At 63.2% G+C, this 56,386-nt stretch carries 54 protein-coding genes and 3 tRNA genes (2 of these 57 cut by a window edge); 23 read left to right on the top strand and 34 right to left on the bottom strand.

Annotated elements, in window-relative coordinates; translation table 11 throughout:
- Together IQ24_RS07000 and IQ24_RS06995 are read right to left on the bottom strand one after the other, a co-directional pair.
- Positions 1-1,129 carry the 5' portion of an HlyD family secretion protein gene (locus IQ24_RS07000; RefSeq protein ID WP_199756505.1) on the bottom strand. 149 nt of this gene lie to the left of the window's left edge, so only the first 1,129 of its 1,278 coding nucleotides appear in the window; it begins with the start codon at positions 1,127-1,129; the stop codon falls past the left edge of the window.
- A 127-nt stretch (positions 1,130-1,256) separates the two neighbouring features.
- Positions 1,257-1,460 carry a hypothetical protein gene (locus tag IQ24_RS06995; RefSeq protein WP_145397079.1) on the bottom strand — a complete coding sequence of 68 codons (204 nt, stop codon included), beginning with the start codon at positions 1,458-1,460 and terminating at the stop codon, positions 1,257-1,259.
- Between the two features lie 741 nt (positions 1,461-2,201).
- On the opposite strand from IQ24_RS06995, the gene IQ24_RS06990 reads away from it, so the two are divergent.
- The 4 genes from IQ24_RS06990 (at position 2,202) to IQ24_RS06975 (ending at position 5,643) form a co-directional block, all read left to right on the top strand.
- Positions 2,202-2,720, top strand: coding sequence for a helix-turn-helix domain-containing protein (locus IQ24_RS06990; RefSeq protein ID WP_199756504.1), 519 nt, complete (start codon positions 2,202-2,204; stop codon positions 2,718-2,720).
- A 465-nt stretch (positions 2,721-3,185) separates the two neighbouring features.
- A complete protein-coding gene (locus tag IQ24_RS20065; protein WP_158637490.1) occupies positions 3,186-3,587 on the top strand; it encodes a putative pterin-binding protein in 402 nt (133 codons plus the stop codon).
- Positions 3,584-5,011: a sensor histidine kinase gene (locus IQ24_RS06980; RefSeq protein ID WP_145397077.1), complete on the top strand. Its 1,428-nt coding sequence runs from the start codon at positions 3,584-3,586 to the stop codon at positions 5,009-5,011. The genes IQ24_RS20065 and IQ24_RS06980 overlap by 4 nt, the downstream gene beginning before the upstream one ends.
- Positions 5,008-5,643, top strand: a complete 636-nt coding sequence (locus IQ24_RS06975) for a response regulator transcription factor (RefSeq protein ID WP_145397076.1) — start codon at positions 5,008-5,010, stop codon at positions 5,641-5,643. Before IQ24_RS06980 ends, IQ24_RS06975 begins: the two co-directional genes overlap by 4 nt.
- 21 nt (positions 5,644-5,664) lie before the next feature.
- Here the strand turns inward: IQ24_RS06975 and IQ24_RS06970 are convergent, their stop codons facing one another.
- Positions 5,665-6,219 (bottom strand): TetR/AcrR family transcriptional regulator, encoded by a 555-nt coding sequence (locus IQ24_RS06970; RefSeq protein WP_145397075.1) that lies wholly within the window; start codon positions 6,217-6,219, stop codon positions 5,665-5,667.
- An 83-nt stretch (positions 6,220-6,302) separates the two neighbouring features.
- Between IQ24_RS06970 and IQ24_RS06965 the strand changes: the two genes are divergently transcribed.
- The 5 genes from IQ24_RS06965 (at position 6,303) to IQ24_RS06945 (ending at position 13,148) form a co-directional block, all read left to right on the top strand.
- Entirely contained in the window at positions 6,303-7,820 is a 1,518-nt protein-coding gene (locus IQ24_RS06965) for an MFS transporter (protein WP_145397074.1), read from the top strand.
- 225 nt (positions 7,821-8,045) lie between these two features.
- On the top strand, positions 8,046-9,512 hold the full coding sequence (locus IQ24_RS06960) for an APC family permease (protein WP_242007967.1): 1,467 nt from the start codon (positions 8,046-8,048) through the stop codon (positions 9,510-9,512).
- A gap of 236 nt (positions 9,513-9,748) precedes the next feature.
- Positions 9,749-10,657: a DUF4123 domain-containing protein gene (locus IQ24_RS06955; protein ID WP_158637489.1), complete on the top strand. Its 909-nt coding sequence runs from the start codon at positions 9,749-9,751 to the stop codon at positions 10,655-10,657.
- Positions 10,641-12,008: a hypothetical protein gene (locus IQ24_RS06950; RefSeq protein ID WP_145397072.1), complete on the top strand. Its 1,368-nt coding sequence runs from the start codon at positions 10,641-10,643 to the stop codon at positions 12,006-12,008. Before IQ24_RS06955 ends, IQ24_RS06950 begins: the two co-directional genes overlap by 17 nt.
- Positions 12,009-12,011: 3 nt before the next feature.
- A complete protein-coding gene (locus IQ24_RS06945; protein WP_145397071.1) occupies positions 12,012-13,148 on the top strand; it encodes a hypothetical protein in 1,137 nt (378 codons plus the stop codon).
- On the opposite strand, the gene IQ24_RS06940 is transcribed toward IQ24_RS06945, so the two are convergent.
- Together IQ24_RS06940 and IQ24_RS06935 are read right to left on the bottom strand one after the other, a co-directional pair.
- A complete protein-coding gene (locus IQ24_RS06940; RefSeq protein ID WP_145397070.1) occupies positions 13,145-13,801 on the bottom strand; it encodes a GNAT family N-acetyltransferase in 657 nt (218 codons plus the stop codon). The genes IQ24_RS06945 and IQ24_RS06940 overlap by 4 nt on opposite strands.
- 87 nt (positions 13,802-13,888) lie before the next feature.
- Positions 13,889-14,821: a LysR family transcriptional regulator gene (locus tag IQ24_RS06935; protein ID WP_145397069.1), complete on the bottom strand. Its 933-nt coding sequence runs from the start codon at positions 14,819-14,821 to the stop codon at positions 13,889-13,891.
- Positions 14,822-14,947: 126 nt separating this feature from the next.
- On the opposite strand from IQ24_RS06935, the gene lhgO reads away from it, so the two are divergent.
- Both lhgO and IQ24_RS06925 read left to right on the top strand, forming a co-directional pair.
- Positions 14,948-16,150, top strand: coding sequence for an L-2-hydroxyglutarate oxidase (gene lhgO, locus IQ24_RS06930; RefSeq protein ID WP_199756503.1), 1,203 nt, complete (start codon positions 14,948-14,950; stop codon positions 16,148-16,150).
- Positions 16,151-16,229: 79 nt separating this feature from the next.
- Positions 16,230-17,609, top strand: a complete 1,380-nt coding sequence (locus tag IQ24_RS06925) for an aspartate aminotransferase family protein (protein ID WP_145397067.1) — start codon at positions 16,230-16,232, stop codon at positions 17,607-17,609.
- Positions 17,610-17,656: 47 nt separating this feature from the next.
- On the opposite strand, the gene IQ24_RS06920 is transcribed toward IQ24_RS06925, so the two are convergent.
- The 3 genes from IQ24_RS06920 to gltX form a co-directional block, all read right to left on the bottom strand.
- Positions 17,657-18,970, bottom strand: coding sequence for an SAM-dependent methyltransferase (locus IQ24_RS06920; protein ID WP_145397066.1), 1,314 nt, complete (start codon positions 18,968-18,970; stop codon positions 17,657-17,659).
- 195 nt (positions 18,971-19,165) lie between these two features.
- A tRNA-Met gene (locus IQ24_RS06915) sits at positions 19,166-19,242 on the bottom strand.
- Positions 19,243-19,400: 158 nt separating this feature from the next.
- Positions 19,401-20,726, bottom strand: coding sequence for a glutamate--tRNA ligase (gene gltX / locus IQ24_RS06910; protein WP_145397065.1), 1,326 nt, complete (start codon positions 20,724-20,726; stop codon positions 19,401-19,403).
- 78 nt (positions 20,727-20,804) lie between these two features.
- Between gltX and IQ24_RS06905 the strand changes: the two genes are divergently transcribed.
- Entirely contained in the window at positions 20,805-21,212 is a 408-nt protein-coding gene (locus IQ24_RS06905; protein ID WP_145397064.1) for a metallopeptidase family protein, read from the top strand.
- Between the two features lie 24 nt (positions 21,213-21,236).
- Here the strand turns inward: IQ24_RS06905 and IQ24_RS06900 are convergent, their stop codons facing one another.
- From IQ24_RS06900 to rpmH, 10 genes are all read right to left on the bottom strand, one after another.
- Positions 21,237-21,755, bottom strand: a complete 519-nt coding sequence (locus IQ24_RS06900) for a SixA phosphatase family protein (protein WP_145397063.1) — start codon at positions 21,753-21,755, stop codon at positions 21,237-21,239.
- Between the two features lie 136 nt (positions 21,756-21,891).
- Positions 21,892-22,791 (bottom strand): acetylglutamate kinase, encoded by a 900-nt coding sequence (argB, locus tag IQ24_RS06895; protein WP_145397118.1) that lies wholly within the window; start codon positions 22,789-22,791, stop codon positions 21,892-21,894.
- Between the two features lie 72 nt (positions 22,792-22,863).
- A complete protein-coding gene (gene yihA / locus IQ24_RS06890) occupies positions 22,864-23,514 on the bottom strand; it encodes a ribosome biogenesis GTP-binding protein YihA/YsxC (protein WP_145397062.1) in 651 nt (216 codons plus the stop codon).
- A complete protein-coding gene (locus tag IQ24_RS06885) occupies positions 23,511-24,257 on the bottom strand; it encodes an MOSC domain-containing protein (RefSeq protein WP_145397061.1) in 747 nt (248 codons plus the stop codon). Before IQ24_RS06885 ends, yihA begins: the two co-directional genes overlap by 4 nt.
- Positions 24,254-26,143 carry a membrane protein insertase YidC gene (gene yidC / locus IQ24_RS06880; RefSeq protein WP_145397060.1) on the bottom strand — a complete coding sequence of 630 codons (1,890 nt, stop codon included), beginning with the start codon at positions 26,141-26,143 and terminating at the stop codon, positions 24,254-24,256. Before yidC ends, IQ24_RS06885 begins: the two co-directional genes overlap by 4 nt.
- A 226-nt stretch (positions 26,144-26,369) precedes the next feature.
- Positions 26,370-27,662 (bottom strand): EAL domain-containing protein, encoded by a 1,293-nt coding sequence (locus IQ24_RS06875; protein WP_145397059.1) that lies wholly within the window; start codon positions 27,660-27,662, stop codon positions 26,370-26,372.
- Positions 27,663-27,720: 58 nt separating this feature from the next.
- Positions 27,721-28,662, bottom strand: a complete 942-nt coding sequence (gene ttcA, locus IQ24_RS06870) for a tRNA 2-thiocytidine(32) synthetase TtcA (protein WP_242007965.1) — start codon at positions 28,660-28,662, stop codon at positions 27,721-27,723.
- 84 nt (positions 28,663-28,746) lie between these two features.
- Positions 28,747-28,998, bottom strand: coding sequence for a membrane protein insertion efficiency factor YidD (gene yidD, locus IQ24_RS06865; protein WP_145397058.1), 252 nt, complete (start codon positions 28,996-28,998; stop codon positions 28,747-28,749).
- Complete coding sequence (gene rnpA / locus IQ24_RS06860; protein WP_145397057.1) at positions 28,995-29,390, bottom strand: ribonuclease P protein component; 396 nt, start codon at positions 29,388-29,390, stop codon at positions 28,995-28,997. The genes yidD and rnpA overlap by 4 nt, the downstream gene beginning before the upstream one ends.
- A gap of 95 nt (positions 29,391-29,485) precedes the next feature.
- Positions 29,486-29,623 carry a 50S ribosomal protein L34 gene (gene rpmH, locus IQ24_RS06855; protein WP_036742148.1) on the bottom strand — a complete coding sequence of 46 codons (138 nt, stop codon included), beginning with the start codon at positions 29,621-29,623 and terminating at the stop codon, positions 29,486-29,488.
- A gap of 264 nt (positions 29,624-29,887) precedes the next feature.
- On the opposite strand from rpmH, the gene IQ24_RS06850 reads away from it, so the two are divergent.
- The 4 genes from IQ24_RS06850 (at position 29,888) to IQ24_RS06835 (ending at position 33,701) form a co-directional block, all read left to right on the top strand.
- A complete protein-coding gene (locus tag IQ24_RS06850; RefSeq protein ID WP_145397056.1) occupies positions 29,888-31,333 on the top strand; it encodes a sensor histidine kinase in 1,446 nt (481 codons plus the stop codon).
- A 51-nt stretch (positions 31,334-31,384) separates the two neighbouring features.
- Positions 31,385-31,461 (top strand) — tRNA-Arg (locus IQ24_RS06845).
- A 204-nt stretch (positions 31,462-31,665) separates the two neighbouring features.
- On the top strand, positions 31,666-32,091 hold the full coding sequence (locus tag IQ24_RS06840) for a hypothetical protein (protein WP_145397055.1): 426 nt from the start codon (positions 31,666-31,668) through the stop codon (positions 32,089-32,091).
- Between the two features lie 278 nt (positions 32,092-32,369).
- Positions 32,370-33,701, top strand: a complete 1,332-nt coding sequence (locus IQ24_RS06835; RefSeq protein ID WP_145397054.1) for a hypothetical protein — start codon at positions 32,370-32,372, stop codon at positions 33,699-33,701.
- Here the strand turns inward: IQ24_RS06835 and IQ24_RS06830 are convergent.
- From IQ24_RS06830 to IQ24_RS20060, 4 genes are all read right to left on the bottom strand, one after another.
- Positions 33,670-34,230 (bottom strand): hypothetical protein, encoded by a 561-nt coding sequence (locus IQ24_RS06830; protein WP_145397053.1) that lies wholly within the window; start codon positions 34,228-34,230, stop codon positions 33,670-33,672. The two genes, IQ24_RS06835 and IQ24_RS06830, sit on opposite strands and share 32 nt — an antisense overlap.
- Before the next feature lie 78 nt (positions 34,231-34,308).
- Positions 34,309-34,776 carry a hypothetical protein gene (locus IQ24_RS06825; RefSeq protein WP_145397052.1) on the bottom strand — a complete coding sequence of 156 codons (468 nt, stop codon included), beginning with the start codon at positions 34,774-34,776 and terminating at the stop codon, positions 34,309-34,311.
- Positions 34,773-35,318 carry a hypothetical protein gene (locus IQ24_RS06820; protein ID WP_145397051.1) on the bottom strand — a complete coding sequence of 182 codons (546 nt, stop codon included), beginning with the start codon at positions 35,316-35,318 and terminating at the stop codon, positions 34,773-34,775. Before IQ24_RS06820 ends, IQ24_RS06825 begins: the two co-directional genes overlap by 4 nt.
- A 320-nt stretch (positions 35,319-35,638) precedes the next feature.
- Positions 35,639-35,809: a hypothetical protein gene (locus IQ24_RS20060; RefSeq protein ID WP_158637488.1), complete on the bottom strand. Its 171-nt coding sequence runs from the start codon at positions 35,807-35,809 to the stop codon at positions 35,639-35,641.
- Here IQ24_RS20060 and IQ24_RS06815 point away from each other — a divergent pair.
- Entirely contained in the window at positions 35,799-37,442 is a 1,644-nt protein-coding gene (locus IQ24_RS06815) for a BCCT family transporter (RefSeq protein WP_145397050.1), read from the top strand. The two genes, IQ24_RS20060 and IQ24_RS06815, sit on opposite strands and share 11 nt — an antisense overlap.
- Positions 37,443-37,492: 50 nt before the next feature.
- On the opposite strand, the gene IQ24_RS06810 is transcribed toward IQ24_RS06815, so the two are convergent.
- The 3 genes from IQ24_RS06810 to IQ24_RS06800 form a co-directional block, all read right to left on the bottom strand.
- Entirely contained in the window at positions 37,493-38,002 is a 510-nt protein-coding gene (locus IQ24_RS06810; RefSeq protein WP_145397049.1) for a cell wall hydrolase, read from the bottom strand.
- 136 nt (positions 38,003-38,138) lie between these two features.
- Positions 38,139-40,385 (bottom strand): phosphoenolpyruvate--protein phosphotransferase, encoded by a 2,247-nt coding sequence (gene ptsP, locus IQ24_RS06805; protein ID WP_145397048.1) that lies wholly within the window; start codon positions 40,383-40,385, stop codon positions 38,139-38,141.
- 30 nt (positions 40,386-40,415) lie between these two features.
- Positions 40,416-41,672: an aspartate kinase gene (locus IQ24_RS06800; protein WP_145397047.1), complete on the bottom strand. Its 1,257-nt coding sequence runs from the start codon at positions 41,670-41,672 to the stop codon at positions 40,416-40,418.
- Between the two features lie 200 nt (positions 41,673-41,872).
- Between IQ24_RS06800 and IQ24_RS06795 the strand changes: the two genes are divergently transcribed.
- Positions 41,873-41,946, top strand: a tRNA-Cys gene (locus IQ24_RS06795).
- A gap of 105 nt (positions 41,947-42,051) precedes the next feature.
- Here the strand turns inward: IQ24_RS06795 and IQ24_RS06790 are convergent.
- From IQ24_RS06790 to IQ24_RS06775, 4 genes are read right to left on the bottom strand one after another with little or no spacing between them, the layout of a single operon-like run.
- Positions 42,052-42,405 carry a hypothetical protein gene (locus tag IQ24_RS06790; RefSeq protein WP_145397046.1) on the bottom strand — a complete coding sequence of 118 codons (354 nt, stop codon included), beginning with the start codon at positions 42,403-42,405 and terminating at the stop codon, positions 42,052-42,054.
- Positions 42,402-43,376 carry a Rieske (2Fe-2S) protein gene (locus IQ24_RS06785; RefSeq protein ID WP_145397045.1) on the bottom strand — a complete coding sequence of 325 codons (975 nt, stop codon included), beginning with the start codon at positions 43,374-43,376 and terminating at the stop codon, positions 42,402-42,404. Before IQ24_RS06785 ends, IQ24_RS06790 begins: the two co-directional genes overlap by 4 nt.
- Positions 43,377-43,436: 60 nt before the next feature.
- Positions 43,437-45,857: a N,N-dimethylformamidase beta subunit family domain-containing protein gene (locus IQ24_RS06780; protein WP_145397044.1), complete on the bottom strand. Its 2,421-nt coding sequence runs from the start codon at positions 45,855-45,857 to the stop codon at positions 43,437-43,439.
- Between the two features lie 53 nt (positions 45,858-45,910).
- Complete coding sequence (locus IQ24_RS06775) at positions 45,911-46,351, bottom strand: N,N-dimethylformamidase alpha subunit family protein (RefSeq protein ID WP_145397043.1); 441 nt, start codon at positions 46,349-46,351, stop codon at positions 45,911-45,913.
- Positions 46,352-46,543: 192 nt separating this feature from the next.
- On the opposite strand from IQ24_RS06775, the gene IQ24_RS06770 reads away from it, so the two are divergent.
- From IQ24_RS06770 to IQ24_RS06755, 4 genes are all read left to right on the top strand, one after another.
- On the top strand, positions 46,544-47,764 hold the full coding sequence (locus IQ24_RS06770) for a transporter substrate-binding protein (protein ID WP_145397042.1): 1,221 nt from the start codon (positions 46,544-46,546) through the stop codon (positions 47,762-47,764).
- Positions 47,765-47,866: 102 nt separating this feature from the next.
- Positions 47,867-49,324, top strand: a complete 1,458-nt coding sequence (locus IQ24_RS06765) for a sensor histidine kinase (protein WP_158637487.1) — start codon at positions 47,867-47,869, stop codon at positions 49,322-49,324.
- A complete protein-coding gene (locus IQ24_RS06760) occupies positions 49,321-49,947 on the top strand; it encodes a response regulator (RefSeq protein ID WP_145397040.1) in 627 nt (208 codons plus the stop codon). Before IQ24_RS06765 ends, IQ24_RS06760 begins: the two co-directional genes overlap by 4 nt.
- A gap of 194 nt (positions 49,948-50,141) precedes the next feature.
- Positions 50,142-50,594: a GNAT family N-acetyltransferase gene (locus IQ24_RS06755; protein WP_145397039.1), complete on the top strand. Its 453-nt coding sequence runs from the start codon at positions 50,142-50,144 to the stop codon at positions 50,592-50,594.
- A gap of 150 nt (positions 50,595-50,744) precedes the next feature.
- Here the strand turns inward: IQ24_RS06755 and IQ24_RS06750 are convergent, their stop codons facing one another.
- Positions 50,745-51,512, bottom strand: a complete 768-nt coding sequence (locus tag IQ24_RS06750) for a DUF1269 domain-containing protein (protein WP_145397038.1) — start codon at positions 51,510-51,512, stop codon at positions 50,745-50,747.
- 206 nt (positions 51,513-51,718) lie between these two features.
- On the opposite strand from IQ24_RS06750, the gene IQ24_RS06745 reads away from it, so the two are divergent.
- Positions 51,719-52,759, top strand: a complete 1,041-nt coding sequence (locus IQ24_RS06745) for an AraC family transcriptional regulator (protein WP_145397037.1) — start codon at positions 51,719-51,721, stop codon at positions 52,757-52,759.
- Positions 52,760-52,809: 50 nt separating this feature from the next.
- Here the strand turns inward: IQ24_RS06745 and IQ24_RS06740 are convergent, their stop codons facing one another.
- The 4 genes in view from IQ24_RS06740 to IQ24_RS06725 are tightly spaced (each overlapping or abutting the next) and all read right to left on the bottom strand, a layout consistent with a single transcriptional unit that may run on beyond the window.
- Positions 52,810-53,586, bottom strand: a complete 777-nt coding sequence (locus IQ24_RS06740) for a 2-oxo acid dehydrogenase subunit E2 (RefSeq protein ID WP_158637486.1) — start codon at positions 53,584-53,586, stop codon at positions 52,810-52,812.
- Complete coding sequence (locus IQ24_RS06735) at positions 53,576-54,928, bottom strand: aminotransferase family protein (protein WP_145397035.1); 1,353 nt, start codon at positions 54,926-54,928, stop codon at positions 53,576-53,578. The genes IQ24_RS06740 and IQ24_RS06735 overlap by 11 nt, the downstream gene beginning before the upstream one ends.
- A complete protein-coding gene (locus tag IQ24_RS06730; protein WP_145397034.1) occupies positions 54,925-55,908 on the bottom strand; it encodes an alpha-ketoacid dehydrogenase subunit beta in 984 nt (327 codons plus the stop codon). Before IQ24_RS06730 ends, IQ24_RS06735 begins: the two co-directional genes overlap by 4 nt.
- Positions 55,905-56,386, bottom strand: the 3' portion of a protein-coding gene (locus tag IQ24_RS06725; protein WP_145397033.1) for a thiamine pyrophosphate-dependent dehydrogenase E1 component subunit alpha. The gene runs 493 nt beyond the window's last position; the window shows 482 of its 975 coding nt (coding positions 494-975); its start codon lies beyond the right edge, outside the window; its stop codon occupies positions 55,905-55,907. Before IQ24_RS06725 ends, IQ24_RS06730 begins: the two co-directional genes overlap by 4 nt.

Here is a 56,386-nt window from a genome sequence, read left to right as displayed (position 1 = left end):
CCTTGACGCGGAAGACCGGCTCTTCGATCTGCAGGCCGGGCACGCTGATCTCGGTCGGGCCCAGCACGGTGCGCGACACGCTGATGACCTTGCCCGAGGCAGTGCCGAATTTCTGATAGGGGAAGGCCTGATACATCAGCCGCACCTCTTGCCCCGGCTGGATGAACCCGGCCGAGCGTGAGGGCACGAACAGCTCCGCATGCAGGCTGGAGCCTGCGGGGGTGATGACGGCGATCACCGATTGCGGCGACAGAGTCTGGCCGCGCAGCACCGGGACGGCCACGACCTTGCCTTCGATGGTGGCGCCCGCGTGATAGGTGTTCATCACCGCGACTTCGGTGCTCTGACGCTCCAGCGCGGCCTCGCTGGCGCGGGCCTGCGCTTCGGCAGCGCGGATGCTGAAGGGGATGGCGTGCAGCTGGGCGTCGATGTCTTCGACCTGACGTTCCAGCATCATCACGCCGGTGCGGACATCCACCAGTTCCTGCCGCGCGGCCAGAACGCCCATCTCGGCCTCTTCGACCGCCTTGCTGCTGGCGAATCCGCGCCCGGCGATGGTCTTGACGCGCTCGGTGTTGGCCTCGACCAGACGCAGCCGCTCGGTCATGGTGGTGATGCGGCCCCGGCTGGCCTCCAGCTCGCGCCGCATGGCCTCACGCTGCGAGGTCAGGTTCTGCTGCTGGGCGCGCAGGCGCTCGCGCTCGGCCTCGGACTGGGCGCGCGCGGCTTCCAGCTCGGCCCCCAGCAGGGTCTGGATCACGTCGCCCGCATCGCCCGTATCGGTGTCCGACGACAGCCGGAGCACCGCCAGCGATTGCCCGGCCTTGACCTGATCTCCCTCGGCCACGGTCAGATTTTCGATGGTCCCGCCCTGCCGCGCGGTCACGCGGATCAGCCCCGCCTCGGGGACGACCCAGCCAGAGACCTGTTCGATGCGGGAATAGCTGGCCTTCAGCGCAAAGATCACCGCTGCACAGACGACAACGACCGCCAGCACCACCAGCACATGGTTGCGCATGGACAGCCGGACCAGCACATCGCCCTCCAGCGCGCGCGCCTGATAGGCCACGGCCTGCTGGCGGAACAGCGGCTCTCGACGTTCGACCTCGGGCGGCGGGTCATGCTTCATCTGTCAATCCTCAGCCGCTGGCGTTTGCCCTGGGGCAATGGCAGGCGCGGCGGTCCTTCGGGAAGGGCGTGCCTGTCGCCAGGCACGCCACAACGGTTCGGCCGGAATGATCCGGTCCGTCGCCGTCTTAGTTGCCGCAACCGCAGCTGCAGCCACAGCCGCAACCATGGCCATGACCACCACCGTGGCCGTGACCGCCGCCGTGGCCGCCGCCCTTGTGGCCACCGAACAGCAGGCCCAGCAGACCGAAGAAGAAGCCGCCCGAGACGGTTTCGACTTCATTGGTGTCCAGAGCGACGATGCTGTCTTCGTTCATGATCTGATCGGTCATAGTAACGTCCTTTCAATGGTTAAGATTATCCGGCCCTCCTGCGAGGGGTGCCGTTGCGGGCGTCCGGGAACATGCGGCACCACGATCCACGCGATGGCACCGAAGCTGAACCGCTGCGTGGGCGGTCATCCACCGAGGCCGGGGGCGTCGGTCGAACTGAATGTCAAAAGATCGGATTTCCTTCTGTTCCGAACCGGAAGGGCTGGGTCGCGCATTTCGTGCTGCGACCTGTTCGCCGCCCCCTCACAAGAGCAAATGAACCGAAGGCAATCCATATGATCTTTGGCGTATGATTAGGACAATGCGCTTAGTCCTCTCGCGCGGCCCGGTCTGGCACGTCCGATTCGCGCCGTTCACGAATATATGAATTTGCCGGAGTTTCGCCAAAACACTCACCAATCAGGCGATGCGTAATTCCATGACTGCAAGTCATAGTAGAATAAATATACCGCCTATTCTGGTAATAATTTAAACGGCGGGAATTTCAGAATGCAATTTAAGCGCTAAATACTCCGCGAAAAGCACGCAGGGATAGATAGGCGTTTATATGCCACAGGGCGCAAGAAAAACGCTCTTTTCCGGGATAAAACGGCAATTTCAAACCTATCCTTTTAGATAGTTCTGGTTTATCAGATCAACAGCTTAACAGAATCGGCCAAATTTCGCCGATCCGTTTCCTTTAGAGTGGTTTCATGTTCACTTAACATGAGAAATACCTCAGCATGAACTCAGCGCTTAGGCGTGCACATTTCAGACTTGATGCAGAGAATTGCCTCTGTCGGAAAGGGCTTGGCCATGACAAAGCATTTCGAACCCTCTGCCAATCTTAGCAGTGAGCAGGCGCGGATCATCATCACCAATGCTGAGCCGCATGTCAGCGCCGGAATCAAATTGCTGATGCAATTTCTAAATCCGAATGTCGAAATCATTCATGCGCCCTCCGGCGATGTGAAAGAGATCCTGGCCGAATTGCCGACACCTGTCCGGCCAGCTGAAAAATCCGCAGCAAACGACAGGCGATTGCCGAAAGATGCGCTGCTGGACAGCCTGACCCCGCGCCAATGCGATGTGCTTCTCCAACTGGTCGAGGGGCATACGAACAAGCAGATCGCGCGGGTGTTGGGCATCTCGCCCGCGACGGTGCGGGTTCATGTCTCGGCGGTGCTGCGCACGCTCGGCGTCTCGTCGCGGACTGCAGCGGCGGCCATCGCGGGCAGCCATATCGCGAACAGGTCCGGCGACAGCGGCTCGTCGCAGTAACCGATCGATCCGGGGCCGCCCCCGGATCGCCTCCCCCTGACGACAACGCAAAAAAACTGGCCCGCAAGCGGGCCATTTCAAATTACCTAAATCTGTCGATTGTCCCGTATCCGGGTGCGCGAGGGTGGCGTTCACCAATTAGACGATCAACTACAAACTCGGCACCAAGCGATTGCCCCGCATCGTACCACGCCGCCTCTCGCACCTTTGGTTATACAACCTCGACGCGCGGCCAAACATTCCCGCGAACAGGGGAATGAGGCTGTGTCGGCGCCGAAAACTGCGCTAGAAAGGTGCAAGACTCAGCCGAGCACGAGGCGTTCGTTGATCAATCCTGGCGCGCATCCCCTGCGCTCACGCAATCCTCTGAGGTTTCTCTCAAGCCTCATATTGCTGTTTTTCCTGTGCTTTTCAGCCTTCGCACAGACAGACCCCCACACCGCCTCCCGAACCGTTCTGCTTAGCGTGACGAATGCCTCGGGCGTCACGCATGAATTCACCGAAGAAGAATTCGCGAGCCTTCCTCAACACGAATTTGTGACTCATACGACCTGGACCACCGGGCCGCAGGAGTTCGGAGGCGTTCTGGCCCGCGATCTGCTGAAGGCGGCAGGCATTGATGTCGAGGCGGAAAAGCACCGTACCATCGAGGGCTGGGCGCTCAACGACTATCAGACGCTGATCCCCGTCAATGATTTCCTGCAATATGACGTGCTGATCGCCCGGCGCATGAATGGCGCGCCGATGTCGCGCCGGAATATGGGCCCCTATTGGGTGATCTATCCGCGCGACGATCACAAGGAGCTGTCCGATCCGCTGTATGACTATCGCTGGATCTGGCAACTTCGAAGCCTGGATCTGAAATGAAGCGTCGCACCTCGCTTGTTCTGGCCTCTATGGCCATCAGCGGTTTTGCGGCGATCCTCCTCTACGCCTTTGTCCAGCTTGTCTCATTCCAGCGCTCGATGGACATCAAGATGGGCGAGAACATGCTGTGGCTGATGTCCCAGGCCGAGCGTGAGGGCCGCCGCCTGCACGAATCCTTCCTTGAATTCTCGGCAGGGGAAGAAAGCTATGACGAGCTGATGCTGCGTCTGGACATCTTCTACAGCCGCATGGGGCTTTTGACGACAGACACCCCGCAGGCGCGCTGGTTCGAATCGACGGGCCTCGCGCCCATGCTGTATCAGGCCGAGGATCGGCTGGACAATCTGGCCGCCGTGCTGGAAGCACCCGCGCCCGACGGCTCGATTGATCTTGGCACCGCGCGCGACCATCTGCTGCCCATCCTCAAGGATTTGGGCAGTCTGACCAATGCGACCATGACTCGCGATCGGCAGGAAAAGCAGCTTCAGCAAGCCCGGATCAGCGAGACATTGTATCTGATCACCGTGGCATTCTTCGGCCTCGTGCTGACCGGGCTGCTGATCTCGGTTCAGTTGCTGCTCAGCATCCGGGCCGCGCGCAAATCGCTGGAAGATCTGGAAAAGCATCGCGCCGGGCTGGAGCGCATCGTGGCCGACCGCACGGCCGAGCTGAATGCGGCCCTCGCCACCGAGCGCAGCACCAAAGAGGCCTATCGCAGCTTCATCAGCACGGTTTCGCATCAATTCCGCACGCCGCTTTCCATCATCGATGTGGTGGCCCAACGGCTGATCCGCCGCTCCGAGGATTTCTCAAGCGAGATGATCGTCGAGAAGGCGCGCCGCATCCGCTCGTCAACGCAGCGCCTGTCGGAGCTGGTGACCAGCGTAACGAATGCCGCGCGACTGGATGAGAATCACCTTGTGCTCAGTCTTGCCTGCAATGACCTGAACAGCATCGTGCGCCGCGCACATGAATTTCATACCGAGATGATGCCGCAACGCGAGATCACACTGGAGCTGACGGGCAATCTTTCGTGCCAATGCGACGCCGCACTGATCGAACAAGTCGTGCTGAACCTGCTGTCGAACGCAGTGAAATACTCGCCGGTCGGCACCGAGATCACCATCCGGACCTGGCAAAGGGGCGAAAGCGTCTGCTGCGAGGTCTTCGACCGCGGCATCGGCATCCCCGCCGAAGATCAGCCCCGCATTTTTGAGCGTTTCTTCCGCGCCCGGAACGTCTCATCCAACGTGGGCTCGGGGCTGGGGCTGGCGCTGTCGCGGACGATTGTCGAACTGCACGGCGGCTATCTGGCCTTCAACTCGATGCTGGGCGAAGGCACGGTGGCAGGGTTCTGCCTGCCGGTGACCGTCGAAGAGCCGGTCGGACATGAACAGATTGGCACAGGAAAGCAGGCCGCATGACCGCAAGACCCGACCAGACCATCCTCTGCATCGAGGATGAAGGCGATCTGCTGGACGAAATGTCGGAAGAGCTGACCGCCATGGGCTATGCGGTGATTGCCGCAGATGGCGGCGCAAGCGCGCGCAAGGTTCTGGCCAAGACGCTGCCCGACCTGATCTTGTGCGATATCGTCATGCCCGAGGAAAACGGGTTCGAACTGATCCGCGTCATCCGGGCCATGCCCGGCCTTTCAGCCACCCCATTCATCTTCCTGACCGCCCTGACCGACCGCGAACATGAGCTGTGCGGCCGCCATCTGGGCGCGGATGATTACATCACCAAGCCGGTCGATTTCGATCTGCTGGACGTGACCCTGCGCGGCAAGCTGGACCTCGTGGCCAGGATTCGCGCCGCCGCCGCGCCGCCCCTTCCCGTCCCCGTGGACGCCAAGGAGCTTGTCCACCTGTCCCGCCGCGAGACGCAGGTTCTGGGCGAGCTCGCGCGCGGCCTGAAGATTGCCGATGTCGCGCTGACGCTGGAGATCTCGGAACATACGGTCGGGCAATATGTCAAAGCCGTCTATTCGAAGCTGGGCATCTCCAGCCGCGCCGAGGCCGCGCGCGAAGCTATCCGCCGCAATCTACTGGATTGAGCCTGCGCGACAGCCCCGTCGCTAGGGCTGCTTCGGCGCGCTGACCAAGGCCACGATGCTGTCCTGCAGGCGGTCCCAATCCTGATCCGGCAGGTCCAGCAGGCGGAAGGCGCGCAGGAAGAACGTGCCCTCAGCGGCCAGAAAGGCAATCGTCGTGCGCAGGTCGGCAGGGTCGTTCAGATCCAATCCCGCCAGCTTGTCATTGTACCAGTCCCGCGAATCGGCCACCTGCTCGGGGCTTTGCAGAAGCGCCGTCATCATCACCGCCGAGCGCGCATTCTCGGCGTCGTCGCTGTCCCGCGTCGCCAGAATATGCGCCCTGATCCGCGCCTGTGGCGAGGTATCGCCCGCCTGATGTGCGGCGACGGCGGCGTCAAAGGCGGTGCCCCAGCGCAGGATCATCGCATGGATCAAATTCTCTTTCGTGCCAAAGCAATATTGGACGCCGCCCTTGGTGATCCCAGCGGCGCGGGCCACCGCCTCGAAGGTCAGACCCGAGGCACCGACGCGGCTGACAATCGCCTCGGCCGCGTCCAGCACCTTGTCGCGGTCGATCGTTCTGGGACGTCCCGACATTTTCACCCTTCCATTTCAGTACGGGCGTATTTATTCCTTTCCGCAAGTTTGTCAAAGCCGCTTCTTCACTCCATGAGGTCCCGATGCCCGCTCGCAACCGCTGGTTGGCCCTTGCCGTCATCTCAAGCGCCCTGTTCCTCATCGTCATCGACATGACGGTGCTTTACACGGCGCTGCCCCGGCTGACGCATGATCTGGGCGCGACGGCGAACCAGAAGCTGTGGATCGTGAACGCCTATCCTCTGGTCGTCGCGGGCCTGCTGCCGGGACTTGGGACGCTGGGTGACCGCTTCGGCCACCGCCGGATGTTCATGCTGGGGCTGGCGGTCTTCGGCGTGGCGTCGACCATGGCGGCCTTTGCCTGGTCGCCGCAGGTGCTGATCGGCGCGCGGGTGGCGCTGGCCGTGGGCGCGGCGATGATGATGCCCGCCACATTGTCACTGATCCGCCTGACCTTCACCGATGAGGATGAGCGCGCCTTCGCCATCGGCATCTGGGCGGCGGTCGCCTCGGGCGGCGCGGCCATCGGGCCGGTGATCGGCGGCATCCTTTTGGAGTATTTCTGGTGGGGCTCGGTCTTCCTCATTAACGTGCCGGTGGTGCTGGTTGCGCTGGTGCTGGTGCCCCTGCTGCTGCCCTACCGCGAGGGCGTGAAGGACCGGCCCTGGGACCTCATCGGCTCATTGCAGGTGATGGTGGGCCTGGTCGGGCTGGTCTATGCGATCAAGGAAATCGCCAAACGCGATCCCGCCTGGGGTGAGGCCGCGCTGGTCTTCGCCATCGGCCTGATCGCCATGGTGCTGTTCGTCCGCAGACAGCTGGCCAGCGCCCATCCCCTGATCGACTTTTCGCTGTTCGCCATTCCGCGCTTCACGGCGGGGGTGATTGCGGCGCTGGTCGCCGCGGGCACGCTGATCGGGTTCGAGTTGGTCTTTACCCAACGCATGCAGCTGGTGGTGGGGCATTCGCCGCTTTACGCGGGGCTGTTGAATCTGCCCCTGCCGCTCGCGGCCTTCTTTGCCGGTCCGATTGCCGGGCTGATGCTGTCGCGTCTGGGGACCGAGCGGATGATCTGGCTGACGCTTCTGGGCGCCGGGCTGGGGCTTGCGGGCTATCTTCTCAGCTATCAGGCCGCGGCCGCGATCTGGCTGGGCGCGCTGGCGGTGATGGGCTTCGCGATCGGGGCCTGCATGACCGCCGCCTCCAGCGCCATCATGCTTTCCGCACCCGAGGATCGCGCAGGCATGGCCGCCTCGGTCGAGGAGGTCTCCTATGAGCTGGGGGGCGCGCTTGGCGTGGCAATCCTCGGCAGCCTGTTCTCGGCGCTCTACACCTTCTTCCTGCATGTGCCGGACTCGGTCCCGCCAAGCGCCACCGCGCGCGACAGCCTGGATGAGGCGATGATCCACGCCGAAACCCTGCCCGCAGATCAGGCGGCTGAGCTTCTTCAATACGCGCGGGCCGCCTTCGATCACGCCTTCGTCTGGGTGACTTTCGCCGCCATCGTGATGCTTCTGGCGGCGTCGCTGACCGTCTGGAAACGCAGCGGAAAGGCCGTTGCGACCCTCAATTCGGCCTCGTCGCAGCAGCCGGGAATGTGATCGACCGCTGCGGGAGACCCCGCAGCGGCTTGACGCCCGCACCTCAGGTCATTTCGAGAATTTTCTGATAATCTGCTGAAAAATACAGATTTAATACCAAAATCTGGAACAACCCCGCATCCGCCCCATGCGCGTGATTGCCTATGCCGCGCCATGATCCTTGCGCGGATTGCCCCATGGCTCGCACAATAACTCCATTGTGAACGCCAAGAGGGAGGAACCGACATGGCGGGAACGCAGCCGGCAACCGGATCGGTGCCAGCACAACCGGAACTGCACCGGGTCATGGGCCCGAAGCTTCTTTTGCTTTTCATCATCGGAGACATTCTGGGAACCGGGGTCTATGCCCTGACCGGCACCGTCGCGGGCGAGGTCGGCGGCGCGGCATGGGCTCCGTTCCTGATCGCCTTTCTGGTGGCCACGATCACCGCGCTCTCATATCTGGAGCTGGTCACCAAATACCCGCAGGCCGCAGGTGCCGCGCTTTACACGCATCGCGCCTTCGGCATCCACTTCCTGACATTTCTGGTCGCCTTCACCGTCATGTGCTCGGGCATCACCTCGGCCTCGACGGCGTCGAATGCCTTTGCGGGCTTCGTGAACGACGGCTTTCATCTGGGCTTTCAGGCGGGAGGTACCGGCATCCTGACCATCGCTTTGGGCTTCATGGCGCTGGTCGCGATCATCAACTTCCGGGGCGTCGGCGAAAGCGTCAAGGCGAACGTCGTGCTGACCTGCGTCGAGCTTTCGGGCCTTCTGATGATCATCATGATCGGCTTTTACGCCATGTCGCAGGGCCGCGCCGATTTCTCCGAGGTGATGGTCTTCAAATCCTCCGAGGACAAGGGCGCCTTTCTGGCCCTGACCGCCGCCACGGCGCTGGCCTTCTTCGCCATGGTCGGGTTCGAGGATTCGGTGAACATGGCCGAGGAGGTCAAGGACCCCGTCCGGATCTTCCCGAAGATCATGCTGACCGGGCTGGGCATCACCGGGGTCATCTATGTGCTGGTCTCGATCTGCGCGGTGGCGCTGGTGCCGGTGGGCGATCTGTCGGACCCCAGCAAGGGATCGGCGCTGACGCAGGTGGTGCGGGCCGGGGCGCCGAACTTCCCCTTCGACAAGATCTTTCCCTTCATCGGCATGTTCGCGGTGGCAAACTCGGCGCTGATCAACATGCTGATGGCCAGCCGGTTGCTTTACGGGCTGGCGCGGCAGCGGGTCCTGCCCCACGGGCTTGGCCTTGTGCATCCGACGCGGCGCACGCCCTATGTCTCGATCGCCTTCACCACGGCTCTGGCCTTCGGGCTGATCTATTTCGTGGTCACCCGTTCCGAGACCCCGGCGATCAGCCTTCTGGGCGGCACGACCGCGCTGCTGCTGCTGTGCGTCTTCACGGTGGTCAATATCGCGCTGCTGGTGCTGCGTCGCCAGCCGGTCTCGCATGAGCATTTCCGCACCCCCGGCATCCTGCCCTGGATCGGCGCGCTGACCTGCGCCTTTCTGGCCGGGCCCTGGGCGCGCAGCGCCGCGCAGATGGAGCAGTACCGCATCGCCGGATGGCTGCTGGCGGTCGGCGTCGTGCTGTGGGTGGTGACCTGGATCTGGAACCGCGCGAGCCACCGCCATGCGGCAGGCTATCTTGAGAACGTCGAGGATCTGGCCGCGCATCACGGCGACTCGCCCCGCAACTGATCTGGACCGAGGGGGCAAACCGCCCCCCTCGTCCCCAAATTCCCGCCGCCCGAGTGCCGGAGTTTTCCCCGCGTCACTTCGCTTCGGGCTGGTCATTCAACAGCTTGAACGCCATAGTGACGCCAGTTTTTCAGCCGGTGCCGCCTATGTTCGATCCGTGGTTATTGCCAGTCTCTGACGATCCCCAGCCGCGATCCGCGCCGCAGAAAACCACTCTTGAAGGGGTTCAGCCTCTGGTGCGGCAGATCGGGGTCTGGCCCCGCCCGACGGTCCCTGACGCCCTGCATCCATGGCTCTTTGGCGATCCCGCCCAGCGCAGCTTTGCCCTGCTGGACGCTGCCCGCATCCGCTTCCTACCCGAGCGCCTGCGCCAATCCGGCCTGCCGCATGCTTGCCTGTTCGACGGCACCACCGCCGAGGATCTGGCCGATACCGCGCCCTGGCTGGTGGAACTGGCCGATGGCAATGACTTCACCCGCAGCCTTTTCACCCGGGGCGATGCGCACCGCGACCTGTGGGATGCCGAGGCGGGGGTGTTCCTGCGCTCGCCCCTGCCCCTGCATGAGGTGCGCGCCCATCTGCGCAAGCTGACCCGGCTGTGTGATGAAGAGGGCGAGTGGTTCTATCTGCGCTTTTGCGACCCGCTTTACGCCCGCCACCTGCTGACACATGGCTCGGAAGAGATGCGGGCGCGTCTGTTGCGCAGCGGCCCGATGATGATGCGCGGCCCGCAGGACGGCCAGATGCTGATCTGGACGCCACCCGCTCAGCCCGATGATCTGGCCCCCCGCCGCGCGCTTCTTTTGCGCGTGCAGGACAGGCAGGCGCTGAAACTGGCGCGGCTGGAAAGCTTCACCACACGCATGATCGCCTGGCTGACCGAAGCCTATGGCCCCCTGCCCGAGCAGATCGACACGCCGCATTTTGTCGGCCAGTTGGTGCTGCATGGGCAGGATCAACTGGGCCTGACGAATGAACGTCAGGTCGCAGATTACGTCGCCGCCTCATGGCTGCTGCGCACGCCCGCCGAGCGGGTGCTGGACTTCACCCCCATCGGCCATGAGATCCCGCAGGCCACGCTTGAGCGGATCCACGACGAAGCCTACGAGATTTCAAGAAAGAGTGCCCATGTTCGCGTATCTTGACCAGCACCGCATCATCCTGCGCCAGACAGCCGAACCGGGCGGGCGGGCGCCGAACCATTTCTCGACCCAGACGAGCGCTGCGACCTCGAAGCCGCAGGAATGCCACCGCTGCCAATGCGAGAAGCTTTACCCCGAGATCATGTCCCGCATCCTGCGCGTCCGGAATCTGTGCTCGGACCGGGGCGGCTCGTGCTCGGTCGAGAATTTCTCGGCCTTCCGGCGGCGCAACAATGCGATCTCGGCCGATTATGCGCGCATCTATCTGAAGACCACGGGCGAGGCGAAGCGCCTGAAATTCGCGGGCGGCGCGGCACTTGGGTCGACCCATATCGGCTATGGCATGGATCTGGCCGCGAAGATGCTGCGCAGCTGGGGCACCAGTGCCGGAAAGGGGCAGACGCCCGATCTGGTTCTGGATGACGGCACGGGCATCGTGAACGACGGGCTGGCGGGCGATCTGATCGACTGGAAAGAGGCAGGCTCGCGCCTGTTTGCCAGCGTCTCCTACGCGGACACGCTGATCGGCCTGCGCAGGCTGGTCTATGGCAACCTGGCCATCTACATGGACCTCGGCGCGGTGCTGCATTTCTGCCAGATGCACGAAGAGCGCTTTCACTTCTTCCGCGACGGCAAGGTCGAGGAATTCATCGAATGTTTCGACCATTTCGTGAATTACGTGAAGGACAAGCACCGCGACGACCATGAGGTCTATGGCCCGCAAGGCACCTTCGGCTCACCCAAGGGGGGCTTTCTGCGCGACGGCCTGCGCGGTGTGGCCCGCAACAATCTTGAGGCGTCGCTCTCGATCATCGACCACGAACAGCGCCACATCCTTGAGGACCTGATGTATGTGGTCAAGCCCGCCATCACCGGCGGCGCGATCCATTCTCAGCTGGGCGGCGCGCGGGGCGATACGCAGTTTCGCAACTTCATGAACGCGCTCGACAGCGTGCCCTACAAGGACCGCTACGGCAGCAATCCCGATTTCACCGGCATCCGGGCCGTTCTGGCCGCGACGCCCCTACCCTACCGCATTGTCACCGGGATCAGCGGTCCGGGTTCCTACAACACCATCGTCATGGGCAAGCAGCCCTTCATGCTGCCCTTCATGGGCGGGAACTTTGCCAACCCGAACGTCCGCACGCCCTGGTTCAAAGAGGTCGTGCGTCATTTCGTACGGGCCGAGAATGAGCAGTTCAGCTGGCCGTCAAGCTCCCCCCCCTATGTGCAGCAGTACTTCTACAAGGATTCCAACACACCTGCGAAAGCGGCCGAGATCAACGCGGCGAGCCCTCCGAAGCTGAGGCCGATCCTCTATGCCGAGATCGCCGCAGTCGCCGGGCGAGGATGAGGGATGCGGCCGCTGTCCCGCCGTCTTGGCCCGGCCCTTCTGGCGCTCATGCTGGCGGTGGGGGCCGCAGCGGATCAGCCTGCGGAGGGTCAGATGCCGGTGCTTGAACTGAAAGCGGGTGAGCCGTTGGGCGATGCGATGGCGCGCTCCTCGATGAAGATCGAGGTGGGCATTCTGCCCGACCTGCAAGGCCTCTACCTGCCGCCGCTTCAGGACTGGAATGCCGAGCGTTACCAGATCCGCCTGCTGGGCGGGGCGGACAGATCGGTGCTGATCGACTGGACGCCGTTCAGCGGCACGATCTGGCTGACCGCCGGGCTGATCGACCAGATCAAGCTGGAATTCATGAACTTTCATCTGACCCGCGCCGACAGCGACGACTGGGTCCGGCCCAATGACACGCTGGATCGGCCTGCTGGCGACCTGAAGGGCGAGATCGACGCCATCGTCCAGATCTATCAGGCCGTCATGGCGCTGGACCCCGTGCCCTCGGACATCACCTCCTGCTATCACAACGCCCGCCGGGATGAGCTGCTGGAGGGTGAGCTTGCCGACAGCAAGGCGGGCACCTGCAAGGATGTGACCGTCCTTAACGAACGGCTGACGCCGGAGGCCCTGCGCGCGGCCCTGACCGAGTTTCACGCAGCCGTCGAAAAGACCCGTCAGGACGATCCCAAGGCCGCCGAGCGGACGCCGCCCGCCCTGAACCTTGGCCAATGGTGGCTGGCAAACGGCAATCTGGTGATGATGCGGGTGCTGCCGCAAAGCGAGGTGCCCTTCCAGTCCGGCCAGAGCCGCCCCATCCGGCTGGCCCTGTCGCTGGATGTGCGCGAGTTCTATCGCACCGGCGTCGCCAGTCTGATCGCGACCTGTTTCGACCAGCAGGCGATCTTTCCCGACCGCATCCTTTATACGCAGGAACAGGCCGCCCATATCGTGAACGGCCTGATTGCGATGATGTATCCGCCGGTGGTCGACGGCCGCACCTTGAGTGATGAGATCGAGATCCAGAACGTCGACTGGACGGCCAAGCGCGACGAGTTCTGGAACGACGCCGCCAGCCGCGAAAGCTTCTGCGCCGAATTGCTGCGGCTGCAGGATGAGGCGGGCTACAAGGGCCCGCGCCCGCCTTTGCGTTAACTCAGGTCCAGCTTGCTGCGTTGCTGCCCGTTCTCGTCGAAATTCGAGGGCGCGAGCCAGCGTTCATAGCCCGCCCGCAGGCGCGGCCATTCCTGATCCAGCATGGCAAACCATGCGGTGTCGCGGTTCAGCCCCTTGACGACCATATGCTGACGGAACACGCCCTCGAAGCGGAAGCCAAACCGTTCGGCCGCGCGTTTCGACGGCAGGTTCAGGTCGTTGCACTTCCATTCGAAGCGGCGATAGCCCAGCGAGAACACGTAATCGGCGAACAGAAACAGCGCCTCGGTCGCCACGCGGCTGCGCGAGATGGCGGGCCCCCACAGGATATTGCCGATCTCGGCCACGCCATGGGTGGTGTCGATGCGCATCAGCGCCTGCCGCCCCTCGGCCCGGCCCGTGGCCTTGTCGATCACCGCAAAAAACATCGGGTCAGAGCTGGCGCGGGCCTTCTCGATCCATTGATCGAAATCGGCGCGGTCCTGCGGCACCTCCTCGAACAGATAGCGGAAGCGGTCATCGCCGCCGGGCGCAGAAGCGGCCTCGTAAAGCGAGGGCGCGTGTTCGGGCGACAGCGGCTCCAGCCTGCAATATGCGCCCTCCAGCGTGGTCAGTTGCGGGCGCGGCACGCCGGTCCAGTTCGCCAGTTCCATATCGGTCCCCTCATGTTTCCGGGGCAGACTGCGCGCAGGCGGGCGTCGCGCATAGGTCCAGATGAGCCGCAGTGACAGGTCCAATCGTCACTGGTCGTTGCGCAGCTCATCCATGATCATGCCGCGAAAGATCGCGCCGCCCAGACCCAGCGGGCGAGCCTTGCGATGGATCAGATAGCACATGTTCCGGGTCTGGCCATCGGCCACATGCAGCTGGCGCACCGCCCCCTTTTCCACCCAATAGCGGGCGAATTCATTCGGCACGATCCCCAGGAAACGCGAGGACAGCACCAGAATCATCCGCGACAGAATCGTCGGCGCATAGGCCCGGATCGCCAGCCCCTCGACGAATTTGCTGAAGGCCTGTTCCTGCATCACCTCGGCGGCGACGAAATCATGGCGGCGCAATTCCTCATAGGTTAGCGCGGCATCGTCGCGGTCGAACAGCGGATGATCGCGACCGCAGAAAATCCCCATCTGCTCGGTGCAGACGGGCGTCGCCTCCAGCGCCTCGCTGTGGCGGATGAGCGCCGTGAAGCCCAGATCGGCCGAGCCTTCCAGCACCGCCGAATAGACATGCTCGGAGGAGGTCATGCGGATGTTCAGTTTCAGATCCGGATAACGATCGCTGATCCGGGCGACGGCGCGCGCCAGCGGATCGGCAAATTCGAAGACGAAGCTGTCATCGGCGAACATGGTGATTTCGTCTTCCAGCTTATGCGTCGCCGCGCCGACAAAATCCGCGAAGCGACCGATTTCGGCCAGCAGTTGCACGGCGGCGGAGTGGACCATATGCCCCTGCTCGGTCAGCCGAAAGCCCGAGCGTCCGCGTTCGCACAAACGCAGGCCTAGCCGCTCTTCCAGCCGGGTCAGCCCCAGGCTGATCGCGGATTTCCCCTTGCCCAGACGCGCCTGCGCGGCGGTCAGCCCGCCCGCCTCGACGATTTCGACGAAATCGCGCAGACCCGCAATGTCGCTGTCCGAGATCTTGCCGCGAAAGGCCTTGAGTGGCTGGCTCATCCCCAACTCCGTGCTTTTCGCGATGGTTTGCAGAAGGCCAAACCTTGGTCAAGCACTCCGATATCGAACGGCACCGAAATCCAAGCTAGGCAGGAAGGGTAATCGCCCCGGATCATGGCGGACAGCGTGGCAGAACAGGACATCATCGTCATTGGCGCGGGCATCGTCGGGCTGGCGACGGCGCGGCATCTGCTGGCTTCACGCCCGGGCCTGCGCATTCTGGTGATCGAGAAAGAGCTGGCCCCCGGCACGCATCAGACCGGCCATAATTCGGGCGTCATCCATGCGGGCATCTATTACGCGCCTGGCAGCCTGAAGGCGCGACTTTGCAAGGAAGGGGCCGAGGCGACGCGGCGCTTTTGCGCCCAGAACGACATCCCCTTTGACAGCTGCGGCAAGCTGATCGTCGCGACCGATGCAGCCGAATTGCCACGCCTTGATGCGCTGCGCGAGCGTGCAGAGCAGAACGGGCTGGAGTTCCGCATGATCGGCGTCGCCGAACTGGCCGAGATCGAGCCGAATGTCGCAGGCGTCGGCGCGCTTCTCAGCCCCGCCAGCGGCATTGTCGATTACGGCCAGATCTGCCGCGTGCTGCGCGACCGGCTGGCCGAGGAAGGCGTGACCTTCCAGTTCGGCGCGAAGGTCACGGGCCTGCGGGAAACGCCCGATATGGTGACGGTCAAGACCGATCAGGGCGATCATTCCGCGCGCTGTCTGGTGGCCTGCGCCGGGCTGCAGGCGGACCGCATTGCGGCGATGTCGGGCCTTGCCGATGACTTCCGCATCATCCCCTTCCGCGGCGAATATTACCGGCTGGCACCCGACGCCAGCGATCTGGTTGAGCGGCTGATCTATCCCGTCCCGGACCCGTCCCTGCCTTTTCTGGGCGTGCATCTGACCAAGATGATCGGCGGCTACACCACGGTCGGCCCGAATGCCGTCCTGTCGCTGGGGCGAGAGACCTATGGCGGCAACCGCATGGTGCCCGAGGACGCCCGCGCCACCTTCGGCTTTCCGGGCTTCTGGAAGCTCATGGCCCGCTCGGTCCGGCCGGGGCTGCAAGAACTGCGCGGCACCCTGTCGCGCCGCACCTATCTTGAGCGCTGCCGCCGCTATTGCCCTGCCCTGACGCTTTCGGACCTGCAACCCCATGCGCCGGGCATCCGCGCACAGGCGGTCGGGCGCGACGGGCGTATGATCGACGATTTCCTGCTGCGCGAGACGCGGCGCACCATCCACACCTGCAACGCGCCTTCGCCCGCCGCGACCTCGGCCTTCCCCATCGGGGCCGAGATCGGCGGCCGCGTGCTGGACAAACTGAACACATGACCCGCAGCCTGCGGCAGGCGTATCCTGACCGCAGCCGGATCTTACATAAACCGAATTTCACATAAGACGGAGAGGACCCATGAACGAGCTTACGAACTTCGACCAGACCGCAGAAGCCCGCGACATCGCCTATCACATGCACGCCTATACCAATGCCGTGCGCCATGCCGAGGTCGGCCCGATGATCATCGAGGGCGGTGAGGGCATCTATGTCGAGGACAACGAAGGCCGCCGCTATATCGAGGGCATGGCGGGTCTGTGGAGCGTGGGCGTCGGCTTCAACGACCAGCGCCTGATCAAGGCCGCGACCGATCAGCTGCAGAAGCTGCCCTTCTATCACAATTTCGGCCATAAAAGCCACGCGCCCGCCATCGATCTGGCCGAGCAGCTGATCGCCATCGCGCCCGTCCCGATGAGCAAGGTGTTCTATACGAACTCGGGCTCCGAGGCGAATGACACCGTGCTGAAGATGATCTGGTACCGCTCGAACGCGATGGGCAAGCCCGAGAAGAAGAAGGTCATCTCGCGCATGCGGGGCTATCACGGCGTCACCATCGCCTCGGCCAGCCTGACCGGCCTGCCCAACAATCACAAATCCTTCGACCTGCCGATCGACCGCGTGCTGCACACCATGGCGCCGCATTTCTGGAAGGACGGCAACCCGGGCGAGACCGAGGAGGAATTCGCCACCCGCTGCGCCAATGAGCTTGAGGCCATGATCCAGCGCGAAGGCCCCGAAACCGTCGCCGCCTTCTGGGCCGAGCCGGTCATGGGCGCGGGCGGCGTCGTCGTGCCGCCGAAAACCTATTACGAGAAGATCCAGGCGGTGCTGGAGAAGCACGACATCCTGTTCGTCGCCGATGAGGTCATCTGCGGCTTCGGGCGCACCGGCAACATGTTCGGCAGCGAAACCATGGGCATCCGCCCCGATGTGATCGTCATGTCGAAGCAGATCACCTCCAGCTACATCCCCTTCTCGGCCATCATGATGAACGACCGCGTCTATGGCCCCATCGCCGAGGAAAGCAACCGCATCGGCACCTTCGGGCATGGCTTCACCGCTGGCGGTCACCCGCTGGGCGCGGCGGTCGCGCTGGCGAACCTGGCCGTCATTCAGGACAACGATCTGGTGGCGAATGCGCGCGACGTCGGCGCGCATCTGCTGGGACGCCTGCACGGCCTGGCCGACAGCCCGCTGGTCGGCGAAGTGCGCGGCATCGGCCTGATCGCGGCGGTCGAACTGGTCGAGGACAAGGCCACGAAATCGGTCTCGACCGCGGGCAAGCTGGGCGGGCTGATGAACAATGCGATGATGCGCAACGGCTTGATTTCGCGCAACATGTATGACGCCGTGGCCTTCTGCCCGCCGCTGATCATCACCCGCGCGCAGGCCGACGACCTGTTCGAGATCGTGGCGAAATCGCTGGGCGAGCTGGAAGCCGAATTGGGCGTCGCCTGAGTTTACGAAACGGACCGGGGCAGCCTTTCGCGGCTGGCCCGGTCGCCTCAACAGGCCAGAGACATCGGGAAATCCGGCCAATCCTCGGGCCATGCGGGGCCCGGGATGCCATGGCGGCATTCCAGCGATTCCAGCTGCGCCTCGGCCGCCGCGATATAGTCGCGGGTGATCGGCACGGCATCGCCGCGATGGGCGACCTGGATCTGAAAGACCACCATGCTGCCTTCGCGGAACGAGGCCTCGCTGCCCGCCAGATAGAACTCCCACATCCGGCAGAACGCCTCATCGTAAAGCGCCCGCGCCTCATCCCGCCGCGCCATGAAGGCCTTGCGCCAGGCCCGCAGCGTTTCTGCATAATGCAGGCGCAGGACCTCGATATCGGTGACGAACAGCCCCGCCTTCTCGACCGCGCGCATGACCTCGGACAGCGCCGGAATATAGCCCCCCGGGAAGATGTAGCGCTGCAGGAAAGGGTTGGTCGCGCCCGGCGGCTCGGCCCGGCCGATGCTGTGCAGCAGCATGGTGCCATCCGGTCGCAGCATCCGGGCGCAGCGCCCGAAGAACTCGTCATAGTGGCTGATGCCGACATGTTCGAACATGCCGACCGAGACGATCCGGTCAAAGCTGCGGTCGATGTCGCGGTAATCCTGCAAGCGGAACGCCGCGCTGCCCCTGTCGACCTGCGCAGGGGGCGTCAGCCCCTCGGCCTCGGCACGGCGCAGTGCGACGGCCAGTTGCTCCTCGGACAGCGTCACGCCCTCGACATGCGCGCCCGCGACCCGCGCCAGATAAAGCCCCATGCCGCCCCAGCCGCAGCCGATGTCCAGAACCTCCATCCCCTCTTTCAGCATCAGCTTCGCCGCGATATGGCGTTTCTTCAGCAACTGCGCCATGGACAGCGAGGTTTGCGGCGTCGGGAAATAGGCGCAGGAATATTGCATGTCCGGGTCCAGAAACAGCCGGTAGAGATCCGCCGACAGGTCATAGTGCCGCTGCACATTGCCTAGCGCGCGGACCCGGGTGTTCAGCTGATGAATGCGCCGCTCGGCCATGCGCACCTTGTCGAGGGCCTTCATCCAGAAGACCGGCACCATCTCTCGGCCCGCGTTCAGATGGGCCAGCATGATCAGGTCGTAGACATCGCCCTCGACCATGTCGACGCGCCCGTCCATGTAGCATTCGCCCAGCTTCAGGACCGGGTTCAGCGCCACCGCACGCTCGGCCGAAGGGGTGTTGAAGCGCAGGGAGATCGGTTTACCCGTCCCGTCGCCGAAACGCGTACGCTTGCCCTTGCTGTCAATGACCGTCAGGTCGCCCACCTTGGCAAGTGTGCCCAGCAAAACCCGCAAAAGCCCATTCATCGCATCGCCGCCAAACTGGTTTCGACGAGGGCGTCCGGTCGGCCAGAGAGATCGGTCGGCACAAGGCACCGCTTAAAGCGTAACGCATGAAGGGGCGGAATGTTCCAAGCGCGCGCCCGAGGTTTGCGGCCATGCGCAAAATCGGCCTGCTTCCTGCAAGAAGCCGGTTGGTCTGTCGGGCGATATCGGGAAGTTTGGTAGCGGAGGAGGGACTTGAACCCCCGACACGCGGATTATGATTCCGCTGCTCTAACCAGCTGAGCTACTCCGCCACGGAGTGCGGCGGATGTACGGCGTGGCGCGCGGGGCGTCAAGAGGAAAGGGCGTCAAAATTCGATCTGGCGGCATCTTTCGCGCCGCCCGCCTTCAAGGCCAAGAAAAAAGCCGCCGAACAGGTCAGCGGCTTTTCCGTCATGGCAAACGCAGCCGATCAGCCGCGCGCGCGGACGACCTGCAGAAGCGGCATCAGATCCGCCATCTCGGGCCCATGCGCCTGGCCGGTCAGGGCCTTCCTCAGCGGCATGAACAGCCCCTTGCCCTTGCGGCCGGTGGCCTCTTTCACCCGCGCGGTGAACTCGGACCAACTGTTGTCGTCATAGGGCGGCGGCGGAAGCAAGGTCATCGCCTCACGGATGAAATCGGCATCCTCGGGGTCGATCACCGGCTCGGCCCCTTGCGAGAAGATTGTCCACCAGCCCGCCAGATCATCGAGCTTGGTGATGTTATGCGAGGCGACGCGCCAGAAACGCTCGGCCAGATCGGCTGGCACGCCAAGCGCGGAAATGCGGTCCTGCACCTCGGCGAAGGGGCGGGACTGGTTTGCCTCGCGGGTCAGCGGCAGCAGTTCCTCGGGATCGAACTTCGTCGGCGAGGCACCGAACTGCGACAGATCGAACCCGTCCGCGATCTCATTCAGCGTCATGCGCAACTCAACCGGCTGCGACGAACCCAGCCGCGCCATCATCGACAGCAGCGCTTCGGGCGCGATGCCGTTTTCACGCATATCGCGGATCGAGAGCGCACCGATGCGCTTCGACAGCTCCTCACCCTGTGCGCCGGTCAGCAGGCTGTGATGCGCGAATGCGGGCGTCGTGCCGCCAAGGGCACCGATGATCTGGATCTGCGTCGCGGTATTGGTCACATGGTCGGCACCCCGCACGATATGGGTCACACCCATATCCGTATCATCAACAGATGAAGCGAAGGTATACAGCACCTGCCCGTCCGCCCGGATCAACACCGGGTCGGAGACGCTGGCCGCGTCAATCGAGATGTCGCCCAGAATGCCGTCGGTCCAGTTGATCCGCTCCTGCTCCAGCAGGAAGCGCCAATAGCCCTCGCGGCCCTCGGCGCGGAGGCGGGCGATGTCGTCCTCCGAAAGGTTCAGCCCGGCGCGGTCATAGACCGGCGGCTTGCCCATGTTCAGCTGTTTCTTGCGCTTCAGGTCCAGCTCGGTCGGGGTCTCGAAAACCTCATAAAGCCGGTTCTTGCCGCGCAGCTGCTGGGCCGCCTCGGCATAGCGGTCCAGCCGGTCCGACTGCCGCTCGATCCGGTCCCAGGTCAGGCCCAGCCATTCAAGATCGCGCTGGATGCCGTCCGCATATTCCTGTTTCGACCGCTCGCGGTCGGTGTCATCAAGACGCAGGATGAACGTGCCCCCGGTCTTGCGGGCAATCAGATAGTTCATCAGCGCGGTGCGCAGGTTGCCCACATGGATATGTCCGGTGGGCGAAGGGGCGAAGCGGGTCGTGGTCATGGAGCATCTCCTGTCTGCTTCGCTCTTTCACAATGGCCCGATTTTGTCCATATCGAGGCTGGAAGATGAGGGATTGCCATGACCGACTGGAAGACCGCCAATGCTCCTGACGCAAGCGTCATCGAAGAGCTGGCCCGCGAAACCATTGCCGCCCTGCCCCCCGAATTCGCCGGTCCCGCCTCGACGGTTATCCTGCGGGTCGAGGAATTCGCCTCCGAGGAATTTCTGGACGAATTGCAGATCGATGATCCGCTGGAGCTGACCGGGCTTTACGACGGCATCCCGCTGACCGAGAAATCGGCGACCGATCCCCAGCATTTCCCCGACACCGTCTGGCTGTTCCGGCGCGCCATTCTGGACGAATGGGCCACGCGCGGGGATGTGTCGCTGGCGGCGCTGGTCTCGAATGTGGTGGTGCATGAATTCGCCCACCATTTCGGCTGGTCGGATGACGACATCGCGACCATCGACCGCTGGTGGGAATGAGGCGCGGGGCCGCCTGGCGCGGCCCTAGCGACGCCCGTCGAGGCGGACGAAATCCATCACGCTGCCCTCACCGGGGCGGACATCGGCCCAGTTGTCGGCCTGAAAATCGACAACCAGCGTGGCCGCCGTCGGATAACGGCGAAAATCGGGGTCAACCGGAACGCGCGCAGGCAGGCGCGCGGCAAATTCGGCAATGCCCGGATTGTGGCCAATCATCATCACCGTCGGTGCCTTGGCCGTGCGCAGGATCGCCAGCATCTGATCGGGCGAGGCCTGATACAGCCCGGCCTCGTAGCGCACTTCCGGCAGCACTTCGAGCGTCGCGGCAAAGGCCCCGTCCCAGGTTTCGCGCGTGCGCTGCGCGGTCGAGCACAGCACTTCCTCGGGCTCATAGCCACGGCTGGCCAGCCAGTCGCCCAGCTCTCGCGCCGAGCGGCGGCCGCGGTCGTTCAAGGGCCGGTCATGATCCTGTTGCGTGGGATCATCCCATGACGATTTCGCATGGCGGGTCAGGATCAGTCGGCAGTGTCCGAGAGCGGTCATCGAGGAGCCTTTTCGGCGATGCGGGGTCCAAGTTGAATGAACCTGCCACAGCTTTCGTCGGCGCGGCAAGCCCTGTCTTCATCACCGGATGACCGGGCGGTTTCCCGCCACGGTTGCGTCCGGCGGATCGAACGCGCTACAGCCCGGCGTCGCCCTGCCGCAGGCCACGCGGCTTGACGCGCGGTTCGGTCGTGCGGATCAGGCTGCCCGCACCATGTTCGGTGAAGAGTTCCAGCAGCGTGGCATTGGCGACGCGCCCGTCCAGGATGACCACGGCGCGCACGCCCTCATCAATGGCTTTCAGCGCGGTCTCGGTCTTGGGGATCATGCCGCCCGCAATCGTGCCATCGGCAATCATCGCGCGCACCTGTTCAGGGTGCATCTGGGTCAGCACCTCGCCATTCGCGTCCTTGACGCCCGAAACATCGGTCAGCAGCAGCAGCCGGTCGGCCTTCAGCGCGCCCGCGATCGCACCGGCAGCAGTGTCGCCGTTGACGTTGAAGGTCTCATTATCCTCCATCCCGGTCGCGACCGGGGCGATCACCGGAATGAGGCCCGCGTTGTAAAGATCGCGGATGATCTGGACGTTCATCTCGACCGGGCGGCCGACGAAGCCCAGTTCCGGGTCGTCCGCCTCGCAGACCATCAGGTCGTCATCCTTGCCCGAGATGCCGACAGCGCGGCCGCCTGCATCGTTGATCGCCTGCACGATCCGCTTGTTGACCAGACCCGAAAGCACCATCTCGACCACCTCGACGGTGGCTTTCGTCGTGACGCGCTTGCCGCGCACGAAACGGCTTTCGATGCCCAGCTTGTCCAGCAGCTGGTTGATCATCGGGCCGCCGCCATGCACCACGACCGGGTGGATGCCGACCTGCTTCATCAGCACGATGTCGCTGGCGAAGGCGGCCATCGCCTCATCATCGCCCATCGCATTGCCGCCGAATTTCACCACAACGACGGCACCTGAATACCGCTGCATGTAGGGCAAGGCTTCCGACAGCGTGCGCGCCGTCGCGATCCAGTCACGGTTCATGTTCTGCTTTCTCATTCCTTGACGCCTGTCCTGGCCGGTTCGTTGCGGCGCAGCCTAGGACGCAGGGCGCGATCAGTCCAGACCGGCAATAATCGCGCGCAGCGTGGCAATCCCCTGCCCCTTGTCCGAGCTGGTCACGACCAGTTCCGGGTAGGCGGCCGGGTGCTTTTGCAGCGCCTCTTCGACTTGGGCGATGGTCGCCGCCATCGCCTGTGCGCTGATCTTGTCGGCCTTGGTCAGCACGACCTGAAAGGGCACGGCCGAGCGGTCCAGAAGCTTCATGATCTCGTGATCGACGTCCTTGACCCCATGGCGGGAATCGATCAGCGCGAAGGCGCGGCGCAGCGTCGGGCGCCCGGCCAGATAGTTCTTCAGCAGCGCCTGCCATTTGGCGACCACCGCAACCGGAGCCTTAGCGAAGCCATAGCCCGGCAGGTCGACCAGATAGGATTGATCGCCCAAGGCGAAATAGTTGATCTCTTGCGTGCGGCCCGGCGTGTTCGAGGCCCGCGCCAGCGATTTACGCCCGGTCAGCGCGTTGATCAGGCTGGATTTGCCGACATTCGAGCGTCCGGCAAAGCAGACCTCGGGCCGGTCGGCGGGCGGCAACCCGTCCATCGCGACCACGCCCTTCACGAAATCGACGGGACCCGCGAACAGCAGGCGCGCATCCTCGGCCGCAGCGGCATCGGGCTCGGCGGCAAGCGGGAACGAGACCTTCACAGCCGCACCTCTGCGCCGGTGGAGATGTCGCCACCAGTCACCACCTCGGCATAGATGCCGAAGTTGCGGTGGCCGTAAAGGCGCTCAAGTGCGGCGGGCATGTCGATGTCGATCTCTCCGCTGTCGGTGTCGGCGCTGGTCGCCTCGCAGCGCCCGATGGCCTCGGTGACGCGCAATTCGACATCGCCGATGTTCAGGATCTGGCCGATCAGGTCAAGCTCATGCCCCGGCTCCCATCCCTCGACCCAGATGTTCGCGCGCCAGCGCTCGGTGCCCAGCTTGCGGCCAAGTTCGCCCTCAAGTGCGGCCAGACTGTCCAGCGACAGGAGCGAGATCCACGGCTGGGCCACATCCGTCCAGCCGGTCGGGCCGCGGACGATGCGCGTTGGCGCAGGCTTGCTGTCGGGCCAGAGCGGGCGCAGCCATGCGACCAGATCCGCGCCCTCGGTCTCGGGGTCGGCGGCGATATCGGGGCGCTGAGGGTGGCTGAGATGCAACCGGCCATCCTGCCAGCCGCCCTTCACCGCCTGCAGCGAGGCCGCTGCCGCACCGCGCAAAAAGCAGGATTTCGGCAGCCAGCGCGCGGGAACCTCGCCCGCGTGACGCTCACCACCTTCGGTCAGGACCGCCCATTCGCGATCCCCCGGCAGCCGACGGGCGGCCGAGAGGTGGACGGCGTCCAGCCCCTCGCCCCCGATCGACTTGACGGGATAGCGCCAGATCTGGGCGATCCTTGCGGTCATTTCTTGTCCTTCGCGGCCTTGCCGGCTTTCGACCCTTTCGAGCCCCGAATGTTGCCGAAGATGTCAGGCCGGTGGCCGTGCATGGACATGATCGAATACTGCTGGATGATGGTGATGGTGTTGTTCGCGATCCAGTAGAGCACCAGACCCGAGGCGAAACCGCCCAGCATCAGCATGAACACCCAGGGCATCCAGGCAAAGATCATCTTCTGCGCCGGATCGGCGGGGGCCGGGTTCAGCTTTTGCTGGATCCACATGGTGATGCCCAGGATGATCGCCAGCACCGGCAGCGCGAACGAGTGGAACAGCGTCCCCTGCGCCGGCGCGCCCCACCAGGGGATCAGGCCGAAGAGGTTCCACAGGCTTGACGGATCGGGCGCCGAAAGGTCGCGGATCCAGCCCAGCCACGGCGCCTGCCGCAGCTCGATGGTGACGAAGATCACCTTGTAGAGCGAGAAGAAGATCGGGATCTGCAGAAGCACCGGAAGACAGCCCGCAGCGGGGTTCACCTTCTCACGCTTGTAAAGCTCCATCACCTCTTTCTGGTACTTCATCCGGTCGTCGCCGGTCCGCTCCTTGATGGCCTCCATCTGCGGCTGCAGCTCCTTCATCTTCGCCATAGAGATGTAGGATTTGCGCGCCAGCGGGAAGACCAGCAGCTTCAGGATCACGGTCAGGGCGATGATTGACCAGCCCATGTTGCCGATCATGCCGTGCAGCCAGTGCAGCAGGCGGAAGATCGGCTTGGTCAGGAAGTAAAACCAGCCCCAGTCGATCGAGTCGACGAAGCGGTCGATGCCGGGCGTGGTCTGATAGGCGTTGATGTCCTCCCAGACCTTGGCACCGGCAAACAGATAGCTGGCGGCGGTGACGGTCGCGCCCGGAGCCACGGTCTGCACCGGCATCCGCGCCTCGGTCTGGTAGATGTCGCCGGCCGTGCCGTATTTCACCACGGCGGTGAAGGCCTGCCCGGGGGCCGGGGCCAGCGTCGTCATCCAGTATTTGTCGGTGAAGCCGATCCAGCCGTTGTTCTTGACCTCGATCAGCTCGGCCGGGCCTTCCGACCCCTGCGGGTCCAGCTTGGCGATGTCCTTGTACTTCACCTCCAGCAGTTTGCCGTCGGTCATGCCGACCGCGCCTTCGTGCAGGACGAAGAAGTTCTGCGTGTCCGGGCGACCGTGGCGCGCAAGAATGCCGTAGGGGGCCGCAGCAAAGGCGGCCGAACCGGTGTTTTCAATCGCCTGCGTGATGGTGAACAGGAACCGGTCGTCAAGCTCATAGGTGCGGCGGAAGATCTGGCCTGCACCGTTGTCCCAGCGCAGCGTGACCGGTTTGCCGGGGGCGAGCGTGTCGCCCGATTCGACCTGCCATTCGGTCGTCGGGCCGGGCACCAGCGCCGGATCGGTTCCGGCGGCGGGCATCCAGCCATAGACTGCATAATAGGGCTTCTGGACCACGGGCTGAAGATCGCCACCCGGTGCGACCGGCGAGCCTTCGGCCGCGAGCCCGGCCTGCGCGGTCGGGTTCAGCAGGCGCACGAAGGGCGAATTGCTGTCCAGCGTCTCGCGATAGCCCAGCAGTTCCAGATCGTCGATGCGGCCACCGGCCAGCGAGATCGTGCCCGAAAGCGAGGGCGAGCGGATGTCCACACGCGGCGCGTTCTGCGAAGGATCGGTCGAGGCCGTCGCCTGCCCTTGCGCCAAAGCCGGAGCGGCCCCGGGCTGCGGCGGCGCGGTCGCCGTCCCGTCGGTTGCGGCAGGCTGCGTCGCAGCCACCTGCTCGGTCGGCGGAGGAACCGGATCGGTTGCGAAAAAGAATGACCAGACCAGCATGACGAGGGCCGAAAGCACCATCGCCAGGATCAGGTTGCGGTTATTGTCTTGCATGCCGGTTCAGTCCTTCGCCGTGAATTCACCCGGAGGTTCGGGCCGCTTCAACAGAAGCCACCGGCAAAGGTCAAGCAAATTTGCCATATTCGCTGCCTGAGCCAGAGGATTTTCCGGCAGCATTTTCTATGGAAATTACGCGTGTCAGCCGCGATTTGAACATGATTTCGGAGGCTTCCGCGCGCTTCGCGATCCGGTGGCGCGTCGCGCGCGCATTTCGGCCAGTTCAGGCCTGCCGTCTGACCACCGGCAGGAGGGGCTGAAGCGGACGGTGCTGCATCAGGAATTGCTGCGCGCCCTCGGCCGTCAGCAGTGGCGCCACGGCATCCCCCTGCACCGCCGCAAGACCGATCTGGGCCAGAAAGGCGCGCTCATCGGTCGTGGCGACCCCATCGGCCAGCGTCTCAAGCCCCAGATGCTCGGCCAGGGCCAGAACGGCCAGGATCATGCGCTGCTGATCGGTCCGGTGATCGCAGCCTGCGGTGAATTCGCGCCCGAAGCGCACGCGCCGGATTTCGAACCGGCGCAGATTTTCCAGCGCGGCATTGGCGGTGCCGAAACCACCCAGGGTCAGCACGCAGCCTGCGTGGGCAAAGCGCAACAGGTTCTCGGTCACGGGAATCATGCCGCCATGCATGCCGATGCCGTCGCGCAGTTCGATCTCGAGCCGCGAGGGCGAAATGTCCAGCCGGTCAAGCTCCCACAGGATCGTTTCGGCCAGACGCTCGGCCCCCAGATCGCTGTCGCCCAGCGTGATCGACACGCGCGGCAGATCGACGCCCAGTCGCTCCCACGCCGGCATCTGCGCCAGCGCGCGCTTGACCATGGTCGAGGTGACGTCGGCCCGCATCTGGGCGTCCAGCCGGGGCAGCAGCTCATCCAGATCCATCATCCCGGCCTGCTGGTGATGCAGTTGGCCGACCGCCTTCATGGCAATCACCCGGCCGGTTTCGCAGCAGAGCTGGGGTTGATAGCGCAGCTCGATGTCGTCGGGCGCAAACCACGGATCGATGGTCGGGTCGATCTTTTGCGACGCCCCCGCATATTCGACAAAGCGGACCTGGCCGTGTTCGTTCAACGGGCTGCAGGTGGCCAGCATCTGACGACCAAACTCGATCAGCGCGTGATGATCGGCCTCGCCGGTTTCGTCACAGACAATGACCGCATTGATGATGGGCCGGATGGCGATGCCGCCCAGTTCAACCCGCTCTCGGCAAATGACCTCAAGCCCGGCGACCAGCGCAGGAATGGCGGCGTGCCGCCTGTCCGAGAGGATGCCGCAGATCTCGGCCCCCTCGGGCGGGCGGGGAAAAGGCAGCAGCCGCAGCTCGGCCCGCAGGCGGGCGACCAGATGACCCAACAGCTGACCCAGCAGCCTTGGCCCCAGCGAGCGGCGCAGGGTCGCCACCTCCTCGACCCGCAGCGCCAGCGCGAGCTGCGGCGCGGGGAAGACCATCGGCGTGCGCTTGCGCATCCCGCGAACCACACGTGCGGCCCGTCCCAAAATCCTGTTCGTCATTGCACACCCGACTCATCCATGTTGAGCCGATTGGTAACACCCCTGACTTGCTCGACGGTTAACGACGGCCCAAATCGGGAACGTCTAAATCCTTAAAATTCGACCCTTCCTCGCGATCCGCCGCTACTCCGGGGATCAAGGAGCTGAAATCAAACAGATTTGCATCGGGAAGATGCGAGGGGCGGACATTCATCAATGCCCGGAACATCACCTGGCGGCGGCCCGGCGCGCGGGTCTCCCACTCATCCAGCAGCTTCTTGACCTGCATCCGCTGCAGGCCCTCCTGACTGCCACACAGATCGCAAGGAATCACCGGATAGTTCATCGCGCGGGCGAAACGGTCGCAATCGGCCTCGGCCACGAAGGCCAAAGGCCGCAGCACGTTCAGGTCGCCCTCTTCGTTCAGAAGTTTCGGCGGCATCGAAGCCAGCCGTCCGCCGTGGAACAGATTCATGAAGAAAGTCTCGAGGATATCGTCGCGGTGGTGGCCCAGCACCACGGCCTGACAGCCCTCCTCACGCGCGATGCGGTAAAGATTGCCCCGCCGCAGGCGCGAGCAAAGCGCGCAATAGGTCCGGCCCGCCGGGACCTTTTCCTTCACGATGGAATAGGTGTCCTGATATTCGATGCGGTGCGGCACCTGCCGGTCGGTCAGGAACTCCGGCAGGACGGTCGCCGGAAAGCCCGGCTGGCCCTGATCGAGATTGCAGGCCAGAAGCTCGACCGGCAGCAGGCCGCGCCACTTCAGTTCATGCAGAACAGCCAGCAGCGTATAGCTGTCCTTGCCGCCCGACAGGCAGACCAGCCAGCGATCGCCAGGTCGGATCATGTCATAAGTCTCGATCGCCGCGCGGGTCTCGCGCACCAGACGCTTGCGCAGCTTGCGATACTCGGTCGAGGTGGGGGCGCCGCGAAACAGCGGGTGAATCTCGTTCAGATCCGAGGCGTCGGTGGCCTCATCCGGCAAACTGGCGTCAGCCTTGGCGATATCGTCCCGCATCACGGTGTGTCCTTGATCTGTTTGCCTTGGGGCCGCAACTCTGGCGTGACGGCTTGGTATCACGAGGGCGCATTTCGCGCCATTCTATCCCTGATCGCCGGGCGTCTGGCCGCGCCGGGGTGGCACCGGGTCGAAGCCCTGCCCGCCCCAGGGGTGGCAGCGGCAGATGCGGCGCAGGGTCAGCCAACCGCCGATCACGCCGCCATGCTGCGCGAGCGCGTCAAGCGCATAGGCCGAGCAGGTCGGCTGGAAGCGGCAGCCATGCCCGACCCAGGGGCTGGCGACCAGCCGGTAGGCCCGGACGGGCAGCGCCAGAACATGGGCAAGCGGGCTCATGCCCCCTGCCCTTTGGCGCGCGGATGCGGTTGCGGGCGCGCGTCATGGACCCGAGCCATCGCGGCCTTCAGTTCGGAACGCAGGTCAGCAAAGCTGCGGTCAATCGTCGCACCCGGACGGCCGACAAGGACGTAATCCCAGCCCTCGCGCCCCGTTGCAGGGATGATTTCGCGTGCCAAAGCCCGCAGACGGCGCTTGGCGCGATTGCGGGCGACCGCATTCCCGATCTTCTTGGAACAGGTATAGCCGACCCGGATCGGCGCGCCGGTTTCCGCGCCGGTTTCCTCGGGGCCACGCTCTCGGGCCTGCAGCAGAAAACCCGGCATTCCCTGCCGCCGCGCCGAAGCGGCACGCAGGAAATCGGCCCTTTTGCGCAAGGTCTCGATCGTCATAGTCAAAACACCAAAAACCGCGCTGCCAGCACCCCATCGGAGCACCGGCCAGCGACGGCGTTCAGGCAAAGCAAGACGCCCGAAGGCGTCGTCACTTATGCCGAGAGCGATTTGCGGCCCTTGGCGCGGCGTGCGTTCAGCACGCGACGGCCGCCTTTGGTGGCCATGCGGGCACGGAAACCGTGACGGCGGGCGCGAACCAGGTTCGACGGCTGGAAAGTGCGTTTCGACATGTTACTACTCCGGGTCTGGGCGCACCGGAGCATGGGCCGCTGGCCCCACGCAACTCGCGCCGTGTGATTCAAGGCCCGCTGGATAGTCGCAGCTTGGCGCCAAGTCAACCGTCGATGGCACCTGATCTGCCGTGCCAAGACGTCTGCCGCAACGTAGGATCTTGCCGCGGGAACCTGAGGCTGCTCACGCTTGTTTGAACTGCGCTCTCATAAGGCTTATGTCCATGAATGTCGACGCGGCTTGGGGAAAACGCAAAGGAAACCATGTCCCTGAATAATCTTACCGGTCGTTTCGCCTTGCTGACGGGGCTGTTCGTGCTTCTGGCCGAGCTGCTGATTCTGTTGCCGTCGCTGTCGAACTATCGGCTCGATTTTCTCGAATCGCGTCTGGAGCGGGCGCAGATCGCCAGCCTTGCGCTGCTGGCGACCGACGAATCCCTTGCCTCGGACCTGGAATCGGAACTGCTTCAGAATGCAGGCGTCTTCAACGTCGTGCTGCGGCGCAACGACATTCGCCAGCTGGTGCTGTCCTCGCCCATTCCGGGGCCGATCTCGGCCACATTCGATCTGCGCGACCAGCCCTTCTGGACCTCGATCCGTGATGCGCTGATGCAGCTGACCGATCCGCAGAACCGGGTCATCCGCGTCATCGGCGCACCCGTCAAACAGGCCGGGCAGCTGATCGAGATCACCACCGACACCCGCCCCCTGCGGCAAGAGATGATCGACTATGGCCTGCGCCTGTTGCTGATTTCGGCCGCCTTCTCGATCCTGACGGCGCTCCTGTTGAACATCGCAGCGCGGCGGCTGCTGATCGTGCCGATTCGCCGCGTCATCAACCATATGTCCGCCTATGCCTCGGCGCCCGAGGATGTCCGCTCGATCATCACCCCCAATGCGCGGCTGAAAGAGGTGTATGAGGCCGAGACGGCGCTGGCCTCGATGCAACACACCGTGACCTCGTCCCTGAAGCAAAAGGCACGTCTGGCGCAGCTGGGTCAGGCCGTGGCGCGGATCAGCCATGACCTGCGCAACATCCTGACCACCGCCCAGATCTTCGCCGACCGGCTGGAGACCAGCGCCGACCCCGCCGTCCGGCGCGCGGCCCCGAAGCTGGTGAACTCGATCAGCCGGGCGGTCAATCTCTGCGAGACGACGCTGGCCTTCGGCAAGGCCGAGGAGCCCGCCCCCTCGCTGTCGCGCTTCAACCTTGCGGCGCTGGTGACCGAGGTGACCGAGGGCGAGGCCATGGCCAGCGACCGTCAGGACGGGGCCGAGCCCATCGAGTTCCTGACCGACGTCCCGACCACGCTGACGATTCGCGCCGACCGCGACCAGCTGTTCCGCGTGCTGTCGAATCTGGTGCGCAACGCCCGGCAGGCGCTGGAGGCCACCCACAAGCCCGGCACCATCGAGATCGGCGCGGGTGAAGAGGAAACCGGCTGGTGGATCCGCATCGGCGACACCGGCCCAGGCCTGCCCCGCAAGGCACGCGAGTTCCTGTTCCAGCCCTTCTCGGGCGGCTCTCGCAAGGGCGGTACGGGCCTGGGCCTTGCGATCGCTGCCGACTTGGTGCGCAACCACGGCGGCAGGCTGGAACTTCTGCGCAGCGACGACGAGGGCACTGAATTCGTGCTGCATCTTCCGCGCGAAATGGCGGCCCTGCAGGGGCCAGCCGACCTTCCCGAACCTGCCACGCAAGATTTCTGATTTTTAGGCTTGCGCCCCCCCGGCCCGATATGTAGATACCTCCCTCACAGCGGACCCATAGCTCAGCTGGATAGAGCACCAGACTACGAATCTGGGGGTCGGGCGTTCGAATCGCTCTGGGTCCGCCATTTATCCAGATTATCGACTGTCAGATATTTCTGGCTTTCCGTCAGATTTCTGACCCAATCGGCATCTTGACCGGGGTCATGTCATCAACGCGAAGATTCCATAGCAGGCTGTGGGATTGTGGGACAGAAATTCGGAAATATCACGAAATGTCGAGTAAAGGTTAAACCTGTGCCCCAATTTGACCGCTATCCGCGTACTCGAAGATGACAAAGCGCGTACTGACCTATTGCACTGCATTCTTGACCGGTGCGGCAGTTTGGCTCGCATTGAATGCCGTAAACGCGATGAATCCTTTCCTGAATTGGGAGTACCCATTCCTCAGGCCTTTCATTGGTATGACATTTCCGGGCGGAGCACCGCTAGACCTGCACTATCTCAGCCACGCTGCGCGAACTTGGCTACCATTTTTGGCCGCTTTTCTCGTTTCCTACGTCCTGACGCACCGAAAGGCGCAGTTCCTTGGGGCGGTTGTCATGTATCTCAGTTTTCTCATCTGGTGGTGGGGCATGATGAATTTGGTTAAGTTCGGCATCGAGGCGACGCCTGTCTTTAATATTGGACTTACAGTCACATTTCTTGGCGGCCTTTGCCTTTACCTATGGCTGGTTTCTCCGGTCCGATCTGAATAGCGCCGCCCGACTTCAACGGCTGCCGTCCCGCAAAGCAGACACTCACTGCCCGCGTGAGTAGCAGCGCCGAACTAACGGCGTCGCGGGCCAAGGCTGTCTGCGCTGTGGGCAGATTTTGTCGTGGATCTTTCGCCCGAAAGGCCCGGCCACAGAAGAAGCCTCACCACGCCCCCCCAACACCTTTCGGCTCAAGCCCGCCGAGCGGCGCAGATCGCAGATAGACTGCGGACGGCATTACTACCTATTCTGCGGGCAAGGCGACATGAGGCAAGCAAATCATGCAAAACGGGATCGGAGTCATCGGTCAGCATTTCAGCCTGACGGTGCGACTTTTCCTCCGCTACGGTCTTGTCCTCACGGCGCTCTGGGCGGCGGGAGCCTTGCTCAGCCAGTTGCTGCTGCGGCTGGCGGTCGAGCTTGGGATGATCAGCCGCCTTCTGGGACTGATCGCGATTGCGCCGGTCATCCTTTTGCAGCTTGTAATTTTCGTGGCCTTCTTCGTCATCCTGCGAAACGGCCTGCCCCGGATGCGCCTGCGCCGCAAGCAGGCTGCGGCACAGGAAGCCGAGATCGTCGAGGCCACCCCGGAACCCGACGAGCCGCGCGCGCCGCTGACGCTCGCACTGACGGCCGTGCTGATCCCGTTTTACGGATATTACGCGGGCTGGGGTCTGTTGGGCGACACGCTGCGCACCTATTCGCAACTGTTTTATTCGGCCCAGATGGCGCGGATCGATTTCACCAATCCGCAACCCTCTGCGGCCGCGCTTGATATCGGGGCGACGGCATGGGTGGCGGTGGCGGTCGGGATGATCTGGCTCCTGCGGCGCTTTGCCCTGTCGCGCAGCAAAGGCGAAGGCAGCCAATACTGGTCCATGCTGGTCGTGGCTTGCGAGGCGACCTGGGCGCTTTTGGGTCTTTATGTGCTGTCAGGCTGGCAAAGCCAGTTCACCGACTGGCTGGCGACGCTGCCCAGCCCGTCGGAGGTGTTCGACCTGATCTCTCCAGCAGAGGCCGCGGGAATAAGCGACACCTCGCGCGTTCCTGTCGACTGGCCTCTACCGCGTGAGCCTTGGCCGGTGCTGGTCGCGCTGTTCTGGTATGCGCTTTTGCCGCTGGTCTGGTTCAACCTTGGCGCCATCACTTACGGCCATAACATCTCGGCCGTGCGGGACGAGACGCAACGCTACGCCGGAGGCATGATCCGGCGCTGGCAGGCCATGCCGAAGCCCGTCACCGATTTTCTGGCCCATTTCTGGATCGGCATGGTCAAGCGCTGGCATGCGGTCACGAACGGGATCCTGCTGGCTGCCTCGGCCGGGGTGGCGCTGACCGCCTCGGTTCTGGTGCTGTGGCGGCTGGTCGACTGGCTGGGGAACTGGGCCTGGATCGGCCTGGCGCAGCTGATCGGGCCGCAGGACATTTTGACCTGGCAGGTGCTTTCGGTGCCTCTGAACGCGCTTTTCAATGCCCCCGGCGCGCCCCCCGGCGGGCTGCTGGTCAGCCCCCTGCAGTTCTGCATTCTGGCGGCCGGGCTGGAGCTTGCAGGCAGGGCACAGGACATGGCCCGTGCCCCGGTCAGCCCGGCGGCAGCCGCAGCACCGGCTTGAAGGGCAGCGAGACGGCCTTGGGGCGCGTGTTGACGCCGGAAAGCTCGACCCGCAGCTTGTCCAGCATATCGACAGGCACCAGAAAGGCCTGATCCGAGAAGGACGGCCCGCCATCTTCGGGCGGCGACCTCAGCGAACTGTCGCAGCTTTGGCCTGAATTTCCGCCGTCGCCCAGCAGCTCGATGGCCGTGTTGCCCACCTCGTTGAAAAGCGGAAACCATTCCCGGCCCTTCGGATCGGTCAGGGACACATTGCACCATCCCCAATCCGCCATTGCCTCTCCGCTAAGACCCAGGCGCAGATACACCACGGCGCGGTCCGTCTTGCCAGGTACGATCATCGCGCGGGCCTGATCGACCGAAACGGTCACGCCCGCCAGCTCTCCCTTGGGGTCGGGAAACTCGGTGACCTGCCAGTTCTTGGCCCGGCGTAGCTCCTGAATGTCGGACCAGCCGACCAGCAGGACCGTCAGACCCAGACACAGTAAGGTCACGGCGAGGAGGGCAAGGGGTTTGGCAATGCGTTTCATTGGCCCAGCCTCACCTCGGGTTCATGCGGGGGCGGCGTATCGGGCGGCGCAAGCGACAGCGTCCCGTCAAGGTCCGGGTTATAGCTCATAGTCACCACCAGCCGCCCCCCCTTCGATCTCATCGGGGGGCAGTTCGAAGACGGTGAAGGTCGTGCTGGAAAGCCCAGGCTGAAGCCAAAGCTGATCGACCTGGCGCGGCACATTCGCCACCCGCTTGGTGCTGGCATAGCGCCGCTTGCTGGCCCCTTCCCAGATCGTGTCGACCATGGTCGATCTGATGGTCCCTGACAGCTCCAGATCGACGATCAGGAAGACGCCTTCGGTATCGCGCGTCACGGAGGTCCCAAGGCTGTCGAAGCTGACGCGATCAGCGGTGCGCCACGCCTCGAAGCGCCCGGCAAACATCCGCGTCTCGCCCGTATCCCCTGCGCTGACCTTGGTGACGAAGGGGCGAACGACAGAATTGTAGTCGGGATTGGTCAGCATCATCCCGGCCAGAAGAGCCGCGCCGCCGACAACAATCGCGAGGTTCACCAGCCTGCTCATTCGACCTCGGGGGTAACGGTCATCTGCGCCACGGGGGTATAGCCAAGCCAGCTTGACTGCCCATAGAGGTTGTCCCGCAGCTTGAACGTCTGCTTTTCAAAGGCGATCTGCACGGGTTTGGGCTGCCAATCGGCAGGCAGGGGCCAGACCATCTGGATTTCCTCGGGCATCCGGGGCTGCAGTTGCAGCAGCGGGGCATTGTCACGCAGCAGGATGATCTCGGGCTCCTCCGCCAGCGGGGCGCCGTCGAGGATGATCTGCGGCGGATTGGCCGGCATGCCGAAGAAAGAGCGCTGCGTCTCACCAGTGACATTCTCGATGGTCGCGGACAGGACAAGTTCGGGCGGCTCACTTTGGCGCAGCAGCAACGCCTCGGGCGTGAAGAATGTGCGGCCCAGATCAATCGGCTGCCCGAAGCTTGTGCCCGCCACCAGATCGGGCGCCCGCGCCGCATCCACCTTCCACCACCAGCTGAGCATGACCGCGGCCACAAGCCCGACCGTCGCGAAGAGACGCAACCACAGACGGCGAAGAAGGGGCATTTTTGGTGCGTCCGACATGCGCGTATCTGACGGCTTATGTCGCATAAGATCAAGCGGCATGGGGGCAGCGGGGCGGGGCCAGACACCCGCTTTGGCGGACCGCCGCGCAGAGGCGTCCTGCCCTTCCGGCCTGCCGCTTCCGCAAGAATTTGAGGCCCCAGCGACGCCCCAAACCAGCTGAAATGCGTCGTTTTCCGAACATTTTGTCGCAAATCGCCCATTTTCTGGTTTCAACCGGGCCATTCTTCCTCTAGAAGCGTCGCTGCTCGTGCTCTTACGGCTTGATTGGATTGTGCGGCGCCGCGTCTGGGACGTGGCTGTCAGCACCGGGCGGCGTCTGGTTCGTAGCCCTGCGGATGAAAATCCGCACCAGCCGGAGCATTCATATCCATTTCTGTCTCGCGGACCTTGCGGTTCAGCGCGGGGCAGTTTGTTGCGCTGTGCCGATGCAGCGCGAAGAAAAAGGAGACATCGCGCAATATGGCTGACATTCCGCCCCCGTTTACCGATATCGAGATCTCGACGCAGGATCAGGGCTTCTACGAGGGCTATTCCCTGCCCATCGCATTGGTATCGAAGATCGGCATCTCGCTTCTGGTCGTGCTGGCCCTGCTGTTCCCGCTGAGCGCCGGAAACGTGCTTTCCAGCGTCAACAGCAGCCTGCTGAGCGTCTTCAACTCATTCTACATCATCATGGTGGGCGTGTTCGCCTGGTTCCTGATCCTTGTGGCGATCCTGCCGTCGTCAGGTCGACGGCTGCTGGGGGCGGAAGGCGACAAGCCCGAATTCTCGACCTTTTCATGGTTCGCGATGATGTTCGGGGCGGGGCTTGGCGTCGGCCTGATGGTCTATGCGACCGCCGAGCCGCTGGGCCTTTGGAACCTCAACCCCGAGATCATTCGCGGCAATGCCGAGGCGCTCAGCCAAGAGGCGATCCGGTCCGCCTATCGCTACAGCTTCATGCATTACGGCTTTCACGCCTGGTCGATCTATGTCGTGACCGGCCTTTGCCTTGCCTATTACGCCTATACGCGGGACATGCCGCTGACCATCCGCTCGGCCCTGACGCCGATCTTTGGCTCGGCCATGAACGGGCCGCTGGGCCATATCGTGGACATTCTGGGCATCGTGGCGACCATCCTTGGGGTGGCGGTCACCATCGGCTATGGCGTCAGCCAGCTGGTCGAGGGTGCCTATTCGGTCCTTGGCTATTCCTGGCTGATGCAGCCCGGCGCGGCAGGCGAGGCCCCAGCGCCCTCAATGATCGGCCTTCTGGTGGCGCTAGTGATGGTGATGGGGCTTTCGACGCTGTCGGCGGTCTCGGGCGTGGGGCGCGGGGTCAAGTATCTGTCGAACCTGAACCTGGTCCTCTCCTGTGCGCTGCTGCTGGTCTTTGCGGTCTTTGGCTCGTTCCTGTTCGCCATGACGACTTATGGGCGCGCGCTGGGTGATTATCTGCTGAACTTTCCGGCGCTGTCCTTCGACGCCTATGGCACCGACACCAAGCTGGGTCAGTGGCAGTCGGGCAGCACGACCTTCTATTGGGCGTGGTGGATCGCGTTCTCGCCCTTCGTGGGGCTGTTTCTGGCCCGCATCTCGAAGGGACGCACGGTACGCGAGTTCGTGCTGGGTGCGGTCATCGCGCCGTCGCTGGTCTGCTTCGGCTGGTTCACCATCCTTGGCGGCACCGCGATTGATCTGGAGATGCGGAACGTGGCCCAGCATGCCATTCTGGATGCGTCGCTGACCAACAAGCTGTTCGCCACGCTGGGCTTTCTGCTGACGGATGGCTGGTTTCAGGTCGTCTCGGTCATGAGCGTGGTGCTGATCCTGACCTTTCTGGTCACCTCGGCCGACTCGGGCATTCTGGTGATGAACACGATCATGGCGGGCGGTGCGGTCGACACTGGCGTCGCGCATCGCATCATCTGGGGGGTGATCCTGACGCTGGTGATCGCGGCACTGATCATGGCCGGAGGCGGCGGTCTTGGCGCACTGCAGGACGCGATGATCATCGGCGCGCTGCCCTTTGCCTTCGTGATGGTGCTGATGTGCGTGTCGCTGGCGAAGGCCCTTTACCGCGACCATCTGCGCGACCAGCAGGGCGAGACCGCTGAGCAATGAGGCCATGCTTGGGGCGCGCGCACATCGCGCGCCCCATGCAGACCAATCCTTTACCGGCGCGTGATGCCCTCAAGCGGCGCGGGCGGCACGGGCTGCGTCACGAGGTGGCTCTTGCGCCGCTCGTAGAAAGCGTTGCCGCCTGCGACCAGCACGTAATGCATGTTGTCATACGAGAAGCGGTGGCCCGCCTGATGGAAGAACATCGCGTTGCCGATCATCGGATGGCGCTCTCCGCGCATCACCGACCGCGCCGCCTCGCTGATGCGCGGCATCGAGCGCGTCTCGTTCATCTTGCGCGACATGACGCCCGGCGCGAACTGGTTCTTCTGCCCGACCACACCGCAGACCGAGCGCGGGTACTGGCCCGACTGGACCCGGTTCATCACCACGCTGCCGACCGCAACCATACCGTCCCGGCTGGAGCGGTTCGATTCGAAATACATCGCCCGTTCCATGCATTCGAGTTCCGAGTGCCGCCTGCCAAACGAACATCCCGCAATGGTCAACGTGACCAGCCCAAGCGCGATCGCGAGTCGCGCCCTCGTTTTCGGAGATTTCATCCGCTGTCCTTCCAACTGCCCGCATTTTTGCTTTTCGTTAGGGCAATTCTACCAAATCCGGCCAGAGAGCGGCAACAGCCATTGCGATACCGTGCCGCAGCGGCGGGTGGGCGCGCGGGTCTTAGCCTGCGGGCGGTTACTGTCGGGCCAGCCAGTCGGTGACGATGGGGCGCAGGTTGGGCTCACCGGCCTCGCGCGCATCGTCGATGACGCGGCGCAGCGCGCTCAGATCGACGCGCCGGATCAGATGCTTGACCGGCCCGATCGAGGCCGGGCGCATCGACAGACGGCGAAAGCCCATGGCGGCGAAGGTCACCGCCTCGATGGGACGCCCGGCATCCTCGCCACAGAAAGACAGGGGCACATGCGCCTCGTCACAGCGCCGCACGATCTGTTCGAGCAGCGCGATGAACGAAGTGTTCAGCGAATCGTAACGCCGCCGGACGCGTTCGTTTTCCCGGTCAGCGGCAAAGAAGAACTGCTTGAGATCATTCCCACCGACCGAGATGAAATCGCACATCGCGAAGAACTTCTTCGGCGCGAAGGCCAGCGACGGGGTCTCCAGCATCGCCCCCACCCGCACATCCGAGGGCATGGCATGGCCCAGCCGCTGCTCGCGCGCGATCTGCTCCATCAGCAGCCGATGCGCTTCCTCATATTCGTGCATCTCGGTGACGAAGGGGAACATGACGTGCAGGGGACGGCCGACGGCGGCGCGGATCAGCGCCTGAAGCTGCATCCGCAGCACGCCCCGCTTGTCGAGGCCCACGCGGATCGCCCGCCAGCCCATGGCCGGGTTCGGCTCATCCTGCGGCTTCATATAGGGCAGCACCTTGTCCGAGCCGATGTCGAGCGTGCGGAACATCACCGGCTTGCCCTGCGCATTGTCCAGCACATGGGCGTAAAGCGCTGCAAGCTCGCCCCGCCGGGGGACATGGGTGCGGGTCAGGAACTGCAGCTCGGTACGAAACAGGCCCACGCCCTCGGCGCCAGAGCTGGCAAGGCTGGGCAGATCGGCCATCAGGCCCGCGTTCATGTAAAGCTGGATCGTCGTGCCGCAAACCGAGGTCGCGGGCAGGTCGCGCAGGCCCGCATAGCGCTTTTGCGCCTCGGCCTGCATGGCGATCTTGTCGCGGAAGGCGGCAGAGACGCTTTCCTCGGGACGCAGATGGACGACGCCCATATCGCCATCGACAAGGATCGCATCGCCGTTCAGCGCCTCGGTGGTGATGCGCTCGGCATGGATGACCAGCGGGATTGCCAGCGCCCGCGCGACGATGGCCGCATGGCTGCCGACCGAGCCCTCTTCCAGCACCACACCGCGCAGACGGCGGCCATAATCCAGCAGCTCGGCCGGGCCGATGTTGCGGGCAACGAGGATCGGATTGTCGGGCATCTCGGCCCCGGTATCGGCCCCCTGCCCCGTCAACAGCCGCAGCAGGCGGTTCGACAGATCGTCCAGATCGTGCAGCCGGTCGCGCAGATAAGGGTCCGAGGCGCTTTCCAGACGGGTGCGTGCCTGCCCCTGCTCTTTCTCGACTGCCGCTTCGGCGGACAGACCCAGATCAATGTCCTCTTCCATCCGGCGCAGCCAGCTGCGCGAATGGGCGAACATGCGATAGGTCTCCATCACCTCGGCGGATTCGCCCCCGGTGACGTCATTGGCCGCCATCATCGCATCGACATTGGTGCGCAGCATCGCCACGGCTTCATTTAGCCGGGCGCGTTCCTTCACCGGATCGTCGCCGACCGGATTGGTGATGACCACGCGCGGCTCATGCAGCCAGACACGGCCCTCGGCTGCCCCCTCCTGCCCGGTCGAGCCACGGATGGCGACCGGGAAGCGATGCGCCTGAGGCAGGCCGTCATCGCCGGAATTGCCCAGAAACGCGCCAAGCTCGGCCATCTCGGCCAGAACCATGGCGACCACGTCGAGGCCGTAGATATCGTCCTCGGAAAAGGCCAGCGCATCGCGCGACTGCACGACCAGCACGCCCAGACGCTCACCCACGCGCTGGATCGGCACGCCGAGGAAGCTGGGAAAGACCTCCTCGCCCGTTTCCGGCATGAAGCGGAAACCGGGCTCGGAGGGTGCATTGGCGGTGTTCACATGCCGACCCGTGCGGGCCACGCGGCCCACCAGCCCCTCACCCAGACGCAGGCGGGTCTTGTGGATAGAGTCCTGATTCAGGCCCTCGGTCGCGCAAAGCTCAAGCGTATTGGCATCGCGGAACAGATAGATCGAGCAGACCTCGGTCCCCAGCGAATCCGCGATGTGATGGGTGATCTGGTCAAGCCGGTGCTGGCCGCTGCCGGGGGCGGCCAAAGTTTCCCGCAAGCGCTTCAGCAGCTTGCGAGAGTCACTGTCCTTGCGCTCTGCCATGATCCTCCCGACGCTGGCACGCTGATGCTATCAAGCAGCTTCAAGCTTGAACGCATCATGCAGCGCCTGCACGGCAAGTTCCATATACTTGCGGTCGATCAGCACCGAAATCTTGATCTCGCTGGTCGAAATCACCTTGATGTTGATGTTTTCATCAGCAAGTGCCTTGAACATGCGCGCCGCAACGCCCGCATGGCTGCGCATGCCGATGCCCACGACCGAGACCTTGGCGACCTCGGAATCCACGATCAGCTCATCATAGGCGATGTGACCGGCGGCCTTGGCCTCTTCCATCGCCTTGCGGGCGCGGGCGACCTGATTGACCGGGCACGAGAAGGTCATGTCGGTCACCGAACCGGGGTGATCCTCATAGTTCTTCTCGGAGATGTTCTGGACGATCATGTCCACGTTCACGCCTGCATCGGCCAGCGGCGCGAAGATCGCGGCCGAGATGCCGGGCTTGTCCTCGACGGTGACCAGCGTGATCTTGGCCTCTTCGCGCGAATAGGCAACGCCGTTGATGACTTTCGATTCCATGATTTCATCCTCATCGCAGACCAGCGTGCCGGAGTTCTCATCCGTATCCTCGAATGAGGAAAGCACACGCAGGCGGACCTTGTAACGCATCGCCAGTTCGACCGAGCGGGTCTGCAGGACCTTCGCGCCCAGGCTGGCCAGTTCCAGCATTTCCTCGAAGGCAATCTTTTCCAGCTTGCGCGCTTTCGAGGTGATGCGGGGATCGGTGGTATAGATGCCGTCGACATCGGTGTAGATGTCGCAGCGCTCGGCCTCGAAGGCGGCGGCAAAGGCGACGGCGGTCGTGTCCGAGCCGCCCCGGCCCAGCGTCGTGATCCGGCCCTCGGGCGAGACGCCCTGGAAGCCCGCGACGACGGCGACCTTCATGCCTTCGGCAAATTTATGGTCGATATTGGTGCGCGGAATATCAAGGAAGCGCGCCGAGGAATGCTGCGCCGTCGTATTGATCGGCACCTGCCAGCCCTGCCAGCTGCGCGCCGGCACGCCCATTTCCTGCAGCCGAAGCGACAGAAGTCCGGCGGTGATATTCTCGCCCGACGAGACAACGGCGTCATATTCGCGCGCATCGAACAGCGGCGAGGTCGCCTCGACCCAGCCGACCAGCTCATTGGTCTTGCCGGACATGGCGCTTACGATGACGATGACGTCATAGCCACGCTCGACCTCGCGCTGGACCTTCAGCGCGACGTTCTTGATGCGATCCAGGTCAGCGACCGACGTACCGCCGAATTTCATTACCAGAAGCGGCATTCTGTGCCCCCAGCACCAGAGGTTTTTTCAATGCGGCCTTCTAGGGTCACGCCATGAAAAGGGCAAGGGCCCGCACGCAGATCGCGCGATTTCCTTTCGCCTGCGCGGCGCGCGGTCGCGCGCACCCTGCCCCTGGCGCGCGATTCCGACACTTGCACAAGCAAGGCGAACCCGCTACATCCTGCCATGCCTCGGGCAACGGCGGGTTGGCGGAGAGGTTACGCAGCGGATTGCAAATCCGTGAAGACCGGTTCGATTCCGGTACCCGCCTCCAAGGTTTTCAATGATTTCGTGGCTATGTCCGACCCGAGAAGCTCGGGCACCGGATCTGTTCAATCGCGTTTTTCCTCGGTTGGTTCAACCCAACCGAAATTGATCGTCAGGGTGTTGAGACTTGCAGGGCTGGGGTGAGGTCATTCCCGGAGTTCAGCGTTTCACCGGTCGCCGTCAATCGGATTGCATAGACGTAGCTGCCTTCCGCGCAATGAGCGTTCTCGGGCGGCAGCAGGCAGGAAAGCTGCTCTGTAAAATACGTCCGGATGTTTCTTGCTGCGATGGCACTCACGGCAGGCTTGAAAATCCAAGGGGCCGTCGCAAGATCCGCGCCCGGAAGGTCGCGCAGCGTCGACATGGGATCCTCGCTGATACCGACCAACCAATGCCGGAAATCGGGGTCAATCGCCTTCATATAGGCGAGGAGCTCGTATTTGATCTGCTGGACGCTATATTTCATCCCTTTGCCCCCTCTCGCGCTTGGGTTGGCAACGACGGCATCAGCCGCGCCTCAAACCAATCGAGCATCGCACGCTGCAGATCATTCCGGCCGCGTTCATCCATGCGCGTCATAGACCGGGCCCTTTGGCCGCAGCGTTCGAGCAGATCCAGCGCGGGCTGCGGGTCTGCCTCACCACGCCGCGCCAAGCGAAGAAGCGTGAGCATGGTTCCGGTCGGCTGCAAGATCGCCGACATTTGGCCACCGTCATAGTCCAGTACGAAGAAATTCGGAGGATGGGCCCGCAGGCGAAGCCCAGCCTCAGAGCGACCAGAGAAAGTGGCACCGATAGTCTCCACCTTGTCGAATTCGGCCAGCAAGGCCAGCCAGAACAGCTTCCAGTTACAGGCAGGTTCAAGCGTCAGGTTTTCAGCGGGGCCATCCAAGAACGGCGTGAACGCCTCACCTGCTGCGACAGCAGAACCGGCATCAAGATTGACGAAAATCACATCGCCCTTGAGCCTCAGCCCCATCGGAAGCCCCGGTACCTCGGCAAAGCCCAGAAAATGATGCGCCGCTGGATCGGCGCGGTTCAGTGAGGTCGGAAAGCCCTCGACCCGATCACGGCTGTATCCGCAAGAGAGATAGGAGCAGCGCGTTCTCGTGCCCGTCTGGCATTGCAGCGGAATGCTGCGGCAGCCGCCATGCTGCACGAAGTTGAAGCGCGCAACGATTTCGCCACCAGGCATGCGCTCGACATGAATCCCATGATGTCCCACGGTGAAGGGCAGGATGTCTCCGGCGTTGGGCAGTTGCGCGCCATAGCCGATCGCGATCCATTCACGTGACCAGATCAGCCGGTCCTCAAGATCCATGGATGCTTTTGAGGTCCAGAAATCGCCGATCTCGCCCCGCTGCCCTCCGAAGGCAGCGGTTTGAAGATCGCCGATGCGAAAGGACGATAAGACTGCGTCGAGGGAATGGGCGCTCATGACCTGCTCTCCTTCAGGGTGCCGGGCTGCCGCCCCCTTTAGGGACGGCAGCCGCAGGTTTCAGACCGTCTCAGCGCGGCGGAACGGCTGGCTTTCACTGGGCGCAGCAGGGATGTCCTGCACATATTCCGCGCGCCCCCTTGGCTTGACGGCCTCCTTGGGCGCCGCTGGAAGCGGGCCGTCCTGCATGAAGCGGTCAAGCACATTGCCGACGAGGCGAGAGATATTGTTGTCACCGTCGTTCCACGGCAGCGAGCCGCAGAAGGCAATCGAACTGAAGGCAAAGACACCGCCGCCGTTCGGGGTCTCGTGGAAGGCAATGTCAGAGCGCACGCGTGGGTGCTGCGTCCCGTCTAGCCCCTGCTGGTTGAAGCCGAAATCCTCCATCACCAGCAAGTAGCCTTCCGTGTGCCGCCCCGCCGAGGTCGCAACGACCAGCGTGTGCGGAGGAGAGCCCAGCATGGTGTCGACGATATCAAGCTCAAGCCCAGCAGCGCCGCCGCCGACAAGCCCGAAATTGCCGAGCTTCTCGTCGAAGTCGATGCCGTCGAAGGCCCAGGCGACACGTGGATCGAGGCTTTCCTGGGTGCGACTGTAATAGGTAGAGATATCAAAGCCTTCCGCCGACATTCCCGTGCCGCCGACGGTGTGCAAATAGCGCCCGCGATAACGCCACATGCCGCCAAGCTCACCGCTGCCCTGATGGTAATACTCGCCCGGATCGGCGCGCCAGGTGCGGATGCCGGATTCGCAGCGCCGCATCTCGGTCATCACGCCGCGACCGCGATCCTCATAGGCCGGGTGATAGGAATGAACCCAGTAGAAGCCATCCGCCCCCATATACATCAGCCGCCCGCCGCGCTGTTTGTAGTTGTGCAGCGCATCCAGTTGGCTACCGACGACGTGCTCGGGGTGAGAGCCGGTGATCAGGACGTTATAGCCCTCAAGCAGGCGCAACCCGTCATAGGTCACATCCTCATCGGTCAGCACATCGTAATCATAGCCCTGCATCTCGAGCCAGCAGATCAGGTGAAGATCCGCCGGATATTGCCAAGGGGCCTGCGACAGGAAGTGATCGTATTTCGGTCGCATGCTGAGGATCGGGCGCAGCCGCGTTGACAGGCACAACCCGCTTCCGTCGGTATGCGTGTCGTAAAGCGAGCCGCCATATTCCCGATGCTCGGACAGATACATGTTCTGCTGCTGCATGACAGGCACGCGATAGACCAGCAGTTCGGCCCCGCCCGCGTTATTGGCCAGATGTTCGTTCGCATAGGCCATATAGCTGGTGGTCGGCATGATGACCGCGATTTTCGCGGTGGGTTTGCCGGGCCAGGGCGTCACGAAGAACGGGATGTAGTCCTCGTGCCCCTCGGCGCTGGTCAGCTTGACGGCATAGGTCGCGCTTTTCTGGTTCTTCGGCACCTGCCATTCGAAATCGACCTGCCAGCGGGCATCGTCAAGGTCGTCGTCATGGAAGTGGATGGCGCCATATTGCTGTGGTGCCTGCTTCCAGTCGAAGACATGCCCATCCCAGTTATGGCCGGTCAAGGCGCGGGTGGGCGCGTTGATCAGCTCTGCATCGAAACGATAGGGCCCGCGGTCGACGGCCCGCATCGTGTCGATCCCGACCGAGAAGTCCCAGGCGCCGACCAGACATTCGCTGAGCGCCGGCGTCGGACCGGAACCGCGGCGTTCATCCTGCGAGGTCTGGCCGCCCATCTTCATCGTCTCGATCTCAAGCCGGGTCAGCGCGCGGTTGCACAGGCGCGGACTGTCCAGCTTGCCATTGTAATGGCTGCCGATCACCACGCCTTCGGGACGCGAGGCCCGCGCTTCGGGCGCATCGTCCAGACGCTCGGTGCTGCCCGCAAGGACGAACGGAACCGCTGGCGTCGCGATCTTTTCCTTCCAGCTTGCGCTCACCGCCCCGCTTTCCGGGTCCAGCGCATATTGGATCTGCGGCTCGCAATAGAGGACCGCCTTGCCGGTGTCGGCGTCATAGCTTGCGGCGATGAAATGCCAGGCATGATCGCGCAAGGGGAACGGGCTGCGCAGGCTTTGCCCGTTGATCCGGAATTCCGCATGGCCGTCCGCGTCGATGAAAAGGCCATACCCCTTGCCCTTCGACCATTTCGACATCAGCGCCTGCGCGCCATGTTTCCAATAGCCGGGATCGGTTTTCGGGATCGTCGGCCAGGCCCAGCATTGCAGGGTGACGCTGTCGACGTGGAACTGCGGCAGGTCTTCGACAAAGCCGTAAGAGCCGCTGTAGATCTTCTGCCGCTGCGCTGGATGCGCGCCGTTAAACGAGGCCTTCTGGGCCTTTTCGATCAGGCCGGGCCCGCGCGGGTTGGTATTGCCGTTGATGAGGTGAACAAGCTGCGCGTCATACTCGCCCTTGAAATCGGCGTTGATGTGAAAGCGGATTGTCTCGCCGGGACGCACACTGAGGCGATCGGCATAGCCGGTCAGTTTCATGATCGTGGTCTTTCTGCTGAAATGGGTGGGAATTCGACCTGCCGCCCAGCGGCTCAGGTCACCGTCCAGTTGTCCGAGCGACGCTTCCAGCCTTCGTTGAAATCTTCCGGCTGGCCGTCCGTCTCGCTCATTTCATCAAGACGCATCAGGAAGATGGCGTGCTGAACCTCGTTTTCTTCGGTGAAAACCCGGTCATCCACGAATTTCGGCGGGACACCGCGAACGCCCGAGAGCCGGGCGATCCGCCACTCCTCGTCGATTTTCGTGCAGATCGAGACGAGCTTTCCCTTGGCCTCCTGCGCCCGCATGCGCAGCAGCACGCGGTTCAGCTCGATGTCGCCGTGCATGCCCCCGGACACCTCGGTCACGTCGCCCTGGGTGGCGCACAGAAGTGAGGAAAAGCCCGCGACCCCGTACATGGATTCCGTGCAGGCCTTGTGCTCGGCAATCAGGCGCTCACGCTCTTTCGAGCCCTTCGGCGGAATTCGATACATGATGACCTCTCTGTCGAAGATATCGCGGAATTTGTCCCGCCATTTCAGAGTAGAAAGCGCCGAGGCTCTGCGACCATCAGACTATTCTGATTTTCCTTTGAGGAATGTCCTATTCGTGCCAGCTTACCCCGGGTCGGCGTCACAGGGCGTCGCAAGGTGGCATTGAACCGCGAAGCAACAGGATCAGCCGATATGAAACGGAACGACGCGCTCGCCGAGCGGGACGACATTCCCGTCGGCGTGATCTTCTCGGCGACCGGGCATCTGTCGGTAATCGAGAAAAGCTCAATCGACGTCACGCTTTACGCGCTGGACCGGATCAACCGCGCGGGCGGGATCGGCGGCAGGCCAGTCACGCCCTACTTCTTCGACGCCTGTTCGGATGTGCGCACCTATGCGCTTGGCATTGGCGAGTTGATCCGGGAACACGGGGTCCTTTGCACCTTCGGCGGCTATACCTCGGCCAGTCGCCGCGCCATGCTGCCGACGGTCATTGCCAGCAATCACCTTCTTTATCTGCCCACCTGCTGGGAGGGGAAGGAATGTGTCCAGAACATCATCTACACCGGTCCCGTCGCCAACCAGCATTCGGTCGACCTGATCCCTTTCATGATCCGCAACTTCGGCCCGCGCGCCTGCTTCATCGGGTCGGACTATGTCTGGCCGCGCGAAACGAATGCCGTGGCGAGGGTCTGGATGGACCGGAACAAGGGTGAGGTGCTGAGCGAGCAATATCTTCCGCTCGGCGTGACCGATGTGTCCGACGCCCTTGGGCTGATCCGCGCAGAGGCACCGGATTTCATCTTCTCCACCCTTGTCGGCAATTCGGCGCTGGCCCTTTACCGCGAATATACGCGGCTCGGCTTTGACAGGAGGAAAACTCCCATCGCGTCCCTGACCACCAGCGAGGCCGAGGTGCGGGCGATGGGCAGCGATATCGGCGAGGGCCATATCCTTGCAGCGCCCTATTTCCAGTCCCTGCAAAATCCCACCAATGCGGCCTTCGTCCATTCGTTTCTGGCAAGCCCCTATGGTGAAACCGGCGTTACCCATTTCAATCTGGAAAACACCTACCTTGCCGTTCTGGCCTTCGAACACGCGTTGAACGCCTGTCTTGAAACGAAAGACTGGGCACATCTGACAGCCAACGACATTCGCAATGCCTCGGCGGGACTGGCCCTAGGGAACGACGTCTCGCCCGAGGGCCATGTCTGGATCGACCCAGACAATTTCTGCATGGCCTTCGTCCCGAAGATCGGGCGTTGCGGCCCGGATGGTCAGTTCGAGATCCTGCAAAGCTCGATCCGGCACGTCCAGCCCGACCCCTATGCGCTTTACCCCGAGCGGGGCATTTGTCGCCGTGACGGCTTGCACACGCCCGACGGAATGGTTGTGCCGAATGCCCTCTACTAGCGCTTGGAGCTGCGGCGGTTGACAGTGCGGATCCTGTTGACGTTACCTTGAGGCATGTCCACGCGGACATGCGACTGTCACCTCCGGTTTTCAGGCCAGCTCATGTTCCAGACTGCCCGACAGACTGATTTCGCTTGCGGCACCGTGCAGGACACGAGTTGGGCCGTGCCGCTTTTTCAGGACAATTCTGATGCGATCCTGATTGTCGGGCAGGAAGACGACCGTGTTCTTGCCGCAAATGACGCGGCCTGTCGGCAGTTTCGACTGACCGCCGATGCGCTCTGCAAGCTGCGCCATACCGACCTTCTAAGTGCCGTTTCGACCGGCCCGGATGAAGACGGCCGGTACTTGCGCGACGACGGGACCGAGTTTCGCGCCCGCGTCAACCGCATTCCTTTGCGCTTCGAGGGGCAACCTGCCCTGGCCCTCACGCTGCACGACCAGACCAATGCGACACGGATGCGGGAATCCCTGACGGCCACGCTCCACCGGCTGCAACGCGCGCAGGAGCTGACGGAATGCGGATGCTGGGATTGGAACATTCCTGAAAACCAGATCCTTCTAAGCCGCGAATCCCGGGGCATTCTTGGGCTGCCGCCAGCGGACGCACCAGAAGCCCCCGTCGCCTTCGACGTCTTCCTGCGCCGCGTCCATCCGGACGACCGCTCTCATGTCCTGAAAACCATCGGCGAAGCAGTCACCGCCGCACGCCCTTTCAGCGTCGATTACAGAATTGTACGCGCAGGCGATGAGATCCGCTATCTGCGCACCGTCTGCGAGCTTCAGACTGCCGAGGCGGGCATCGTCGTCGGCTTCTTTGGCACGATTCAGGATATCACCCTTGCCTGGACGACGGCCCGAAATCTGGATCGGCAGCGCGCCATGCTGGAGATGCTGACCGGCCATTTGCAGGACATCCGCGAAGAAGAGCGCAAGCGAATATCGCGTGAGCTTCACGACCAGCTGGGGCAGCTTCTGACCGTCCTGCGAATGGGGATCAGCTGGGTTCAGGATCAGCTTCCCCCCGAGACCGCCGAGACCCGCCGTCTTTCCGAGCTGAAAAAGATCGCGGATACGACCGTCGAGGCGGTACGCCGCATCATTGCCGATCTGCGCCCCTCGGAACTCAGCGACCTTGGTCTTGTCCCGGCTGTCGCCAACCTCCTCGAAAGCCTGCGTCAGGACTGCGGCATCCGCTTCGAGCTATCGTCCGATCTTCCACCGGGCTCGCTCCCTGAGGAGATTTCGACCGGGCTGTTTCGACTGATCCAGGAAGCCTGCACCAATATCGTTCGCCACGCCCAAGCCAAAGCAGGCCGCGTCCGCCTTACTGCAGACGCGGGGCAGCTTGTCGCAAGCATCGAAGACGATGGAGCGGGCCTTCCCGCAGAAATCGCCGCCGCAGGCTATGACAGCGACGCCGGAAAGCCGTCATTCGGAATATTGGGCATGCGGGAAAGGGTCAAACAGCTGCAGGGCACCATCACCTTCGCCACCTCTGCCATGGGAGGGACTCTGGTCGAGATTGTGCTGCCGCTTTCCGGAGGCTCACCAGAATGATCCGCATCGTGCTGGCCGACGACCATCGCATCGTCACCGACGGCCTGAAGCAGATCCTGTCGCATCAGGCGGATATGGAGATCTCGGCCGTCGTCGAGGACGGCGACAGCCTGTGCGCCCTTCTGCAAACGGGGACCGAGGTCGATATTGTGGTTCTGGACATGTCGATGCCGGGTCGCACCGGGCTTGATCTGCTCAAGCATCTGCGTCGCTTTTGGCCGAAGCTGCCCATCCTTGTGCTGAGCATGCACCCTGAATCGATCTATGGGCTGCGGGCCCTGAAGTCCGGCGCGAACGGCTATCTGACCAAGGACAGCGACGCGAGCCAACTGGTCAGCGCCGTCCGTCAGGTGGCGGCGGGCAAGTCCTTCGCCAGCGAAGAGTTGATCGATCAACTGGTCGGCTCGACCCGTGGCGCGCAGGGTTCCGAAGTTCAGGCCCTGTCGGATCGCGAGCTGCTGGTCCTGCAGCTCCTCGCCTCCGGTTCATCGGTCACCGTCATTGCCGACCGGCTATGCCTGAGCGTGAAAACCGTCAGCACGCACAAAGCTAATATCCAGCGAAAACTGGGAGTTACCGGAACGGCGCATCTGGTGAAATACGCGCTTTCGAACGGGATCTGATTGAGCTTTGGTTCGCACCAATTCGCGCTGTAGCGCCCATGGTGAGTCATTGAAGACCAGCGCCATGTGACTTACAATATAGCCGGTCACAGAAGGAGACCTATGCACAGAGGCTTCGATTGAACCGCGCATAGCGGCATCGCTCGGCACATGAAGTGTCGATCCTTTTTGCATGACTTCTGTGGAGAGTTCTCGTGAAGAACCGAAACATCGAAATCCGGCCCTTCGACGCGGCAACGGATACAAAGACCCTGTCAAACATCTGGTTTGATGCCTCAATGAAAGCCCATGCCTTCATTGGCAAAGAACGGCTGACCGAACAGCGTCAGCTGGTTGAGCAGGAATACCTTCCCAAGGCAGAGACATGGGTTGCCGCGCACAACGGCAAAGCGGTCGGCTTCATCAGCCTGCTCGACAGCTTTGTCGGCGCCATATTCATTGATCCGGACCATCAGGGGATGGGGATCGGGCGCATGCTGATCGCTCATGCGCTTGACCGTAAGGAGGAACTGTCCCTTGAGGTCTATACGGCAAATGAACAGGCCCTCCGCTTCTATCTTTCGCTTGGGTTTCAAGAGCTTTCACGCCGCGATATCGACGAGCTGGGCCAGCCGTTTCCCAATGCAACCCTGCAGCTGAAGCGCTGAGGTGCGCACCGGGCGGGACCTTTCCTGCCCGGTCATCTGCCTTTCGATCATCACCATACTCCTTTGGCTGCTGTTCGGTAAAAAGGGCGTCCCGACCCAAGTCAGAACGCCCGTCCCTAAGGATGGTTCACGGTCTTGTCGGTTCCCGCGTCAGACCTTCAACTGCTCGACGCGCTTGTTATATTCAACGCGCATCTTCGCCATCGTGTCGTCGTAAGCGGTCTTCAGCTCTTTCCCGGCGGCATCAGCCTGTTTTTGCAGGGTTTTCAGCTGAGCTTCGCCCTCGCGCTGAACCGCGATCCGGCGCTTGTCGATGTTTTCCATCAGCTCGCTCAGCTGCTTTTTCAGATCATCGACCTTGTCCTGCAGCTTGTCGCGCCATTCGCCTGCGGTCTTGCCGATTTCAGTCTCATATTGCTTAATTTCGGCCTTCAGCGCGGTGACCTGACGGCCATAGACCTCTTCGCTGACCTCCGACCGGGCACGGCGGAGGACGGTGCCGCCAAGGGGGGCCATCGCGGCATCAAGCGGAACCACCCAGGTTTCGTGGATCGACGCCACGATGGCGGTCTTGCCCGGCTGCAACGCGTCACCCGCATCGGTGAGGAAGCGCATATCGACTTCATCCTTCGACGCATCGCTCCACACACCGCTGAGCGTACCGGCAGCGGCCCCCAAAGCGAGCCCCGCAGGCCCTGCGAGCGCACCTAGAAGCGACCCGATCGCCAGCCCTGCAGCCGCACCCCAAGGGCCGTCGGCGGCGCTTTGACGGATTGCGATCTTGCCTGCGTCATCTTTGGCGACGACGGCGGTCGCGAACACGTCGAACCCGTCTTCTCCGTGCAGGTTCTGCAATTGCTTCAGGCCCTCATAGGCTTTGGCTTCGGTATCAAACACAATAACGATGAGCTTGTTCATTGAGATGGTCCTTTTCAGTTTCCCAGCAATCTCGGATCAGGCTGGCTTGTTGCGTTTTCACACTCACAATCTGGTATCGCAGACGCCGCAGCCCTATTGCGCGTCAGGACAGAAAGGGGACATTTGCGGCCAAAATCCGGGCGCGAAAGCTTGTTTGCACCTTTTGTCCGTCTTAGGCTTGGGCACCGCGCAATTCGAGATGGGCGATGCGGCAAGCGCCAACAGGGCAGGAACGGATCTATTCGACGGGGCTTCTCACCCCGCTGCTCGACGCGCTGGCGGAGCGGAGGTTTGAAGCCCGCGAGGCTTTGCGAGGTACCCGGCTCTGGCGTGAGATCGTGGGACCGGACAGCACGATGTCCGCCGATGAGATGCTGAAGGTCTTCGCCAATATCACCGCGCTCGCGTCTGATCCTGACTTTGCCTTCAAGCTGGGCCTGCGCCATCATCTGACCAGCTATGGCATGTATGGGTTCGCCATTCTCAGCTGCACCAATTTTGGCCGCGCGATTGACCTGATCCTTGCCTATGGAAAGGCGCTGGATACCCCTGCCAAGGTCAGGATGGTGCGTGGCAAGGACGAGAAAACCGTCCAGATCATCTTCGAACCGCTTGCTGACGTTCAGCACCGCCCCGAGCTTTATCGCTTCATCGTCGAACTACGCCTCGGTCAGATGATCACCGCCTGCCGTGACATTCTGGGCGAGGATTTCAGCCCGACGCGCCTGACCCTCACCTATGCCCGGTCACCGGACAAACGCGACCATTTCGACCTGCCGGGATGCAGCGTCGCCTATGGCGCCGATGAAAACATGTTCATCTTCGACGCGGCGCTTCTGGATCGGCAGTTGGAATACGGCAATCCCGTCACCCATGCCCAGCTAACGAAGCTCTGCGATGAGATGCTGGTGGAACTTGACCGCGTGATCGGGCTCAGCGGACGCGTCCGCGCGTTGCTGGCAACCGATCTTGGCCGCAAAACCTCGATCGAGACAGTCAGCGCGTCCCTTGGCATGTCCCCGCGAACCCTGCGCCGCAAGCTTGAGGATGAAGGGACATCCTTCAGCCGCATCGCCGACGAGCTTCGCCTGAAGCTCGCCCTCAAATACCTGCGCGATACCGGTCTGAAGGTCGACAGCATCGCGGCGGCCCTCGGCTTCGCCGACGCCGCGAGCTTTCGGCGAAGTCTGAAACGATGGGATGGGCGGACGCCGAAGGAAATCCGCGCGGGGCGGAAAAAGGCTTAGGCAGGGAGCCGAATACGGCAAGCCTTTTCCCGCCCCGGCACTTCGGCCCTTCAGGCACCCGCCGCCTCAATCGCATCGCCAAGCGCTTCCATGAACTGGCTGGCCGGGAAGCCGTTGATGATGCGGTGATCAAAGCTCAGGCTCGCGCCCATCAGGTTGCCGACGGCCAGCGCGCCGTCGCGCACCACGGGCGCCTGCCGGATACGGCCAAGCGCCAGAATCCCCGCCTGCGGCAGGTTCACCAGCGGCGTCTGCCAAAGCGTACCGCGCACCATGCCGACATTCGTGACAGTGAAGGTTCCGCCGCGAATATCGCCAAGGCCCAGCTTGCCTTCGGACGCAAGGCGGCCAAGACGGGCGGCCTCCTGGGCGATCTCGGCCAGGCTCAGCCGGTCGGCATTGCGCACCACCGGCACGATCAGATTGCCGTCGGGCAGCGCCGCCGCCATGCCGATATTGACCTGATCCAGCACCTTGATCTCGCCATCCTCGACCGTCGCATTCAGCAGCGGAAAGCGCCGCAGGGTCTCGGCCACCAGTTTGATGACGACATGGGTCAGCGTGACCTTGACGCCCTCGGCATCAAAGCGGCCAGCGGCCTTGGCCGCCATCAGCGCATCGACGTTGAAATCGGCAAAGACGCTGACGGCGGGGACCTGCGTGTGACAGGCGAGCATATGGTCGGCAATCGCCCGTTTCATCCCGGTCAGCGGGAAAACCTCGCTGACCGGGATGCCCTGCCGGGAGACCGGCCGCTCCGGGGAGGAGGAGCGGGCGGCGGCAGGATCAGAGTTCACGGCGTCAGAGGTCACGAACTCAGAGCTCATGGCGGACCTCTTCGATCGAGCTTCGCAGGATCGCGATGATCTCGGCGAGATCGGCCTCGGTGCAGGTGAAGGGCGGGGCGAGGTTGATGTGATCGCCATTGACGCCATCAATGCTGCCCTTGCCCGCGCCGACGATCAGCCCGTTCTTGAAGCAGCGGTCGGCAATCCGGCCCGCAACATTCAGCGAGGGCGCGAAGGGGCTGCGGCTGGATTTGTCCTCGACGAATTCGAGCCCCATGAAAAAGCCCTTGCCGCGAACATCGCCAACGATGTCGAGCTCGAGCAGCTCGCGCCCCATCTCGAAGAAACGGCCCTCAAGGGCGGCGACGTTGCCGACAAGCTGGTGCTCTTCCATATATTTCAGCACCGCCTCGCCAATCGCGCAGGACAGGGGATTGCCGCCGAACGTATAGCCATGGGCAAAGCCGCGACCGGATTTGAAGGGCTCGAAGACGCGCTCATGCACGATCATCGCGCCAAGCGGGGTGTAGCCGCTGCTCAGCCCCTTGCCGGTGCAGATGATATCCGGCGTGACGCCCCAATGCTCGATGCCGAAATTCTTGCCGGTGCGGCCAAAGCCGGTGATGACCTCATCCATGATCATCAGGATATCGTAGCGGTCGCAGATCTCGCGGATGATGCCGTAATATTCGGGCGGCGCGATCAGCCCGCCACCCGCCGCGCCGACCACCGGCTCGGCGATGAAGGCCGCGATATTGTCGGGGCCGGTGCGCAGGATCTCGGCTTCGAGGTCATGGGCGCAGCGGATCTTGCAGGACGGATATTCCAGCCCGAAGGGGCAGTGATAGCAGTTGCAAGACGCGATATGCGGCATATCGGTCAGAAGCGGCGTGAAGAGGTCGCGCCGCACCCGCATGCCGCCCGAGGCGAGCGTGCCGATCGTATTGCCGTGAAAGCTATTCCAGCGCGAAATCACCTTATATTTAGAGGTATTGCCGCGCTCGACATGATATTGACGGGCAAGCTTGATCGCGGATTCATTCGCCTCGGAGCCGCCCGAGCAGAGAAAGACCTTGGTCATGCCTTCTGGGGCAAAGCGGGCGATTCGCTCGGTCAGCTCCATATGGGGCATGTTCTTCCAGTGGAACGGATGGGCGAAACAGACCTTTTCCATCTGCGCCACAGCCGCATCGCGGATCTCGGGGACATTATGGCCGATGCTGACCACGCCGACCCCGCCCATGCCGTCGATATAGCGCTTGCCGTCGACATCATAGAGATAGATGCCCTCGGCCCGGTCCACAACCGGATTCACTGAACCGGCGCTGCGGAAGAAGATATGCTCGTCGCTGAGCGTCTTGCCGTCGAAGTCGATATTCATTTCTGCACCTTGGTCACTTTGTGAACGGCGTCGATGATGTCTTTGAGATCGGGCATCGAGGCCCGTGTCAGCGGCAGCGCAAAGGGCCGCGCGGTGTCTTGCAGCGCGACGCGGGCAATCGGCAGCGGCCCTTCGGCGCCAAGCTCTTCGGCCACGCGCGAGACCATGTCCGACAGGGGATCGCCGGTGCGCCAGCTTTCGGTGACGACGACCAGCCGCCGGGTCTTGCGGACCGAGGCGAGCACGGTCTCGATATCCAAAGGCACGATGGTGCGCGGGTCGATGATCTCGACCGAGGTGCCCTCGGCTGCCAGCTTGTCGGCGGCGCGTTGCGCGCGCTGGACCATCATTCCGGTCGCGACGATGGTCACATCCGCGCCTTCGCGTTTCACATCGGCCTTGCCAAGCGGGATCGCCACGGCCTCGCCCGGAACCTCTTGGCGGGGACCGTGATAGATGCCCATGTGCTCGAAGAAGATGACCGGATTGTTGTCGCGGATCGCGGCGGTCATCAGCCCTTTGGCATCGGCGGGACAGGAGGGCATCACCACCTTGATCCCCGGAACGCTGGAAACGATGCCGATATAATCCTCGGCATGGCCACGATGCGGACCCGCGCCGCAAAGCACCCGGATCACCAGAGGCACGCTGATCTGGCCGTCGGATTTATACCACATCGCCGAGGCCTCGCAGGCCAGAGGCGTGATCGTCATGCCCAGAAATTCCGCGAACATGATCTGAACAATGGGCCGCATCCCGCAGATCGCCGCGCCGATGCCTGCGCCGGTCATCGCGGTTTCCGAAATCGGCGTGTCGATGATGCGATCGGCCCCGTATTTCTCCGAGAGGCCCTTGGCCGAATGCATCGCGCCCATATAGATCGGGCCGATGTCCTGACCCATATTGAACACGGTCGGATCGCGGTCCATTTCCTCGACGATGGCGGCGACGACCGCCTCCTGAAAGGTCATCTGGGTCATGCTGAGGCCCTTTCCGCATCATCGGGGCAGTAAAGATCATCCGGCCCCAGCGCCGAGAGATCGGCTTCGGGATCGGCCTGCGCGGCCGCAATCGCGGCGGCAACCTCGGCATGGGCGGCACTGCGGATCTCATCCATCCGCGCCTCGTCCATGATCCCCGAGGCTGCAAGATCGGCGCGCAGACGCGCGACCGGATCGCGGGCGATCCAGGCCTCGCGCTCCTCACTGGGCTGATAATGGTTGTTGTCGCCGGTGTAATGGCCGCTCAGCCGATAGGTCCGGGCATCGATCAGCGTCGGCCCCTGCCCTGCGCGGGCGCGTTCAAGCGCGGTCTGCACCGCCTCGAACACCGCGATGACGTCATTGCCGTCGACCTCGATGCCGGGAATGCCGTAGCCCACTGCCCGATCCGCGACCGAGCCGGTCTTGATCGAATAATCGCTGCGCGTCGACATGGCATAGCCGTTGTTCTGGCAGA

The organism is Paracoccus sulfuroxidans, from assembly GCF_007830335.1.
GTDB classification, from domain to species: Bacteria; Pseudomonadota; Alphaproteobacteria; order Rhodobacterales; family Rhodobacteraceae; genus Paracoccus; species Paracoccus sulfuroxidans.
The sequence above is the reverse complement of the archived record's forward strand: the minus strand, read 5'-3'. Positions and strand labels throughout refer to the sequence as shown.

Coding starts and splice junctions, on each gene's coding strand:
- IQ24_RS06995 (WP_145397079.1), bottom strand. CDS start 1,460: ATGACCGATCAGATCATGAACGAAGACAGCATCGTCGCTCTGGACACC.
- IQ24_RS06980 (WP_145397077.1), top strand. CDS start 3,584: ATGAAGCGTCGCACCTCGCTTGTTCTGGCCTCTATGGCCATCAGCGGT.
- IQ24_RS06975 (WP_145397076.1), top strand. CDS start 5,008: ATGACCGCAAGACCCGACCAGACCATCCTCTGCATCGAGGATGAAGGC.
- IQ24_RS06970 (WP_145397075.1), bottom strand. CDS start 6,219: ATGTCGGGACGTCCCAGAACGATCGACCGCGACAAGGTGCTGGACGCG.
- IQ24_RS06965 (WP_145397074.1), top strand. CDS start 6,303: ATGCCCGCTCGCAACCGCTGGTTGGCCCTTGCCGTCATCTCAAGCGCC.
- IQ24_RS06960 (WP_242007967.1), top strand. CDS start 8,046: ATGGCGGGAACGCAGCCGGCAACCGGATCGGTGCCAGCACAACCGGAA.
- IQ24_RS06950 (WP_145397072.1), top strand. CDS start 10,641: ATGTTCGCGTATCTTGACCAGCACCGCATCATCCTGCGCCAGACAGCC.
- IQ24_RS06945 (WP_145397071.1), top strand. CDS start 12,012: ATGCGGCCGCTGTCCCGCCGTCTTGGCCCGGCCCTTCTGGCGCTCATG.
- IQ24_RS06940 (WP_145397070.1), bottom strand. CDS start 13,801: ATGGAACTGGCGAACTGGACCGGCGTGCCGCGCCCGCAACTGACCACG.
- IQ24_RS06935 (WP_145397069.1), bottom strand. CDS start 14,821: ATGAGCCAGCCACTCAAGGCCTTTCGCGGCAAGATCTCGGACAGCGAC.
- IQ24_RS06925 (WP_145397067.1), top strand. CDS start 16,230: ATGAACGAGCTTACGAACTTCGACCAGACCGCAGAAGCCCGCGACATC.
- IQ24_RS06920 (WP_145397066.1), bottom strand. CDS start 18,970: ATGAATGGGCTTTTGCGGGTTTTGCTGGGCACACTTGCCAAGGTGGGC.
- gltX (WP_145397065.1), bottom strand. CDS start 20,726: ATGACCACGACCCGCTTCGCCCCTTCGCCCACCGGACATATCCATGTG.
- IQ24_RS06905 (WP_145397064.1), top strand. CDS start 20,805: ATGACCGACTGGAAGACCGCCAATGCTCCTGACGCAAGCGTCATCGAA.
- IQ24_RS06900 (WP_145397063.1), bottom strand. CDS start 21,755: ATGACCGCTCTCGGACACTGCCGACTGATCCTGACCCGCCATGCGAAA.
- argB (WP_145397118.1), bottom strand. CDS start 22,791: ATGAACCGTGACTGGATCGCGACGGCGCGCACGCTGTCGGAAGCCTTG.
- IQ24_RS06885 (WP_145397061.1), bottom strand. CDS start 24,257: ATGACCGCAAGGATCGCCCAGATCTGGCGCTATCCCGTCAAGTCGATC.
- yidC (WP_145397060.1), bottom strand. CDS start 26,143: ATGCAAGACAATAACCGCAACCTGATCCTGGCGATGGTGCTTTCGGCC.
- IQ24_RS06875 (WP_145397059.1), bottom strand. CDS start 27,662: ATGACGAACAGGATTTTGGGACGGGCCGCACGTGTGGTTCGCGGGATG.
- ttcA (WP_242007965.1), bottom strand. CDS start 28,662: ATGCGGGACGATATCGCCAAGGCTGACGCCAGTTTGCCGGATGAGGCC.
- yidD (WP_145397058.1), bottom strand. CDS start 28,998: ATGAGCCCGCTTGCCCATGTTCTGGCGCTGCCCGTCCGGGCCTACCGG.
- rnpA (WP_145397057.1), bottom strand. CDS start 29,390: ATGACGATCGAGACCTTGCGCAAAAGGGCCGATTTCCTGCGTGCCGCT.
- rpmH (WP_036742148.1), bottom strand. CDS start 29,623: ATGTCGAAACGCACTTTCCAGCCGTCGAACCTGGTTCGCGCCCGCCGT.
- IQ24_RS06850 (WP_145397056.1), top strand. CDS start 29,888: ATGTCCCTGAATAATCTTACCGGTCGTTTCGCCTTGCTGACGGGGCTG.
- IQ24_RS06840 (WP_145397055.1), top strand. CDS start 31,666: ATGACAAAGCGCGTACTGACCTATTGCACTGCATTCTTGACCGGTGCG.
- IQ24_RS06835 (WP_145397054.1), top strand. CDS start 32,370: ATGCAAAACGGGATCGGAGTCATCGGTCAGCATTTCAGCCTGACGGTG.
- IQ24_RS06830 (WP_145397053.1), bottom strand. CDS start 34,230: ATGAAACGCATTGCCAAACCCCTTGCCCTCCTCGCCGTGACCTTACTG.
- IQ24_RS06825 (WP_145397052.1), bottom strand. CDS start 34,776: ATGAGCAGGCTGGTGAACCTCGCGATTGTTGTCGGCGGCGCGGCTCTT.
- IQ24_RS06820 (WP_145397051.1), bottom strand. CDS start 35,318: ATGCCCCTTCTTCGCCGTCTGTGGTTGCGTCTCTTCGCGACGGTCGGG.
- IQ24_RS06815 (WP_145397050.1), top strand. CDS start 35,799: ATGGCTGACATTCCGCCCCCGTTTACCGATATCGAGATCTCGACGCAG.
- IQ24_RS20060 (WP_158637488.1), bottom strand. CDS start 35,809: ATGTCAGCCATATTGCGCGATGTCTCCTTTTTCTTCGCGCTGCATCGG.
- IQ24_RS06810 (WP_145397049.1), bottom strand. CDS start 38,002: ATGAAATCTCCGAAAACGAGGGCGCGACTCGCGATCGCGCTTGGGCTG.
- ptsP (WP_145397048.1), bottom strand. CDS start 40,385: ATGGCAGAGCGCAAGGACAGTGACTCTCGCAAGCTGCTGAAGCGCTTG.
- IQ24_RS06800 (WP_145397047.1), bottom strand. CDS start 41,672: ATGCCGCTTCTGGTAATGAAATTCGGCGGTACGTCGGTCGCTGACCTG.
- IQ24_RS06790 (WP_145397046.1), bottom strand. CDS start 42,405: ATGAAATATAGCGTCCAGCAGATCAAATACGAGCTCCTCGCCTATATG.
- IQ24_RS06785 (WP_145397045.1), bottom strand. CDS start 43,376: ATGAGCGCCCATTCCCTCGACGCAGTCTTATCGTCCTTTCGCATCGGC.
- IQ24_RS06780 (WP_145397044.1), bottom strand. CDS start 45,857: ATGAAACTGACCGGCTATGCCGATCGCCTCAGTGTGCGTCCCGGCGAG.
- IQ24_RS06775 (WP_145397043.1), bottom strand. CDS start 46,351: ATGTATCGAATTCCGCCGAAGGGCTCGAAAGAGCGTGAGCGCCTGATT.
- IQ24_RS06770 (WP_145397042.1), top strand. CDS start 46,544: ATGAAACGGAACGACGCGCTCGCCGAGCGGGACGACATTCCCGTCGGC.
- IQ24_RS06765 (WP_158637487.1), top strand. CDS start 47,867: ATGTTCCAGACTGCCCGACAGACTGATTTCGCTTGCGGCACCGTGCAG.
- IQ24_RS06760 (WP_145397040.1), top strand. CDS start 49,321: ATGATCCGCATCGTGCTGGCCGACGACCATCGCATCGTCACCGACGGC.
- IQ24_RS06750 (WP_145397038.1), bottom strand. CDS start 51,512: ATGAACAAGCTCATCGTTATTGTGTTTGATACCGAAGCCAAAGCCTAT.
- IQ24_RS06745 (WP_145397037.1), top strand. CDS start 51,719: ATGCGGCAAGCGCCAACAGGGCAGGAACGGATCTATTCGACGGGGCTT.
- IQ24_RS06740 (WP_158637486.1), bottom strand. CDS start 53,586: ATGAGCTCTGAGTTCGTGACCTCTGACGCCGTGAACTCTGATCCTGCC.
- IQ24_RS06735 (WP_145397035.1), bottom strand. CDS start 54,928: ATGAATATCGACTTCGACGGCAAGACGCTCAGCGACGAGCATATCTTC.
- IQ24_RS06730 (WP_145397034.1), bottom strand. CDS start 55,908: ATGACCCAGATGACCTTTCAGGAGGCGGTCGTCGCCGCCATCGTCGAG.